Source organism: Bradyrhizobium sp. 149, assembly GCF_023073915.1.
Taxonomy (GTDB): domain Bacteria; phylum Pseudomonadota; class Alphaproteobacteria; order Rhizobiales; family Xanthobacteraceae; genus Bradyrhizobium.
Genome location: NZ_JADPKK010000005.1, coordinates 168671 through 224846, shown reverse-complemented (window position 1 = coordinate 224846; position 56176 = coordinate 168671). Strand labels below are relative to the sequence as shown.

The window sequence follows — 56176 nt, the reverse complement described above, 5'->3', positions numbered from 1 at the left end:
ACGACCGTCCCCATTTCGAACATCCGCAATTTCTCCATCGTCGCCCATATCGACCATGGCAAATCGACGCTGGCCGACCGCCTGATCCAGATGACCGGCGGCCTCACGGACCGCGAGATGGCGGGCAAGGAGCAGGTGCTCGATTCGATGGACATCGAGCGCGAGCGCGGCATCACCATCAAGGCGCAGACGGTGCGGCTCGCCTATCGCGCCAAGGACGGCCAGGATTACATCTTCAACCTGATGGACACGCCCGGCCATGTCGACTTCGCTTACGAAGTCTCGCGGTCGCTGGCGGCCTGCGAGGGTTCCCTGCTGGTTGTCGACGCCAGCCAGGGCGTCGAAGCGCAGACGCTCGCCAACGTCTACCACGCGCTCGATGCGGGTCATGAGATCGTACCTGTCCTGAACAAGGTGGACCTGCCCGCGGCCGAGCCCGAGAAGATAAGGCAGCAGATCGAGGACGTCATCGGCATCGACGCGTCAGACGCCGTGATGATCTCGGCCAAGACCGGCCTCGGCGTGCCCGATGTGCTGGAAGCCATCGTCACCCGCCTGCCGCCGCCGAAGGGTGATCGCCAGGCCACATTGAAAGCGCTGCTGGTCGACAGCTGGTACGATGTCTATCTCGGCGTCGTCGTGCTGATCCGCGTCGTCGACGGCGTGATGAAGAAGAATAGCCGCATCCGCATGATGGGCACGGGCGCGGCCTATGACGTCGAGCGCGTCGGCTTCTTCACGCCGAAGATGACGCAGGTCGACGAGCTCGGCCCCGGCGAGATCGGCTTCATCACCGCGGCGATCAAGGAAGTCGCCGACACCCGCGTCGGCGACACCATCACCGACGACAGGAAGCCGGTGACCGAGATGCTGCCGGGCTTCAAGCCGGCCATTCCCGTGGTGTTCTGCGGCCTGTTCCCCGCCGACGCCGATGATTTCGAGACCTTGCGCGCGGCGATGGGCAAGCTGCGCCTGAACGATGCCAGCTTCTCCTACGAGATGGAGACGTCGGCCGCACTCGGCTTCGGCTTCCGCTGCGGCTTCCTCGGGCTGTTGCATCTGGAGATCATCCAGGAACGTCTGTCGCGCGAATTCGATCTCAATCTGATCGCGACCGCGCCGAGCGTGATCTACAAGATGAGCCTCACCGACGGGCAGGAAATCTCCATTCACAATCCCGTCGACATGCCGGACGTGGTCAAGATCGCGGAGATCCAGGAGCCCTGGATCGAGGCCACGATCCTCACGCCGGACGAATATCTCGGCAGCGTGCTGAAGCTGTGCCAGGACCGCCGCGGCGTGCAGAAAGAGCTGACCTATGTCGGCTCCCGCGCGATGGTGAAATACGATCTGCCGCTCAACGAGGTCGTGTTCGACTTCTACGACCGCCTGAAGTCGGTCTCGAAGGGCTACGCCTCGTTCGACTACCACCTCACCGACTACAAGCCGGCGGATCTGGTCAAGATGCAGATCCTGGTCAACAACGAGCCGGTCGACGCGCTCTCGATGCTGGTCCACCGCACCCGCGCCGAAGGCCGCGGCCGCGCCATGGTCGAGAAGATGAAGGAGCTGATCCCCCCGCACATGTTCCAGATCCCGATCCAGGCGGCGATCGGCGGCAAGGTGATCGCGCGCGAGACCGTGCGCGCCCTGCGCAAGGATGTCACCGCAAAATGCTACGGCGGCGACATCACGCGTAAGCGCAAACTTCTGGAGAAGCAGAAGGAAGGCAAGAAGAAGATGCGGCAGTTCGGCAAGGTCGACATCCCGCAGGAAGCCTTCATTGCCGCGCTGAAGGTGGATAGCTGAACGCAAGCCTGCCTGAAGCGTGACGGGACAGGTCCGGCTCGGGACCTTCAGGGGCGGATAATAAAAAAGCTCGAAAACAACCCCATGCACAGTAGCCGACCCATTGTTGGCATTAGGCTTTTTTCGAACTTCCGATTTTGCGAAACTCTGTTTGACTCGTCGGGCAAAACAGGGGCTGATGCCATCATCGCAAGCCGTGGGATTGGCGAGCTGTCTTGCGCAGGCCTGCGATGTGGCGCTTTCAATTCTGCGGCCCGTGCACCTGATCGTTCCAGCTTCTTGAACCGTGCGCGCAAAGGTCGTCGCGCTGGGCCGCGACGACCTAATGGACCAATCCAACACTTCGCGAGCGCCCGATTACCTTCATCCAGCTGGTGGATTCAACATCACCCACAAGCGCGAGATTCTGCCGTCTTCCACCTCGGCAACGTCGGCGCCGGTGACCGCGATCGGGCCGTCCTTCGGACCGGCTGTCCAGGTGAGATGGCCTATTCCGTGATGCCCGACCGCTACGCCTTGGGGAACGAAGGTGAAGGTGGGACCGAATTGCTCCAACAGCGCTCCTGCAACGCGTGATATCTCTGCGCGGCCCCTTATAATGTTCGCAGGTTCGTACATCACCGGATTCTCAACGAATAGCTCAGCGATCGCATCGTTTCGCTTGCTTCCGTCGCGCTCATTGAACACCCGCTCCAGGTTCGAGCGGAGCAAGTGGTCGAACTCGAATTCGTTGGCATTCATCTCTTGTTTCCTCTTTGCGGCGAGTCCGAGCCGACTCCGTCAGCATGTTCTCATGAAGGCATCGCCTCGCCCTCGCGCCTGTGACGTCGATTTTGACGCCACACGCCATACTCCATGCTCCAAATAATCAGACGAGACGGGCACCGCCATCGATGTGAAGCGTCTCGCCGTTCATGAAGCGATTGCTCATCAGGAAGACCACTGCGTTGCCCGCTTCCTGCGCCGTGCCGAGACGGTGCAGCGGCAGCTTGTCTTCGAGAGCCGCCACATAAGCGTCGCGGCCGTCGCCGAGCGTGCGCGCGAGCAGAGGCGTATCGATCGTTCCAGGCGACAACGTGTTCACGCGGAGCGGGGCCAACTCCAGGACAAGGCCACGGGCGAAGGCTTCCATAGCCGCCGAGGCGGCGGCGAGCACGGCGGTGCCGTATGCGTTTGGTCGATCCGCCAAAGCTCCGGAAATGAAAGTGACCGATCCATCGGCGGCCATTCGGCTTCCGAGGCTGCGCAGGGCATGAACGGCCGCCCAGATGCGCTCATCGAAAGCGCGTCGCAAATAATCGACGTCTGTCGCAAGTACCTTGCCCGCGACGAAGCTGCCGGCAAGCAGAACGAGATGATCGACATGGGGGATATCGGCCAGTGCGGCGGCGATCGTTTCGGGTTTGGTCACATCGGCGGAGCGCCAACCAGCGAACCCGTTCTCGGCGGCAATCCGCTCAGCTCCCGCGGCACCGAGCCCGATAATTATGACCTTGGCACCGGCAGCGTGGGCCTGTTGGGCGGCGGCAAGGCCAATTCCCGAGGTGCCACCGAAGATGACGACGCTGCGATCCCTAAGCGAGCTGGAGGCAAAATCGGTCATGGGAGGCAGTCCTTTCACGGGGCAGCGCCCAACGCGCGGCCGATGAAACGCAACTTAGATGCATCGGTTCTGCTTGATAATCCGGCTCATTATCCGCTCTATTATGCCGCCATGGAACAAATCAGCCTTGACCGACTGACCGGCCTGATCGCCTTCGCCCGCTCTGGCTCCCTTGGCAGCTATACCGCCGCCGCTCGCGCTCTCGGCGTCTCGCCTTCCGCTGTCAGCAAGAGCGTTCAAAGGCTGGAGCAGCGTCTTGGCCTCCGCCTGTTCAGCCGAACCACCCGCTCGCTCACCTTGACCTCGGAAGGCCGCGATCTCCACGAGCGGACACTGCGGCTTCTGCGGGAAGCGGATGCGATCGAACAGGCGGCAGCTGCGGCGCGGTCCGAACCCGCCGGTGTCTTGAGGATTGCAGCGCCTTTGCCGATCGGCACCCACATTCTCGCCGCGGCCTTGCCGCGCTTTCGCAGTCGCTATCCAAAACTTGCGATCGACTTGCGGCTCGGCGACCACTTCGTCGATCTTATCGAAGAGGGGATCGATGTGGCGATCCGCGTCGGCGAGCTTGCCGATTCCCGGCTCATCTCACGGCAACTCGCGCCTCACCGCATCTGCGCTTTCGCGTCTCCGGACTATCTGGCCCGGCGCGGAACGCCCCTTACCCCGGACGAACTGGTCAACCATGACTGCGTAAACTTTCGCTTCCAGAGCTCGGGGCAGATTTTCCGGTGGCCCTTTATCGTCGGCGACCGCTCGATCGAGCTCATTCCCGATGCCACGATCATCACCGATGTCAGCGATGCCGTCGCCATGATCATTGCGTCCGGTGGCGGCATCGGCATCACGCCCACCTATGTCGCGGCCCCCTACGTGCGGCGAAAGGAGCTCGTGCCGGTGCTGCAGAATTTCGCCGTTCCGAGGACTCACATCACCGCATTGTGGCCGGAAAGCAGACGCGGCAATCCCAACGTGACGAGCTTCACCAAGTTCTTGTCCGAGGTCTTCACATCGCGACCTTCATGGGACGACGTGGTCGCCGAAGCCGGTCAGGATGTCGAGAGATGAAGCTTGCAATCGCGCCAACCCGCTTGGGACGAGCTACCCCGCCCGAAGCTGTGGAGCGAAGCTAGGATGCAAAAGCCGGTATCGCCTAGCGGCGCGCGGCGAGCACGTTCGAGGGAGCCGTTTGCAAACCTGAGCGCCTCTCGACGAGGGCATGATCGAATAATTCGAGCACCAGGCCGAAGGCTGCCAGTTCCTCCTCCTCGATGGCGCCGTCATCGTAGCATTTGAGCGTTTCCTCGATGATGGAGTCGACCTCCTGCTGCATGGCCAGCAGCTCGTGGTCGAACTCCGCGGTGCGCACCTTAGAAACCAGGGCCAGAATTCTGTTGCGATGGCTGGTGTTCTCGTCCCTCTCATCCCGGTTTAGATATTGACGCAGCCAGGCGCCGGCCGAACCAATGCCGGAGAGAAGCAGAAGCGCACACCAGAAATAGTCGCCGTATCGGTCGAGGAAGGTTCGTTCAGTCCCGTCGATCACGGCGGCCGCTCCCCGGTGGACCGGCAGCTCGGCTTCTTTCTCGGTGTCCGGCTTGGTGATTTGCGCAGCGCCAGGCACTTGCCTGGCGATGGCCTGCCGGAGCGCGAATTGCTGGCGGTAAAACGCCGCCACCGTCGTTTCGGACAAGGCTTTCCGTGCGACGATCAAATGACTGACACTGACGGTCTCGACCTTGTCATCCGGCCAGGCTGGACTCGCATTGAAAATGCTTGGGGGAATTTCCTCCGATTCATAACGCGGGTGCTTCAGGGCGATGGCTTCCGACGCGTCGATCGCGAGGAATTTCGGCTCGCCACGCGTCCGGGCGGTCGCGGCGACCGCGTCGGCGGTTATCTTGCTGTCGAGCGGACCGACCGCCATGTAGGCGTCGAGGGTCGCATCGCGCGCCAGTTCGTCGATTTGCCCCGTGCCGAACTGGGCAACCGTGACCTTGTCCGGCGCCACGCCGGCGGCGCTCAGGATCACCTTCAGCAACACGGCGTTCGCCGCAGTCGCACCGATCACCCCCACCTTGCGGCCTTCGAGATCGGCGATCTCCTTGATCTTCGGCGCAGGCTTGCGTTTGGAGCCCTTGCCCGCGAGTCCCGAAGAAGACCACAGCACGACGAAGTTCTTGCGCAAGATGACGACTGTTTGCGCGTCCGCCGGCATCTCCAGATCGCCGCGACCGACCGCGAGATCGGCCTTGCCGGCACCGAGCAGAGCGAGAGCTTCGGCCGCCCCGGCAGTCGCGATGGGAGACAGCCTCACGGTCCTGCTCTCGTTGGCAAAGGCCTCGGTCATCGCCTCGATCACCTTGTGATCGTTGCTTCCCGGCGGTCCGACGGCAATCCGGAGAGTTATCGGCCGCAGCGCATAATACAGCGTGCCCGCAGCGGCTGCGAAAACGAGAAATCCAATGGCCAAGATCAGCAGTAGGGTCTTGCCCCTTCTCCGACCCCGGCGGGCTGCGTCAGCACGTTTCGTTTGGTCATCAGGCGAGGACATTTGCCGCTGCCGGTCGGAGGCCTAAATCGCTGCCTAGCTTGGAAGACTATCATGTTCTTCTGGAAGACGATAACTTCCGGAAGGCCGGACTTGTTTCTTGGGCCGGCGCGAGCTTCCGGGAGCTTGCGCCATCATCTCTGGATTCCGCGCTTCGCGTTTGGCGATCCCGAATGACGGTCGCACCAGCTTGATCCTCACCGCCAAATAGACCACCATCGCGTCTCTTACCGCTCACGACAGAAGGGGCGAGGAAACGCGCATGAACGCAACTCCCGGAGTTGGCCTCGTCGAACGTGCCCGCGCACTTGCGCCGCTCATTGCAAGCGAGGCTGACGAGATCGAGCGGACGCGGCGGCTGACGCCGGCGGTCGTCGCCGCGCTGATCGAGAACGGGCTCTACCGCGCGCTGCTGCCGCAAAGCCTCGGCGGCGCAGAGGCCGCGCCCGAAGCCTTCATGCAGATGCTGGAGGAGATCGCGAAAGCGGATGCCTCCACCGCCTGGTGTCTCGGCCAGTGTACGGTCTGCGCGATGATCGCTGCTTCGCTCGAGCGCGACACCGCGCAGGAGATCTTCAATACGGCGCCCGGCATCCTCGCCTGGGGCGCGATCGCGCATGAGGCGCGGGCGGTCGAGGGCGGCTATCGCGTCACCGCGCGCTGGGATTTCGCCTCGGGCTCGCGGCAGGCGAGCTGGCTGGGGGCGCATGTCCGCATCGTCGGGACCGACGGCTCGCCGCGCAAGAATGCCGACGGGTCGGTGGAGGTGCGCACCATTTTGTTTCCTGCGACGAGTGCCGTGCTGCACGACGTCTGGCAGGCGATCGGGCTCGCCGGCACCGGTACGGACTCATACGAGGTGAGCGACCTGTTCATCCCCGAGCGCTTCACGGCGTTTCGTGACGTGCCGTCCGCGCTGCGCGAGAAAGGCCCGCTCTACAGGATCGGCACCGGTTCGACCTTCAGCCTCGGCTTTGCGGCGATCTCGCTCGGCGTCGCGCGTGCCTCGCTGAATGCTGCGATCGCGCTTTCGCGCGCAAAACACCAATCGCTTGCGGCAAGCGCCATGCGCGACAACCAGGCGGTTCAGGGCCTGATCGGCCGCACCGAGGGCGATCTGCGCGCTGCGCGCGCCTATCTCTATGTCACGGCGAATGCGATGTGGCGCGACCTCACCACGACTGGTGAACTCGGCGCAGCGCATCGCACCGCGGTTCGCCTCGCCGCAACCTGGACCATCCAGCAATCGGCAAAAGTGGTCGACACCGCCTATCACATGGCGGGTGCGACCGCGGTGTTCCGCAGCAACCCCTTCGAGCGCCGGTTTCGCGACATGCACGCCATCACCCAGCAGATCCAGGCGCGCGACACGCATTACGAGGATGTTGGCAAGGCGATCCTTGCGAGTGGCCCATCCGTTTGAGACAACAATGTGTGGCGGCCTCACCGCCCCAGCCCCGAGGAGTGTTCGCCGTGTCCAAAACACCAACAAACCTGCGGTCGATCGTCGCCGCGATGGTATCGGTCAGCCTCCTGACGTTCAGCCCGGCACGCGCGGCCTCGGTGGCGCCGGTCGCCTCTGAAAACGGCATGGTGGTGTCCGCGCAGCATCTGGCTACCCAAGTGGGCGTGGATGTGCTCAAGCGTGGCGGAAATGCGGTCGATGCCGCAGTAGCGGTGGGCTATGCTTTGGCAGTCGTCTACCCGGCAGCCGGCAATCTCGGCGGTGGCGGCTTCATGACAGTGCAGCTCGCCGACGGCCGCAAGACCTTTCTCGATTTCCGCGAGACGGCGCCCAAAGGTGCGACCGCGAACATGTATCTCGACAAGGACGGCAACGTCATCAAGGGGCTCTCGACCAAGGGGCACCTCGCGGTGGGCGTGCCAGGATCCGTCTCGGGTATGGAATATGCGCGCGAAAAATACGGCACCATGAAGCGCGCCGACCTGCTTGCTCCCGCGGTCCAACTCGCCGAGCAGGGGTTTACGCTGGACCAGGGCGACATCGAGTTGTTGCGCACTGCCACTGCGGATTTTCAGGACGACCCCGCATCGGGCGCCATCTTCCTCAACAACGGTCAGCCGTTCCAGGCGGGTGACAAGCTGGTGCAGCCCGAACTCGCCAAGACATTGCGCGAGATCAGCAGCAAAGGCACCGACGGCTTCTACAAGGGCTGGGTCGGCTCCGCGATCGTGGCATCGAGCCAGGCAGGCAAGGGCCTGCTGACGCAGGACGACCTTGACGGCTACAAAACGCGTGAGCTCGCACCGGTCGAATGCGACTATCGCGGATACCACGTGATTTCCGCGCCTCCCCCGAGCTCGGGCGGCGTCGTTATCTGCGAGATCCTGAACGTCCTGGAAGGCTATCCGCTCAAAGAGCTGGGCTACCACTCCGCGCAGGCCGTGCACGTGCAGATCGAAGCCATGCGCCACGCTTACGTCGACCGCAACAGCTATCTCGGCGATCCCGATTTCGTGAAAAATCCGCTCGATCGCCTGCTCGACAAGAAATACGCGAGCAATATCCGAGCCGTGATCGATCCGAACAAGGCCGGCGTCTCCAAGGAGATCAAGCCCGGCGTCGCGCCGCACGAGGGCAGCAACACCACGCATTATTCCATCGCGGACAAGGACGGCAACGCGGTTTCGGTGACATACACGCTGAACGACTGGTTCGGCGCCAAGGTGACGGCGGCCAAGACTGGCGTGCTGCTCAACGACGAAATGGACGACTTCACCGCCAAGATCGGGGTGCCGAATCTTTATGGTTTAGTGCAGGGTGAGGCGAACGCCATCGCTCCCGGCAAGCGTCCACTCTCCTCGATGAGCCCGACCATCGTGACCAGGGACGGCAAGACTGTCATGGTGGTGGGCACGCCCGGCGGCAGCCGCATCATCACGGCCGTGCTGCAAACCATGATCAACGCGATCGACTACGACATGAACGCGCAGGAGGCGGTCGACATGCCGCGAATCCACCAGCAATGGCTTCCGGACCTGACCAATGTCGAAACCTATGCGCTGTCACCGGACACGCGCAAGATCCTGGAAGGTATGGGCCACAAGTTCGGTCCGCCGCAACCGGCGAACCATCTCGCGCTCATCATCGTCGGCGCGCCATCACTGAACGGCAAGCAGGTCGGCATCAACCGCTACTATGGTGCGAACGACCCACGCCGCAACTCGGGATTAGCGGCAGGATATTGATCGGAGATGGTCTCCATTCTCCGAACGGAAGCGGATATCCCGTCCTAGGCCACCAGCGCGGCATCCTCGTCGTCCACGCCATCGATGCCGCGCTGCGCCGCCAGCAGGCTGATGATCTCGATGTTCGGACGGGCCTTGCTGAACAGAAAGCCCTGGCCCTCGTCGCAGCCTTCGGCCCGAAGGCAGCTGAGTTCGGCTTCGGTCTCCACGCCCTCGGCGGTGATGATGACGCCGAGGCCTTTGCCGAGGCTGACGATGGAGCGGATAATCGCCTGGGCCTCGCGGTTGGCGCCGAGATCGCGCACGAAGGACTGGTCGATCTTGATCTTGTCGAAGGGAAAGCTGCGCAAATAGCTGAGGCTGGAATAGCCGGTGCCGAAATCGTCCATCGAGATGCGCACGCCGAGCGCGCGCAGCGCATGCAGCGTCGCCAGCACCTGGGCGCTCTTCTCGAGCAGCAGCGTCTCGGTGATCTCGAGCTCGAGCCGCCGCGGCGGCAGGCCGGAATGCTTCAGCGCATCGGTCACCACGGAGAGCAGATTGCCGCTGCGGAACTGGAGCGGCGACAGGTTGACGGCGACGCGGACGTCGTCCGGCCAGGTCGCGGCATCGAGACAGGCCCGGCGCAGCATCAGGCCACCGAGCGGATTGATCAGCCCGGTTTCTTCCGCGACCGGAATGAACTCGGCCGGCGAGACCATGCCGCGCTCGGCATGCGGCCATCGCACCAGCGCCTCGAAGCCGGTGATGCGGCCGCTCGAGAGGTCGATCAGCGGCTGGTAATAGGGGCGCAGCACGTCGTTCTGGATCGCGTCGCGCAGCTCGACCTCGATCTTGCGGCGGGTCTGTGCCCTGGCGTCGAGCGCCGCCTCGAAGAACGCAAACGTGCCGCGCGCATCCAGCTTGGCGCGCGACAAGGCCATGTCGGCGCTCTTGAGCAGCTTTTCGGAATCGTCGCCGTCGCCCGGCGCCATCGCGATGCCGATGGAGGCGCCGATCACCACCGAATGGCCGTCGAGCAGATAGGGATCAGCGATGGCTTCCAGCAGGCGTTTTGCCAGCAGCACCGCGTCCTCGGGGCGCGTCAGGCCGCTCTGCACGATCGCGAACTCGTCCGAGTTCAGCCGCGCCAGCGCGTCGTCCTCGCGCAAGGTCGAGCGCAGCCGCTTGGCGACGCCGCGCAAGAGCTTGTCGCCGACCGCGTGTCCCAGCGTGTCGTTGACCGCCTTGAAATTGTCGAGCCCCAGCATCAGCAGGGCGACCTTGTCGGTACTACGACGGCTATGCAGCAGCATCTCGTCGACCCGCTGGCGCAGCAAATTGCGATTGGGCAGGCCGGTCAGACCGTCATGCTGGGCCATGAAGGCGAGCCGCGCCTCGGCGCGCTTGCGCTCGGTGATGTCCATCAGCGCCAGCAGCACCGCGGGCCGCTCGGCATAGGTCAGTTCGCGCGAGTAGATCGCAAGGTCGATCAGAGCGCCGTCGGCCTTGACGTGCTTCCAGGTGCGCCCGGCCTGATCCTCGCCGGTCGTATCGACGCTCCAGGGCGGCTCGCTGTCGAAAGCCTGCAGGGAGCGGATTTTCAGCCGCTCGAACTCGGCGCGGCTGTAGCCGTAATGGGCGACCGCGGCATCGTTGACGCCGAGGATGCACTCGTCGTCCAGCGCGCAGACGATCATGGGGACGGGATTGCCGTCGAACAGCAGGCGGAACGAGGCCTCGCGCTGCTTCAACTCGGTGATGTCGACGCGCAGACCGACGACGCCGCCGTCGTCGGTCAGCCGCTCGTCGATCAGGATGACGCGGCCGTCCGCCAGCTTCTGCTCGTGGCGCGCGCCGGGCTGATAGAGCTTTTGCAGCCGCTCGGCGATCCATTCTTCCTCGTGGCCGGCAGCCTCGGGATAGTCGCCGCGGGCGACGCCGATGCGCAGCGTATCCTCGAGGCGCGCGCCTTCCTCGAACAGATCGGCGGTCCTGCTATAGATCTCCGCGTATTGCTTGTTCCAGAGCACGTAGCGGCCCTCGGCATCGAGAAACACGATGTCTTGCGGCAGGATCTCGATGGCCTGGCGCAGGCGCTCATGGGATTTGCGCGCTTCCGCGATCGCGGCCTCCGCCTCGGCGCGGCTGCGCAGAACTTCGTCGCGTTCGGACCGAGGATGAGGGGCGCGCGCAAAGCGCGGCTTGCGCGGGTGCAGGCCGGTGTGAGCAAGCACGCTTCCGTTTCGTCTTTTTGTTCTTCGAGGCCCCAAACTCAACTTCACTCTTCCCAGTCGCACCCAGCGACCGCAGTTTTGGAGCAAGTGTCTGAAAAAAAAGTAATCCTAGGTGGCATGGCGGCTGGACGCCCGGTCTGGCGGCCGCAAGAAGGCGGCTCCTATTGCCTGTTTGCAAGGCGCGGCAGCGCCGATGGGCGCGCCAGGCGCATCGCGTCGTCGTCACCGGAGAACGAGATGGCGCAGAATTGCGCGCTGTCTTGAATCATTTCCCGGATCGTATCCGATTGCATGCAGAAGGAAATGAGGACGCATCCCACGCACGAATTTTGGTCAATGCATGAGAGGGTTATCGCGTCGTTAAAAATCGGCCGGCCGGCGCCGCGGAACTGCGACTTTCGGACGATATTTCAGCGGAAGGACTGTTTCTTAACCCCGGCGCGGTGTTGGGCTATAAGGATGTCAGCATGAGTCCCCGCCGCCTTGCCCCTCTCCTGCTCGTCATGACACTCCTGGCCGCTGGCGACGCGCTGGCCCAGGACAAGGGCAGCGTCAACCCAAAGCCGCTGCCGCCGCTCGCCAATCCGAACGATCCCAATATTGCCGCCAAGGAGCTGTTCGCGCGAAAGCTGCTGCCGTCGAAGGGGCCGGCCCATGTCATCGGCTCCTACGTCAAGGGCTGCATCGGCGGCGCCGAGCAGATGCCGATCAACGGCGACCATTGGCAGGTGATGCGGCTGTCGCGTAACCGCAGCTACGGCCATCCCGAGATGATCGCGCTGATCAAGCGCCTCGCCGCCAGGACGCACAAGGACGCGGGATGGCCGGGCATCCTGGTCGGCGACATCGCTCAGCCGCGCGGCGGGCCGGCGCTGTCGGGCCATGCCAGCCACCAGATCGGGCTCGATGCCGACATCTGGCTGACGCCGATGCCGGACCGTCGCTTGTCGCGTGACGAGCGCGAGGAGATGTCGGCGGTGATGATGGTGCGGCAGGACCGGCTCGACATCGATCCGAAAGTGTTCACGCCAAGCCATGTGCTGGTGTTGCGCGACGCGGCACAGGAGCCAGCGGTGCAGCGCATCTTCGTCAATGCCGCGATCAAGAAGGCGCTGTGCCGCGAGGCCAAGGGCGACCGTTCCTGGCTGTCGAAGATCAGACCGTGGTGGGGCCACGACTATCATTTCCACATCCGCATGCGCTGCCCGGCGGGCGCCGGCGACTGCGAGGGCCAGTCGTCGCAATCCGAGGACGAAGGCTGCAAGCCCTCCGATCTCGCCTACTGGTTCAGCGACGCCGTGCTGCACCCCAAGCCCCCGCCGGAGCCGCCGAAGCCGAAACCGCCGATGACGCTGGCGCAGATGCCGGCGGCGTGCAAGGCCGTGCTGCACGCGGGCAATGCGAAGCCATAGCCGGTTGTCCTCCTCGCCTTGCAGGATTGCGAGCTGGATCGGACCAAACGTCGGCTTTGACCTGTTTCGCCAGCCTGTTATGGTCGCACCCGGCGATCGCTTGCCGGACCGTAAGTCCGTCGGGCTTGCCGGAACAGCGCTTCCGCCGGTCGCAGCCTAACTCAACCAACGCCGTCTTGCGCGCGCCGTCTTGCGTGCCCTGAGCGCGCGCATGGAGCGCTTCCGATGTCCCGCCTTTCCGTGCTTTTTTCGGCTTTCTTCGTTCTGGCCGCGAGCCTTTCGCCCGCTAGAGCCGAGGACAAGACCATCACTGTGTTCGCCGCCGCCTCGATGAAGAACGCGCTCGACGAGGTCGACGCGGCCTACACCGCCAGGACCGGCGTCAAGTTCAGCGTCAGCTATGCCGCAAGCTCGGTGCTCGCCAGGCAGATCGAGCAGGGCGCGCCGGCCGACGTGTTCGTCTCGGCCGATACCGATTGGATGGACTACGCGATCGCCAAGAAGACCATCAGCGAGCCGACCCGGGTCAATCTGCTCGGCAACAGCATCGTGCTGATCGCGCCGAGGGATTCCAGGCTCGACAACGTCAGCATCGCGCAGGGTTTCGACCTCGCAAAACTCGCCGGCGACGGCAGGATCGCGACCGGCGACGTCAGGTCGGTGCCCGCGGGGAAATATGCCAAAGCGGCGCTTACGAGCCTCGGAGCGTGGCAGGCGGCCGAGCCGAAATTCGCCATGGCGGAGAGCGTGCGTGCCGCGCTGACGCTGGTCGCGCGCGGCGAGGCCAATCTCGGCATCGTCTATTCGACCGATGCCAAGATCGAGCCCGGCGTGAAGATCGTCGGTACCTTCCCGGCGGATTCGCATCCCGCGATCATCTATCCCGTCGCCGCGACCACGACAGCAAAGAGCGAGACCAGCGACTATCTCGCCTTCCTGCGCTCGGCCGCCGCCAAGACCATTTTTGAAAAATACGGTTTCAAGTTCCTGATCAGCCCGACAACTTAACCCTTGCGACTTAACTTCTGCGATTTGATGCTCGACCTCTCTCCCGCCGAATGGACCGCGATCCTGCTCTCGCTCAGGGTCGCAATCATCGCAACGCTGGTGGCAACGCCGTTCGGCATTGCGCTGGCATGGCTGCTCGCGCGGCGTGATTTCTGGGGCAAGTCGGTGCTCGATGCGCTGGTGCATCTGCCGCTGGTGCTGCCACCCGTCGTCACCGGTTATCTGCTCTTGCTGACATTCGGCCGCCGCGGCCTCGTCGGCGGCTTCCTCGCGGACACGCTCGGCATCGTCTTCGCCTTTCGCTGGACTGGTGCTGCGCTCGCCTGCGGCCTGATGTCGTTCCCATTGCTGGTGCGTCCGATGCGGTTGTCAATCGAGGCGATCGACCGCCGGCTCGAGCAGGCCGCCGAGACGCTCGGCGCCACGCCCTGGAAAGTGTTCTTCACGGTGACGCTGCCCCTGGCGCTGCCCGGCGTCCTCGCCGGCATGGTGCTGGGCTTTGCCAAGGCGATCGGCGAGTTCGGCGCCACCATCACCTTCGTGTCCAACATTCCCGGCGAGACCCAGACCATTTCGTCGGCGATTTACTCGCTGATCCAGACGCCGGACGGCGACGCCGCCGCGGGGCGGCTCGTGATCGTCTCGATCGTGCTCGCGCTCGGCGCGCTGATTGCAGCCGAATGGTTCGCCCGCCGCGCCACCGCGCGATTGCACGGGAATTGACCATGCTGCGCGTCGACATCGAAAAGCAGCTCGGCGAATTCTCGCTCACGGCCTCCTTCGCGAGCGAAGGCCGCGTCATCGGCCTGTTCGGCGCGTCGGGCGCCGGCAAGACCTCGCTGGTCAACATGATCGCGGGGCTGCTGCGGCCTGACCGCGGCACCATCGTGATCGACGGCGAGACCGTTGACGACAGCGTGGCCGGCATTCATGTCCCGACCTGGCGCCGCCGCATCGGCTATGTGTTCCAGGATGCCCGGCTGTTTCCGCACCTCAACGTCGCGCAGAACCTCGACTATGGAAGGCGAATGAACCGCCTCGCGCCCGACCCGGCGCAGCACAAGCGCGTGATTGAGCTCCTCGACATCGGCGCGCTGCAGGGTCGCCGCCCCGGAAAGCTCTCAGGCGGCGAGCGCCAGCGCGTGGCGCTCGGCCGCGCGCTGCTGTCGAGGCCGCGCCTGCTGCTGCTGGACGAGCCGCTCGGCGCGCTCGACGAGGGCCGCAAGATGGAGATCCTGCCCTATCTGGTGCGGCTGCGCGATGAGGCCAACGTCCCCATGGTCTATGTCAGCCACGACGCCGCCGAGCTGCGCCAGCTCGCCACGCAGATCGTGATGCTGAAGCAGGGCCGGGTGACGTCGTTCGGCGGGGTGAAGGTGTTGACGTGAAGGCGCGCTGCCCGTCCATCCCCGTCATTGCGAGCGCAGCGAAGCAATCCAGAATCTTTCCGCGGCGGCAGTCTGGATTGCTTCGCTGCGCTCGCAATGACGGGAGTGTGTAGTTGGTTCCGACCTACCAAACTCGACGCGGATTGCGTGGCAGCTAAACCCCCGCCACGGACGTCCACAGCTCCGCCAGCCTGCGCCGCAGGACCTGCCTGCGGGTCAGCGGCGCGGGCGTTTCCTCGTCTTCCGGCAGGCGTAGGCCGACGACGTTGACGCGGCCGCCGGAGATCGAGCGCGCCACAAGCACGATCGGATCCAGCACGAGCTCGGCGCCCTCTTTCGGCGCGCGGTCGAGATGGACGTCGAAATAATCGGCCAAAGTCAGCTTGCTCTCGTCCTCACCGACGTTCACGCCGTAGATCTCCGCGAGCTCGGCGAGCGTGTGCTCGCCGGAGACCATGAAGTCGCCGAGCAGGTGCGGATCGGGCGCCGAGCTCGGCTGCATGTCGACGAAGAAGCGGTCGAGCGATTCGGCCTTTTCCGGCGGCGCCAGCAGATAGATGTAGTCGCCGGGCGCGACCGGATCGGCCTCTGCCGGAGTCAAAATACTCTCGTTGCGGATCACCAGCGTCGGCTTCGACCAGGACGGAATCAGGCCGCGGCGGAAATACAGGCTCTTGGATCGCACCGGATAGCCGACGAGCTGCTGCTCGAGCTGGCCGGGCAGATCCAGTTCGACACGGCGCGGGCCGCGCTCGGCGCGCGGCAGGGCCACATGCAGCCTGCGCGCGGCCGGCGCCAGGGTCCAACCTTGCAGCAGCAGCGAGATGATGACGACAACGAAGGCGACGTCGAAATAAAGATAGGCCTTCGACAGCCCGACCAGCATCGGGATCGAGGCCAGGAAGATCGCGACCGCGCCGCGCAGGCCGGTCCAGGCGATGAAGATCTTTTCACGCCAGTTGAAGCGGAACGGCGCCAGGCACACGAACACCGCGATCGGCCGCGCCACCAGCATCAGGACGAATGCGATCCCGACCGCCGGCAGCACGCTGCCGCCAAGCCGGCTCGGCGAGACCAAGAGGCCGAGCAGCACGAACATCACGATCTGCGCCAGCCAGGTCGCCGCATCCAGGAAGGCCACCACCGAATTATGCGCGCGCGTCGGGCGATTGCCAATGATGATGCCGGCGAGATAGACCGCGAGGAAGCCGGAAGCGTGCATAATCTGCGAGCCGCCGAAGATGACGAGCGCCGCGGTGGTGACAAACGGCGCATGAAGGCCCTGCGGCAGCGCGACCTTATTGAGCGCGATGACGACCAGACGCCCGCCGATCACCCCGACGACGGCGCCCAGCACGGCCTCCTGGGCGAACTCCATCAGCACATGCGCGGCCGTACCCACTCCCAGCGAGATGTATTCGACCAGCATCAGGGTCAGAAAGATCGCGAAGGGATCGTTGGTGCCGGATTCCACCTCCAGCGTCGCGCCGACACGCGGGCGCAGGCGCAGGCCCTGGGTATGCACCAGCAAGAACACTGCGGCCGCGTCCGTCGAGGCCACCACGGCGCCGACCAGCAGCGACTCCGTCCAGTTGAGGTCGAGCGCATATTTCGCGAACGGCGCGGTGATCAGCGCGGTCAGCAGCACGCCGACGGTCGCGAGCACCACGGAGGGCGCGAGCACGGTGCGGATGCTGGCAAAGCGAGTCCGCAGGCCACCATCGAACAGGATCAGCGCGAGCGCGACCGAGCCGACCAGATAGGTGGTGCGGACGTCGTCGAACTGGAGCTGCCCGGGCCCGGAATCGCCGGCGAGCATGCCGATCGCGAGGAAGACGAGCAGAAGGGGCGCGCCGAAGCGCAGCGCAAGCAGGCTTGACAGGATCCCGGCCAACACCAGGACGGCGCCGAGCAATATGGCGAGGCTGACAGTATCGAGGGAAGCCATCCACCTTCCGGGTACAAATCGCTGGAAGTGCATCCTTATCGTCGGCGGACTCCCACGCCAACCCATTTTCTCCCGCTCGCGGCAATCTGCCCGCAATTTGCGGCCTTAACGCACTTCACTTAGCGGTGTATCGGTGGTCCGGCCGCGCCCTTTGTGGGAGTCTGCGGCGCCCCCGAATCAACGCCTCCCGCCCGCTTCCCGACGAGACCGATGGACATGGACCTCAAAGACTTCACGGAGTTCGTGCAGACCACGGCGCGCAGCGTCGGGGCGGAGATCTCGTCGCCCTGGTTCTACCTGCAATTCGGGCTCATTCTGGCTGCGGCCGGCGTCGCCTATGCCGCGGAAGCCGCCGTTCGCAGCCGCGTCGACATGACCTCGCTGGCGATGCGTTGGCCGCTGCCGCTCCGGCACTTCGTCCGGGTGATGGTCTCCAGCGCCTCGACGGCGGCGTTCACCCTGCTCGTGATCGTCTCGCGCGTGGTGATGTACCACGCGACCTGGCCGAGCCGCAGCTATCTCCTGATGGTCGCCGCCAAGCTGGGGCTGGCCTGGCTCGCGATCCGGCTGCTGACGTCGGTGCTGCGCAACGCCTTCATCGTCAAGCTGGTGTCGATCACGGCATGGTTCGTCGCGGCGCTCTCCATCCTCGGCCAGCTCGATGCGACGGTCGACCTGCTCGATTCTTTCGCCATCGTGCTCGGCGGCCTGCGGCTGACGCCGCTGCTCGTGATCAAGGCCGGCGCGCTGCTGCTCATCGCGCTCTGGCTCACCAACATCGCCAGCAATTTCGCCGAGAGCCGGATCAACTCGACCACCGATTTGACTCCGTCGGTGCAGGTGCTGCTGGTCAAGATCATCCGCATCGGCCTGCTTGCGGTCGCCATCGTGATCGCGCTCGGCGCGGTCGGCATCGATCTGTCGGCGCTCGCGGTGTTCTCCGGCGCGGTCGGCGTCGGCATCGGTATCGGCCTGCAGAAGATTGTCGCCAATTTCATCTCTGGGATCATCCTGCTCGCCGACAAATCGGTGAAGCCCGGCGATCTCGTCACCATCGGCGACAACACCGGACGGATCAGCGCGATGAAGACGCGCTATATTTCCGTCGCCGCCGGCGATGGCCGCGAGTTCCTGGTGCCGAACGAGGACCTGGTGACGCAGAAAGTCGTCAACTGGACCTACACGGACAAGAACACGCTGGTGAAGATCGCCTTCGGCACCAATTACGACGCCGACCCGCGGCTGGTGTGCAAGCTCGCCGCCGAAACCGCGGCCGCTCATCCGCGCGCGCAGAAGGGCAAGCCGCCGAACAGCATTTTGACCGAGTTCGCCGAAGCCGGGATGAAGTTCTCACTGACCTTCTGGATCGCGGACCCCGACGGCATGGACAACGTCAAGAGCGACGTGATGCTGGCGCTGTGGGACGCCTTCAAGCGCGAGGGCATCCGGGTTCCGTACCCCGTCCGCGAAATCCGCATCCGCGGCGGCGCCCTGCCGGTGGAAACCACCGTGGAAGTCCCGAATTAGGCCAGCTTGCAGGCGCAAGGCAGGCACGCCTGACTTGCATGAAGGCGCGCAATCATTAAATTGGAGCGTGAAATCAAGCCTTTCCACCGATATCGAGCCCCACCTCAGAAGATAGCGCCCGCATGAGCTACGTCGAAGCCTCCGATACCTCCCTGCGCAAGACCGGACAGATCAAGCTGCATGGGCCAAGCGCCTTTGCCGGCATGCGCAAGGCGGGAGCGCTGGTGGCGAAGTGCCTCGACGAGCTCACCGACATCGTCGGGCCCGGCGTGCCGACCGAGCGCATCGACCAGTTCGTCCGCGACTTTGCCTTCAGCCACAATGCCTATCCGGCGACGCTGATGTATCGCGGCTATCGTTATTCGACCTGCACCTCGCTCAACCACGTGGTCTGCCACGGCATGCCCGGCGACCGTCCGCTAAAAGAGGGCGACATCGTCAATATCGACGTCACCTTCATCGTCGACGGCTGGTACGGCGATTCCAGCCGGATGTATGCGGTCGGCCCGATCGCGCGCAAGGCCGAGCGGCTGATCGAGGTGACCTATGAGGCGATGATGCGCGGCATCGCCGCGGTGAAGCCCGGCGCCACCACCGGCGACATCGGCCACGCCATCCAGAGCTTCGTCGAGCCGCAGGCCATGAGCGTGGTGCGCGATTTCTGCGGCCATGGCCTCGGGCGCATGTTCCACGACGAGCCGAACATCATCCATATCGGCCGGCCCGGCGAGGGCGTGCAGCTCAAGCCCGGCATGTTCTTCACGATCGAGCCGATGATCAATCTCGGCAAGCCGCATGTGAAGATCCTCTCCGACGGCTGGACCGCGGTGACCCGCGACCGTTCGCTGTCGGCGCAGTTCGAACACTCCGTCGGCGTCACCGCCACCGGCGTCGAGATCTTCACGCTGTCGGAGCGACACGGCGAGAAGCAGATCGGGTGATCCCGGGCTAAAGCGCCGACACCAGCCTATCGCGGTCGGCGGAACGACGATGGTCGCCGCTTGTAAGTCGCGGCAAATGCATCGTTGAATCTGCGAACGCTGCCAAAACCTGCGGCGAAAGCGATCTCAGCCAAGCTCATGCTGGTTTGATCGATCAGACGCTTTGCTTCCTGCACACGCCGGGTCGCTGCGATCTCGCTCGGGCTCGCCCCGGCATGACGCATGAACAGGCGAAGCAGGTGACGCGGCCCGACGCCGAGGGCTTCTGCAAGCTCCGTCATTGAAGCCCGATCCAGAAAACCGTCATGGATCAGGCGCATTCCGCGCGCCACGGTGCTCGCCGTTCCCATCCAGGCCGGCGAACCCGGCGCCGCTTCCGGCCGGCATCGGAGGCACGGGCGAAAGCCGGCCCGCTCGGCGGCGGCAGCGGTCGCATAGAAGGTGACGTTCTCGGAGCGGGCCGGACGAACGGGGCAGACCGGCCGGCAATAGATGCGCGTCGAGCGGACACCGGAGAAGAACAGTCCGTCGAAGGCACGCGCACGCGCCAGCCGAGCCCGATCGCAGGTTTCCCAGTCGAGATGCGGTGGCAGCGTTTGCCGATGCGCCGAGCTTGTCGCCATTGCGGGAGAATAACGCCCGCGCAGCGCGCCGAGTAGCTGAAATCGGACTCGATCGGGCGATGAGGTCCGAATTCAGCCAGCCTCGCGCGGCGCTCCGGATCATGGTGTCGATCGCTTCAGGAGCAAATCGCATGAGCACGCAGCCGCAACAAACGGCGTCAAGGAAAACCACTCTCTCGCTCGAAATCGGGCTCCTGCTGCTTCTCTCGCTGATCTGGGGCAGCTCGTTCACGCTGATCAAGGTCGCGATCCCGACGATTCCGCCCTTCACGATGGTCGCCGCGCGGGTGACGATGGCGGCAATAATCCTGATCCTGATCGCTCTCGCGCAGGGATACGCCCTTCCTCGCCGAGGATCGGACTGGACGGCTCTCTTCGTGCAAGGACTGCTGCAAAGCGCGCTGCCCTTCACCCTGATCAGCTGGGGCGAGGCCCATATCGCAAGCGGTCTCGCCGGCGTCCTCAATGCAACGCCGCCGATGTTCGTGCTCGCGATCGCGATGATGACCGGCGGCGGGCGACCGACCATCAACGGCCAGAAAATATTCGGCGTCGGTCTCGGTCTCGCGGGTGTCGCCTTGACGATAGGTGTCGATGCGTTTGCGGAGATCGGCACGACCGCTCCGCTGGCCCAAGCGGCGGTGCTGTGCGCGAGCCTCTGCTACGCGCTGGCGCCGATATGGGGGCAGCGCTTCTCGGGCTTTCCCGCGATCGTCACGGCGGCCGGAGCCATGGGCTGCGCCGCGCTTCTCATGCTCCCGATCGCCGCCACTCTCGAACGGCCATGGGCACTGGCGCAGCCGCCGGCACAGGCGATCGCGGCGGTGATCGCGCTCGCGGTGGTCTGCACGGCCTTCGCGATGGTGATCTATTTCCGGCTGATCCACACGCTCGGTCCGCTCGGTACGACAAGCGGAAGCTATCTGCGCGCCGGTTTCGCGGTGGCGCTCGGCGCCGCATGGCTTGGCGAGCAATTTACCTGGTCCAGTCTTGCCGGAATGCTGCTCATTCTCGCCGGTGTGGTGGCGGTCACGGTGCCCGCGCCAGCGCACGGCGCCAGGAGACCGGCGGGCTGAGTCATCATCTTCAAAGCCCGATGCCGGGACCTGCGCGCCGTCCCGCAATTGACGGTTGCAAAAGCGCCGGTCCGCGGCAATGCTGGCGGCCGATGCCCGCCAAGACCGACCACGACAAGAGCAAGCCTGAGGAAGCGCCGCACTATCTCGGCCATCGCGAACGGCTGCGCGAGCGCTTCTACAGCGCCGGGGCGAACGCGCTCAGCGACTACGAGCTGCTGGAGATGGCGCTGTTTCCGGCGCTGCCGCGGCGTGACACAAAACCGCTGGCAAAGACGTTGATCAAGACCTTTGGCTCGTTCGCCGAGGTCGTCCATGCCCCAATAGCGCGCCTACGCGAGGTGGACGGCATCGGCGAATCCGCGATCCACCAGCTCAAGCTGATCGCGGCGGCGGCCCACCGCGTCGCCAAGGGCGAGGTCAACAGCCGCAACGCGCTGTCGTCCTGGAACGAGGTGATCGACTATTGCCGCACCAGCATGGCGTTTGCCGACAAGGAGCAGTTTCGCCTGCTGTTCCTCGACAAGCGCAACCAGCTTATCGCCGACGAGGTGCAGCAGACCGGCACCGTCGATCACACCCCGGTCTATCCGCGCGAGGTGATCAAGCGCGCGCTGGAATTGTCCGCGACCGCGCTGATCCTCGTGCACAACCACCCCTCAGGCGATCCCTCGCCGTCGCAGGCCGACATCCAGATGACCAAGGCGATCATCGACATCGCAAAACCCCTCGGCATCGCCGTGCACGACCACATCATCGTCGGCAAGAGCGGACATGCCAGCCTGCGCGGGCTGCGGTTGATCTAGAAAAGCACGGCGTTTCGACGCACGACAGCGATGCCGACGTCAAACGTGATAGGGCCGATCGCTCAGTAGCAGTATCGCGGATCGACCGGGACGTACGAGCCGTCCCGGCGCTGCATGTAGCAGCCGCGCTGATAGGCGTAGTAGCCGGAGCGGCGACGTTCGCCTTCGGAGGCGATCGCAGCGCCCGTGCCGGCACCGACGACGGCGCCGATGGCGGCGCCGCGACCACCGCCGATGGCGCCACCCACGATCGCTCCACCGACGCCGCCGAGGATGGCACCGCCAATTGCGTCCTGCGCCGCCGCTTCATGCGCGGGGGCCGCGATCGCGACCGCCAGAAACGCTGCCATTCCAAGACTTCCGATGCCAAGACTTCCAATACGAAGACCTCGAAGCATGCTCTCGCCCTCCCTGTGGTAAGGCCAGTCATAGCGCCGGAGCCGGATACGGACCAGGCAAATTGCCGGCGCCGCGCCTAGCGACGCTCCGCGATGGCGCCGGAAGCGTAGCGCGAAGACGGCCCAAACCCCGCCGCGTGCGACGCAAACGCGGGCAAGCGCCATTCAATCATCCACCCAGCGCTGCACGGCCTCGACGGTGTCGGCAGGCGTGGTGTTGAAGCAGATCGCGGCGTCAGGCGCCAGGCGGTGGACGAGGTTGAGCACCTTCTCGAACAGCAGCAGGCGCTCCTTCGGCTCGCGCAGGCCCGCGCCGATCACGATGCAGTCGAACTTCTCGTCGCGCAGCGCCGCCGTGACGGCGGCTTCCGCCGCGGCATCGAGATCGATCAGGCAACTCGTGACCTCGTAACCGAGATCGCGCAGGCGCAGCAGCTGCGCATCGATGTAGTCGCGCACGAGCTCCGGCGTGATCTGGGGGAATGCGCTGTAGTCCGCGTTCCCAGGTTCGATGCCGATCGCGAGCACGCGCTTGGTCATGCAGGGCTCCTTGCCGGACTGCCTCGCGCGCTAACGAAGCAGCGTCCCTGCCGGTTCCCTCGCGGGCGGTCACCTCGATACCGATCCTGCCGCTCATTTGCCGGCGAGGCTGTAACCCACTTCACACGCGGTGCGCCGGCGGCCTGCCAGACTTGCGGAGATCACGCTGACGTCACGCCCCGGCCCGCCCGAGGCAAGGGGCCGCCACCCAGCCGACGACGTAGCGCGGATGTCCGCGTCAAGTGGCGGCGCCTACTGACGCAGCATGATCAGGGGATCGGCGGTATCGGGAACGCGCCGCCATTGCGCGTTGTCGTCGGCCTCGAACTGCCAGGCCTCGCCGGCCTTCGACAGCAGGATGATCTGGCCGCGCTCAAGCCGCCATTGCGTCGGGTTGAACTGCGCGATGGACGCATCGCATTTCGGCTTGAGGAAGACCTGGAAATTGTCCGGCCCCGCTTCCGTGTTGGTCAGCGTCAGCCCGCAGACAGGCTGGCCGTTGCCTCGCACGATCGACCAGTCGCCGATCATCTGGTCCATCGACTTCGCCATCGAGCGTGCGGCGGCGAGGTCCTGCAGGATGTAGACGCCCTCGCCTTGCCGCAGGCCCTCGAAGATGCCGGCCTCGACCTCGGTGAAGTCGATCACGGCCTCACCGCTCGCATCCTGCAAACGGACAATGTCGAGACCCTTGACACTCCAGGCGACGATATCCCTGGTGAAAGGCAGCGCAGCCTTGCAGGCCGGCTCCAGCTCGAGCTTGAAGCCTTGAGCAGCAGTGTCGGCCTTGAGCGTGACGACGCAGGTCTTGCTGCGCTCGGTGGTCGAGAGCTCCCACTGCCCGGGCATCGCCTTCTTCAGGGTCGTCGTATCCTGCGCCAATGCGATGCCGATCGCGGCCAAGTAGGCCGCGACGGCGAATGCGACGACCCGAAGAGCTCTCATCAGCGCCCCTTGAACGGCGTTTCCGCAACCGGCGTCAGCGGCGCCTTGCCGGCGAACCAGGACTTGAGATTGTCGACCACGAGCTGATCCATCGCGTTGCGCGTCACCACCGAGGCCGAGCCGATATGCGGCAGCAGCACCACGTTCTGCATGGCCTTGAGCTCGTCCGGCACGTTCGGCTCGGCCGCGAACACGTCGAGACCGGCGGCAAGGATGGTGCCGGACTTGAGCGCCTGGACCAGCGCCGGTTCGTCGATCACCGAGCCGCGCGCGACGTTGACCAGCACACCGCGCGGGCCGAGCGCCTTCAGCACCTCCGCGTTGATCATCTTTTCGGTAGCAGCGCCCCCGGGCACGATCACCATCAGCGTATCCACCGCCTTCGCCATCTCGATCAGGTCGGGGTAGTGCTTGTAGGAGACGTCCTTGGACGGATTGCGGGTGTGATAGACCACCGGCACCAGCGAGGCATCGAGCCGGCGCGCGATCGCCTGGCCGATCCGGCCCATGCCGACGATGCCGACCTTGCGGTCGCGCAGCGAGCCGACGCTGAGCGGATAGTTCTGGGTCTGCCAGAGGCCGGAGCGCACATAACGGTCGGCTTTGATGAACTCACGTACGGTGGAGATCAGAAGGCCCATCGCGACGTCGGCGACCTCCTCGGTCAGCACGTCGGGCGTATTGGTGACGATGATGTTGTGCTCGGCGGCGTATTTGGCGTCGACATGGTCGTAGCCGACGCCGAAGCTCGCCACCATCTCGATCCTGGGCAATTGCGACAGCGACTGCTTGTCGGCACGCACGGTGTGATAGGTCACCGCGACGCCGCGGATCTTGTCGCGAACCGCCGGCGTCAGCCGCTCGAGATCGCCTCGCGTCTCCGCCTTGTGCACGACGAAATGATCGGAAAACCCGTTCTCGAGGATCGGCCGGACCGGCCCATAAATCAGAAGGTCGATCTTTTCGGACGAAATCGAACCGGTGGTCATCAGTTGTCCTTTCCAAGCGCGCTCTCGTGCCAGCGCCGTAAAGCGAGGTGGGAAACTAGCGCCAGCACCCCATAGATGACAATCCCGGCCAGCGACAACAGCAGCAGCGCTGCGAACATGCGGGGTATGTTCAACCGGTAGCCGGATTCTGCGATCCTGTAGGCGAGCCCGGAGCCGGCGCCGGCGGTTCCCGCCGCGATCTCGGCCACGACCGCGCCGATCAGCGACAGGCCGCCGGCAATGCGCAAGCCGCCGAGAATATAAGGCAGCGCCGACGGCAGCTTGAGAAAGCGAAGGGTCTGCTGCGGCGAGGCGCCATAGAGCTGGAACAGGCCGGCGAGGTTGCGATCGACCGAATTGAGCCCAAGCGTGGTGTTCGACAGCACCGGGAAAAAGGCGACGATGAAGGCGCAGACCACGACCGCGGTCTGCTGCTCCAGGTAGATCAGCAGCAGCGGCGCGATCGCGATCACAGGCGTGACCTGAAGTACCACGGCATAGGGGAACAGTGAAGCTTCCACCCATTTGGACTGGTTGAACAGCAGCGCCAGCGCGATGCCGCCGATGCTGGCCGCGACAAAACCTTCAAGCGTGGTCAGCAGCGTCGCGGCGAGCGACTGTGACAGCACAGCCCAGTCCTTGATCAGCGTCAGGAAAATGACGGAGGGCGCCGGCAGCACGTAAGGCGGGATGTCCTTGATGCGGACCACGAGCTCCCAGGCGAGGAGCCCCGCCGCGAATACGATGACGGGCAGCACGAAACGCAACGCGCGTTTTGCGCCGGACGGCTTCGCAGTCACGGGAGCTTGCGCGTTCATAGCGTCGACTGCCCTGCATAGGACGGCGCCAGCGCGGCCGACACTTTCCGGCAATAATCGGAATAGGCGACCGACGTGCGAAACTCCTCGCCGCGCGGCTCGACCGTCTCGATGCGGATGTCGGCCTGGATCCGGCCCGGCCGCGCCGTCATGACCACCACGCGCTGCGACAGATAGACGGATTCGAACACCGAATGGGTGACGAAGATAACGGTCTTGCCAAGCCTGCGCCACAGCGTAAGCAAGTCGTCGTTGAGACGGAAGCGCGTGATCTCGTCGAGCGCCGCGAACGGCTCATCCATCAGCAGGATATCAGGGTCGGTGACGAGCGCGCGTGCCAGCGACACCCGCATCTTCATGCCGCCGGAGAGCTCGCGGGGGAAAGCCTCGGCGAAATCGGCAAGCCCGACGCTTGCCAGCGCCTCGTCGGCACGCGCGCGCGCTTCCGCCTTCGGAACGCCTGCGAGCTTCAGCGGCAACCGCACGTTCTCGCGCACGCTGGTCCAGGGCATCAGGGTCGGTTCCTGAAACACGAAGCCGATGCCATGACCTCGCTGAAAATGACCTGGCTGAATATGACCTGGCTGCGCCTTGCTCTCGTGACGCACCAGCCGCACGATACCGGAGGACGGCGCGCTGAGCTCGGCGATCAGCCGTAGCGCGGTGGACTTGCCGCATCCTGACGGTCCCAGCAGCGAAATGAACTCGCCCTTGCGCACCGCGAGATCGAGCGGGCCGAGCGCCATCACGCCGTTGTCATAGGCCTTGGTCACGCCGCGCACGCTGACGGCCAGTGCCGTCAGTCCGGTCTCGACCCCCGCCGGAGTTTTGACTGATGACATCGACCTTGTGCTACGGCTTGCTTGGGCGCAGCTCGACGCCGACGCCCTTGTTGACGAAGCGCAGCGTATAGGATTTGCGGAAGTCGAGGTCCGGCTTCACGACGCCCGCCTTCACCATCTTGTTGAAGAAGGATGTGTAGCGCTCGTCGCTCATGGCCCCGATGCCGTTCTTCAAGCTGTCGCCGGAATCGACGATACCGTATTGCTTCATCTTGGCGACGGAATAGGCGAGCAGCTCGTCGGTCATCTCCGGATTGAGCTTCTTGATCATGGCGTTGCCCGCGGAATTGTCGCGGTAGATGTAATTGTACCAGCCGTACATGGAGGCGTCGACGAAGCGCTGCACCAGGTCGGCCTTCTTCTCGACCACGTCGCGACGGGTCTCGATCAGGGTCGAATAGGTGTTGAAGCCGTAATCGGCGAGCAGCAACACGTTAGGCTTGAAGCCGGCGGCCTTCTCGACCGCGAACGGCTCCGAGGTGACGTAACCCTGCATCGCGCTCTTGGGATTGGCGATGAAGGGCTGCGGGTTGAAATTATAGGGACGAACGTTCTTCTCGCTGAAGCCGTATTCGGATTTCAGCCACTGGAAATAGCTGGTCATGCCCTCCTTGGAGACGAACAGCGTCAGCGGCTTGAGGTCCTCGATCTTGGCGACCTTGGCATCGGGCTGCGTCAGCATCACCTGCGGATCCTTCTGGAACACCGCGGCGATCGTGACGACCGGGACGTTGTTGGCGACCGCGTCGAACGACATCAGCGTGTTCGCTGCCATGAAGAAATCGATCTTGCCGGCGATCAGCAGCATCCGGTTGTTCTCGTTGGGCCCGCCGGGGACGATGGTGACGTCCAGCCCATATTTCTTGTAGGTGCCGTCGGCGACCGCCTGGAAGAAGCCACCATGCTCGGCCTCGGCGACCCAATTGGTGCCGAACATGACCTTGTCCAGGGTTTCGGCGCGCGCCGGAACGACCGAGACGAAAGCGGCCATCAAGCCCGCCGTTAAGGCTCGCCGCAGATGAGAGGGGCTCATGATGGGACTCCGTCGATCGCTTCTAGCCGATGTCCAAGCAACGCGATAAAACCGCAAGACATTCAGGGACGCGAGCCGGCCTGGCCCGCGTCCCCTGATAACCCAAATTACGCGACAAATTCGGGCAAAGAAACCTTGATGACGCCTTCCCGCGACTGGACCGAGATCCGCTGGGCCGATGCCAGCCCCGCCGAGGTGTCGCGCTGGATCGCAGTGCTGCCGCTGGCGGCGACCGAGCAGCACGGCCCGCATCTGCCGCTCGAGACCGACGTGCTGATCGCCGACGCCTATGTGGCGCGGGTGCGCGAGCTCCTGCCCCAGAGCACTCCGGCCACTTTCCTGCCCGTTGAACCGATCGGGATTTCCACCGAGCATATCGACTATGCGGGCACGCAGACGCTAGCGACTGAAGTCGCGTTGAAAAAATGGACCGCGATCGGCGAAGACATCGCGCGCCGCGGATTGAAAAAGCTCGTCATCATCACCAGCCATGGCGGCAACAGCGCGGCAATGATGCTGATCGCGCAGGATCTTCGCGCGCATCAGAAACTGTTCGTGGTGACCACGTCGTGGTCGCGGCTGTCGGGCGCGGACCAGCTGTTCCCGGCCGACGAAGTACGCCACGGCATCCACGGCGGTGCAGTCGAGACCTCAATCATGCTGGCGCGCTATCCCGATCGGGTGCGCGGTGATGCGATCGCGGATTTTCCCGCGAGCAGCATCGCGATGGAGCAGCAATATCGCTGGCTGTCGACGCAGCGACCCGCACCGTTCGCCTGGCAGGCGCAGGATCTCAACCCCAGCGGCGCCGTCGGCAATGCGACGCTAGCCGTCGCCGCGAAAGGCGAGCGGCTGATCGACCAGGGCGCCCGCGCGTTTTGCGAGCTGCTTGCCGAGGTTGATAACTTCGACGTGAACAGGCTCGCCAAAGGCCCACTCGGCTAGCGCCTATCCTCCTGGAATCATTCGGGAAAGAACCAGGCTTGAGCTCCGCTTTTGCCGGTTCCGAACCGGACGCGCGGAGCCTCCGTCCAACTCGGTGCGCGGGCCACAACGGACCGCCTCAACCCGGATGGAGTTTCACATGTCGATCAAGACCAAGCTTTCGCAGTTGCTCTCACCGCGCTCACCCTGACCGGCAGCGTCGTCGCCACCACCTCGCAGGCGCAAGCCAAGCCGCTCGGCTGGGGCGTCGGCGTCGGCCTGGGCATCGCCACCGCCGCCGTCGTCGGCTCCGCGATCGCCGCCAGCAACGACCCCTATTACAACGGCTATCACCGCTGCGGCTGGGCCGCCCAGTACAACGCTTTTGGCCAGTACGTTGGCCGCGTTCGTACCTGCTTCTGATTTGAGTCCCTGAGGCCGATCTCACGTGGATCCTGCGTCCGACACGGGCGCCTCATCCACCCCGTGTCGTGCCCCGACCCCGCCCGGATGTCCCCCCGGGCGGGGTCAACTGTTTTGGGCCTCGGGATTTTGTTGCAGTCCCGTCACATCCCGGTGCGAACCGTTCCCTGCGGCAATTGGCACTAGTTGCTATTGCGAATTAATCGCAATAAGGTTTGCAACAGGCTCAGGGGCTTGGGAAGAAGTCGCGCCGGACTGAGATCATCAGGTCCGATCGCGGAGCACCTAAGCCTGATGACAGGGTCGCCGCGAATCGGCAGGGATAGTGCGGCGAGTGGACACACTCGCTTTTGGGGGCGTGCGTTTTGACGTTGAGGGGTCACCGTTACAGGTATTTGCGGACGGCCGCGGCGATTGCCTCGGGCGTCTTGGCTTTGCCCGCCAGCAGCCGCGCGGCTGATCTGCCGCTGAAGGCACCGGCGCTGAAGGCCGTCTATGACTGGACCGGCCTCTACATCGGTGCGCATGCCGGCTACAGCCTCGGCTCGTCGCGCTTTGCGCTGAACGATGGCACCGGGATCAACGACAGCGGCGTCTTCAGCGGTATGATCGGCGGCGTGCAGGCCGGCTACAATTACCGCCTCAACTCCGGCTGGCTGGTCGGCGTCGAAGGCGATTTTTCGTTTCCGAACTACATCACCTCGAACTCGATCGTGTCCTTCCTGGCGACATCCGACAACACCGTCACGCAGCAATGGGACTACACCGCGAGCCTGCGCGGCCGCGTCGGCTACACCAGCGGTCCCTGGCTGGTCTACGCCACCGGCGGCTTTGCTTGGATGGGTGAACGTTATTTCGACACGCCGGCCACAGGCGAAGCAGTCCCGAAAATCCTGAACACGCGGCCCGGCTGGATCGCCGGTGGAGGCATCGAATACGGCTTCGCGCCGCATTGGAGCGCGCGGGTCGAATATCTCTACAGCCGCTTCGACGGCGCCAATGTCGCCTTCTCCACGGGCGCCCAATACAATTCGTCGTCGCTCGACTTCCAGTCGGTCAGGCTCGGCCTCAACCGCAAGGTCGATTGGCCCGGCATGCCGAGCTACGATCCCAAGAGTTCGGGGATCGGCTCGCTGATCGACACGGAATCGGATCGCTGGGAGATCCACGGCCAGAGCACGTATCTGCCGCAAGGCTACCCGTCGTTTCCTGCTCTCTACACCGGACCGAATTCACTCTCGCCATCACGGCAGGCCAAGGCGACCTGGAGCAACAGCCTGTTCCTGAACGCAAAGCTGTGGGACGGCGGCGAGGTCTATTACAATCCCGAACTGCTCCAGGGATTTGGATTGAACGACACCGTTGGTGCCGCCGGCTTCCCGAATGGCGAAGCGCAGAAGTCGAACTTTCCCTATCCGCATTACAACACCTCGCGCCTGTTCGTGCGCCAGACGTTTGGCTTTGGCGGCGAGCAGGAAGAGCTCGCGAGCGGCCAGTTGCAGCTTGGGCAGAAGGTCGACGTTTCCAGGCTCACGGTGCAGGCCGGCAAGTTCGCGGTGGTCGACGTGTTCGACGGCAATGCCTACGCCAAGGACACCCGCAAGGATTTCATGAACTGGTCGCTGTGGGCGCCGGGTGCATTCGATTATTCCGCCGACAAGGTCGGCCTCACCTACGGCGTCACCGCCGAATTCAATCAGAAGCAATGGGCGCTGCGCGGCGGCTATTTCCTGATGGTCGCGGAGCCCAATTCAAATCATTTCGACACCAGGGTCGGGGAGCGCGGCCAGTACGTGGTCGAACTCGAGACGCGCTTCTCGCTGTTCGGCCAGCCCGGCAAGCTCAGGACCATGGGCTGGCTCGACAGCGCCAACATGGGCAGCTTCCGCGAGACGCTGGACAATCCCGCGCTGAATCTCGACATCGCGCAGACCCGGCGCGGCCGCGTCAAGATCGGCTATGTCGTCAATCTCGAGCAGGCGATCACGGATGATGTCGGGCTGTTCGGCCGCTGGAGCTGGAACGACGGCAAGAGCGAGACGCTCGCCTTCACGGACATCAATCGCAGCCTGTCCGGCGGTCTTTCGATCAAGGGCACAAAATGGGGCCGGCCCGATGACGTCATCGGTGTCGGCGGCGCGATCAATGCCATCTCGCAGGATTATCGCGACTTCCTGGCTGCCGGCGGCCTCGGTGTTCTCATCGGCGACGGTGCGCTCAACTACCGCCGCGAGCGCATCCTCGAAACCTATTACGCCTACGCGCTGAACAAGAATCTCACTCTCACCGCCGACTACCAGCTGATCGTCAACCCGGCCTACAACGCCGATCGCGGACCGGTGTCGGTATTCTCCGGCCGGCTGCACGGCGAGTTCTGATCGCGGCTCAGAACAGCAGCACGACCCCGGAGACGAACAGCAGCGCAAGCACGATCTTGCGGAACATCGCCTCATCGATGCGGCCGAACAGTCTCAGCCCGAGCCACGTTCCCGCAAAGAGAAACGGCAGGCCGAGCGCGAACAGCTTTGCGGTCTCGAACGTCAGCGCTCCCTTGGCGCCCAGAAAGAGCGCCGCCGTGGCGAACACCACGACTGCGACGGGCTGGAACGTGGCGCGCTGGACGTCCTTGGGCAGACCGCGCAGATTGCACCAGATGGTGATGATGATGCCGGCAAGGCCGGTCAATCCGCCCAGCAGGCCGTTGACGAAACCGATGGTCATGTCGGCGGACGGCGGCACGATGGTCGCGACCTTGAGTTTTGGCCTGAAGAACGCATAGAGGCTGTAGACGATCAGGATCGCTCCAACAGCGATGCGGACGCTGTTCGGATTGGCGGAGGTCAGGAGTGACACGCCGACCGGCACGCCCACGACGGCACCGATCATGAAGGGCCATAGCCGGCGCCAGTCGAGCGCGCTGCGCAGCTTCCAGACCGAGTAACCCTGCACCAGAAGGCCGAAGCCGACGATCAGGCTGGCGCTCTGAAGCGGCGTCAGCACGTAAAGCCACAGCGATGCCGCGACGAGGCCGAAGGCAAAACCGGAGAGGCCGGCGACGAACGCGCCGGCGAAGGTGGCTAACAGGAAAAGCGGTAGTTCGATTGTGATCCCGTCCATTGCTCGCTCCAGACATCAGCGAGCAGCGCTTGCGTGGGATCACCCACTTCACGGGGAGGCTGCGACACCCCCAAGGCTGCAAGCCTAGGTGAAGCCGCTTCCTTCCACAATGACGATGTTACGCGGCCCGGATCGCGTCCAGGAACTTCCCGACCTCGACCTTGAGGCGGCTGCTCTCGCCGGACAATGACCTCGCGGACGCAAGCACGGTGGAGGAGGCCGATCCGGTCTGGCTCGCGCCGCGCTGCACGTCGACGATGCTGGCGGAGACCTGCTGGGTGCCGCGTGCCGCCTGCTGCACGTTGCGGGAAATCTCCCGCGTCGCCGCGCCCTGCTCCTCGACCGCCGAGGCGATCGCCGACGCGATCTCGGACATGCGGGTGATGGTGTCGCCGATCGCCTTGATGGCGCCGACGGAATCCTTCGTTGCGCTCTGGATTCCCATGATCTGCTGGCTGATCTCGTCTGTGGCCTTGGCGGTCTGCTCGGCCAGCGCCTTGACCTCGGAGGCGACCACCGCGAAGCCGCGCCCGGCCTCGCCGGCGCGCGCCGCCTCGATGGTCGCATTGAGCGCCAGAAGATTGGTCTGGCCCGCGATCTGGCTGATGAGCTCGACCACGTCGCCGATCCGGCCGGCAGCCTTGGCGAGCTCGCCGACATAGTCGTTGGTCCGCCCCGCCTGCTGCACCGCTTCGCCGGCGACGCGCGCGGAATCCTGGACCTGGCGGCCGATCTCGTCGACCGAGGACGCCATTTCCTCCGCGGCCGCGGCAACGGTCTGCACATTGGTGGAGGCCTGCTCGGAGGCCGCCGCGACGGTCGCGGTGACCTTTTCCGATTGATCGGCGGTGCTCGTCAGCGTTCCCGCCGACACTTCCAACTCCGACGATGCCGACGAGACGGTGTTGATGACGTCGCCGATCAAGGCTTCGAAATCGCGTGCGATCTGGTCCATGCGCTGGCTGCGCCGGAGTTTTGCCTCGGCTTCGACCGCGGCTGCCTCGTCGGCGGCCTTCTTGGCGACCAGAGAATCCTTGAAATGCTGCAGCGAGCCCGCCACCTGGCTGATCTCGTCATTGCGGCCCGTCACGGGAATCTCGACCTCGTGCTGTCCGGCGGCGAGCGTTGCGATCACGTCCGCGAGCCGGCTCAGCGGCGTCACCACGCGCCTGCGCAGCATCGTGGTCACGCCACCGAGTGTCCCCAGCAGCGCCAGCACCGCCACGCCCGCGAGCGCTAGCATCGCCAGCGCGCCGTCGCGCGAGGCCGAGGCGCGTTCAGCCGCTTCCGACAACGCGGCATCGCGCACCCCGTAGAACATCTGGATGGCGGGTACGATGACGTTGGCCAGCTCCTCGGCGTTGATGCCGTACTTGCCGTCACCACGTGCCGCGGGCATCTCCTTGTCCACGGCGGCCGCTGCTCTTCCGAAATATGAATCCGTCGCCGCCTTCAGCGCAGCGGCGATGCGGGGCGGGCTTCCGAGCTGATCGATGCCGGCCTCGATGCGCTCGCGGTCGGCCTCGACACGCCCCTGCATACGATCCATCAGCGAGAATTCGGCCGCCGTGAGCGGTCGGCGTGCGCTCAGCGCCGGCGACAATGTGGCGGCACGGCTGCCGGCCGAGACGCGCAGATCCTGCGCCGTTCGCGCCAGGCTCAACAGCGCCGCAAGCGAGGAATCGGCATTGATGACCTTCGCTTCGAGCCGGTTCATGATCGGCTCGATATTGCCGATGACCTCGGCGACGCCCGGAAGGAAGCCCTTGACCACAGCGCTGTCGCGCGCCGCCAGGGGAACGCTCATCGCACGATCTGCCGCCGTGGTGATGTCCTTGAGCCGCCGCGCGGTACGATCCAGGTTGTCGATCATCGGTCCGGAATCATCCAGCACCATGATGGCGCGCCTTGCCCCTTCGAATGCGGCCTCGGCCGCTTTCGAGGCCTTCGCGGCGGCTTCGGTCTGGACCTGTGTCGCAGGGTTCTCCTGGAAAATCGGGGAAATGTAGGGGGCGCGAAGGCCGGCAACGTGCTGACTGACCATCAGGGTCGCACCAAAGGCGTCGACCGTCTTGATCGCGTCGGAGCGGTTCGTGAAGATGCGCGTCTGGGGTATGAGCACCTCGGCGCCAAGGATGACTGCAAAAACCGTCACCGTCAGCATCGACAGCGCAAAGAGCTTCCCGATCCGCATCCTGATCCCCGAATACATTGCTACAAATGTCTAAAATCTAGCGGGTTGCCACTAAGAGCCCGTTAAGTAACGGCATGCCCGTAGTTCCGCGGGGTGCCAGCGTCCCGTGCCTGCCGGAACGGTGTCGCCCGAGGTTCCCTCCCGATGCCGGATGCGTCAGAATCGTCAGCATTTCTTCTCCCGATACCTATATCTAGGCCTGTGCCGCCTTCTGGCCCACACTCCATTACCTTGGAACGTCAATGCTCTCCGCCGAACTCGCCATCGTCGTCGTCCTGATCGTCATCAACGGCTTGCTGTCCATGTCAGAGCTGGCCGTGGTCTCGTCACGCCCGGCCCGGCTCTCAATGCTCGCCGCCAAGGGCGTGCGTGGGGCCGAGCGGGCGCTGATCCTCGCGGCCGATCCCGGCAAATTCCTTTCGACGGTGCAGATCGGCATTACGCTGGTCGGCGTGCTCTCCGGCGCATTCTCGGGCGCGACGCTCGGACAGCGGCTGACGCAATGGTTGCTCGAGCTCGGCATGTCCGCAGGGATTGCCGACATCGTCGGCGTCGGCTTGGTTGTCACGCTGATCACCTACGCCACCCTGATCGTCGGCGAGCTGGTGCCGAAGCAGGTGGCGCTACGCGATCCCGAGAGCATCGCGGTCAGGGTTGCGCCCGCGATGCACTTGCTTGCGAAGGTCTCGCTGCCGCTGGTCTTCCTGCTCGATCTCTCCGGCAAGCTGATCCTCACCCTGCTCGGCCATGGTGGCAAGTCCGAAGAGAAGGTGTCGGAAGACGAGATCCATCATCTCGTCAGCGAGGCCGAAAGCGCGGGCGTGCTCGAGTCAGGTGAAAAGGAGATGATCGCGGGCGTGATGCGGCTCGGCGACCGGCCGGTCGGTGCGATCATGACGCCGCGCACGGAGGTCAACGAGATCGACCTGCGCGATCCACCGGAGAGCATTCAAGCGATCATCGCCAAGAGCCCGCATTCGCGCTTTCCCGTGTCCGACGGCGACCGCGACAAGCCGATCGGCGTGCTCCAGGCCAAGGACCTGCTGGTCGCCTACATGAACGAGCGCACGCCGGATTTGCGCGTGCTGGTTCGCGAGGCGCCTGGCATTCCCGCGTCGGCGGATGCCCGCGACGTGCTGGCGATCCTGAAGGCTGCGCCGGTGCATGTTGGCCTCGTCTACGACGAATACGGCGCCTTCGAAGGCATCGTGACGACGGCTGACATTCTGGAATCGATCGTCGGCGCCTTCCATTCCGAGGAAGGCCCGCCGGAACCTGCCTACGTCAAGCGCGCGGACGATTCGCTGCTGATCTCAGGCTGGATGCCGGTCGACGAATTCGGCGAGCTGCTCGGCGTAGAACTGCCGCCGCATCGCTACAACACGGTCGCCGGCCTCGTGCTGCAACAGTTCAACGTGCTGCCTGATGTCGGCGACGCCTTCGACTTCGGCGGCTGGCACATCGAGGTGGTCGATCTCGACGGACGGAGGATCGACAAGATTCTCGCGAGCCGGCGGAGCGAGCAGGCAGCGGCGTGATTAACTCCACGCGCCGGCCCGGCCTTCGCCGGGAGGACCGCGGGGATCGTAGCCCAGGCTCGCGCCAAAGGCAGGGCCTCACCCGAACCTCACCCCGATTCGCTTTTCCTTGCGCCAGACTACAGTGCAGGCGAGATGTGTTCCCTCGGCCTGGACGAACAGGGTGAAATGGTCGGGGATACCGACCGGACTGGTGACGTCGAGCGCGGCACCGGTGTCGGAAAAATTGCGGATGGTGCAGTCGATCGCGCCGCCGCCGAACTCGATCGTCCCGGCCTTCAGCACGCGGTGTCTGGCTTTGTCACGTCGCTCGTCCATGGGACGAATCTACACCCAAAGTTGAAGCAAGTGTTAAGCGCCAACGCAGGATTTGACGCCAGCGGGCCGGCAGTTCCCTTAGGCATCAGGACGCTCACGCCGGCTGGAACGTCTCGGTCCGCGCCATCCGCCAGGCGTCGCGGAAGCGCGGGTCTTCGGTGCCTTCGAGCAGCTCGCCCGGACGCAACGACGGATAAAGCTGCGCGAAGGATTTCACCTGGGTGGTCGACGTCCGCTGGCTGAAGTGGATCGGGCGCAGCTGCTGCGGATGTTCGAGACCGGCCGCGGCGATCAGCTCGGTCAGCGAATGCAGCGTCGCATGGTGATAATTGTGCACGCGGTCGATCTTGAGCGGCACATAGAGCGCACGCGCACGCGTCGGGTCCTGGGTTGCGACGCCGGTCGGACAGCGGTCGGTGTGGCAGCTCAGCGACTGGATGCAGCCGAGCGAGAACATGAAGCCGCGCGCCGAATTGCACCAGTCGGCACCGATCGCCATCGCGCGCGCCATGTCGAAGGCGGTGGCGATCTTGCCGGAGGCGCCGATCTTGATGCGGTCGCGCGCGTTGATGCCGATCAGCGCGTTGTGGACGAAATTGACGCCCTCGCGCATCGGCATGCCGAGATGGTCCATGAACTCCAGCGGCGCGGCGCCGGTGCCGCCCTCGTTGCCGTCCACAACGATGAAATCAGGATAGATGCCGGTCTCGATCATCGCCTTGCAGATCGCCAGAAATTCCCAGGGATGGCCGATGCACAGCTTGAAACCGGTCGGCTTGCCGCCGCAGAGGCGGCGCATCTCGCCGATGAACTGCATCATCCCGATCGGCGTCGAGAAGGCGCGATGCGAGGCTGGCGAGATGCAATCCTCGCCCATCGCGACGCCGCGGATCTTGGAAATTTCCTCCGAGACCTTCGCCGCCGGCAGCACGCCGCCATGGCCGGGCTTGGCGCCCTGGCTGACCTTGAGCTCGACCATCTTGATCTGGTCCTGGCTCGCGACGCGCGCGAAGGCTTCGGGATCGAAGGTGCCGTCGAGATGACGGCAACCGAAATAGCCCGAGCCGATCTCCCAGATGATGTCGCCGCCCATCTCGCGGTGATAGGGACTGAAGCCACCCTCGCCGGTATCATGCGCGAAGCCGCCCTTCTTCGCGCCGGCATTCAGCGCGCGCACGGCGTTCGAGCTGAGCGCGCCGAAACTCATCGCGGAGATGTTGAACACCGAAGCCGAATACGGCTTGGCGCAATCCGGTCCGCCGATGGTGACGCGGAATTTCTCCTCGGCATGCGCTTTGGGCGAGACCGAGTGATGCATCCACTCATAGCCCTCGCGGTAGACGTCCTCCTGGGTGCCGAACGGACGCTTGTCGAGCTGCATCTTGGCACGCTGATAGACCACCGCACGGATGTCGCGCGAGAACGGCATGCCGTCCTTCTCGCTCTCGAAGAAATACTGCCGCATCTCCGGGCGTATCTCTTCGAGCAGGAAGCGGATATGCGCCGAGATCGGGTAGTTGCGCAGAACCGCATGGCCCTTCTGCATGAGGTCGCGGACGCCAAGCAGCGTCAACGCGCCAAAGATCAGGATCGGGATCAGGAGGATGTCGAAGATCTTGCGGTCGGCGATGCCGATGGCGATCAGCAGCGCGGTGACGACCGCGCAGATCGTCAGGACGATGAAGCGCGGGGAGAATGGCAGCAGCAGGGTTTCCATGAGCCCCTCTTCCGCCAGCGGCAAACGTTTGGGCGAAAAGTGTTTGGGCGATTCCTGCGTCTTGTTCTCGTCGGCCACGATTCCCATCCTCTCGCCAGCATGAGGCGGTACGATACGCCCGCGCCTGTCATACGGATATGACGCGGCCCTTGTTTCACGCTAGCGAATTCGGCGGAGAGAAATCAATCCGCCCGATGGGCGGGCTTTTGCAGTGCAGCAGAGGCGGGCCGACGACCACACTCACCGCGGTCGTCCCGGCGAAGGCCGGGAGCCATAGCCACAGGACTCGGTTTGGCGAAGACTGGTCGTTGGGGGACTGGCAATTGTCCGCGAGTCGAGAGACCTCGCGGTGTGGGTCCCGGCCCCCGTGCGCAATTGCGCACTAGGCCGGGACGACCAGAGAGCGCGGCGATTACCGCTCGACGAACGCCTTTTCGATGACGAAATGGCCGGGCTTGTTGCCGGAGCCCTCGACGAAGTCGCGGCCCTTGAACATCAGTTTCAGCTCTTCGAGCATCGCCGGGCTGCCGCACATCATGATGCGGTCGGTCGCGATGTCGAGCGGGCCCTGGCCGATGTCGTTGAAGATCTGCTCGGAGCTGATGAGGTCCGTGATGCGGCCGCGGTTCTTGAACGGCTCGCGGGTCACAGTGGGGTAGTAGATGAGCTTGTCCGCGAGCAACTCCCCGAACAGCTCGTCCTCGCGAAGGCTGGCGACGAGCTTCTCGCCATAGGCGAGCTCGGAGACCTGACGGCAGCCATGCACCAGCACGATGCTGTCGAACTGGTCGTAAACCTCGGGGTCCTTGATCAGGCTGGCGAAGGGCGCCAGGCCCGTGCCGGTCGACAGCAGCATCAGCCGCTTGCCGGGGATGAGGTTGTCGGTGATCAGCGTCCCGGTCGCCTTGCGGCCGACCAGGATGGTGTCGCCTTCCTTGATCTTCTGGAGACGCGACGTCAGCGGGCCGTCCTGAACCTTGATCGAGAAGAACTCGAGCTCTTCCTCGTGATTGGCGCTCGCCATGCTGTAGGCACGAAGCAGCGGGCGGCCCTCAACTTCGAGGCCGATCATCGCGAACTGGCCGTTCTGGAAGCGGAAGCCGGAATCGCGGGTGGCGCGAAAGCTGAACAGGGTGTCGGTCCAATGCTGGACAGAAAGAACTTTCTCTCGGTAAAACGCGCTCATGATTTTCGATATTCCGAATAATTGCGGTTTTAGGGCACAAGCGTTGCCCGGCCCCTGAAAGCGGAGCGGACACCATTGCCATGGCGGAGGATTTCTCGAGTGTGATCTACGCCATTGAGACCAATAATCAACCTCGTTCCGGATGCAATTGCTGCCGGTCAAACTGGCACTCGCAGCGGAATTGGTCACATCATTAATGAATCTGCTGTCGGGAGCGCGCGACGGGTAATTTCTTTTCCCCCGGGCGCCTGATTGCAGCAGTTAATTTCCCTCGCGCTCGCGAGAATTTCATTAAGAATAGCTCTGACTTTCACCCGGTTTGGCGCCGTTTCCCGCATTTTTGCGGCTTTTGGCGACAGGAACGAACAGAACACACGACTGAAACACATGGCAGCGAGCGGCGAGCGGATCTTCGTCCAGGCAATCAGGCGCTATTGCGCCGACCATGGCGTCGCGCTCGATGTCCGCGCCGGTGGCTGGCTGCTCGCGCTGCGCCGGGGCGAGCAGCGCCACTTCGCCTTCGGCTACGACATCGGCCTCAACAGCGCCATCGCGCACCGCCTGGCCAACGACAAATCGGCCACCGCCGAGGCGCTGGCGCTCGAGGGCGTCCCCTGCATTTCCCATCACCTCTTCCTGAACCCGAAGCTGGGCAGGAATGTTGTTGGCGCCGCCTGGCAAGAGGCAATGCTTTTGCTGCTTCACGACAATCCGCAAGGCGTAGTCGTCAAGCCGAACGAGGGGACGTCAGGACGATCTGTCTTCAGGGTGATGACGGCGGCGGAGCTCGACCACGCGGTTGGCGAGGTCTTTTCAATGAGCGCAGGGCTCGTGATCTCGCCCTATGTCGCGATCGAGAACGAGGTCCGAGTGGTGCTGCTCGATGATGTGCCGCTCGTCGTCTACAGCAAGCAGCGTGGCTCGGATTGGCGGCACAATCTCGATGCCGGGGCAAAACCGGTGCTGGTGCAGGATGGCGAGGTCCGCGCGGCCTGCGCAAAACTTGCCCTCGACGCGGCCAACGCGATCGGTATCCGCTTCGCGTCGATCGATTTGGTCCGTGTCGATGGCGCTTGGAAAGTGCTCGAGATCAATTCCGGCGTGATGATGGAGACGCTGGCGAAGCTGCATCCGGAGCTGGTGCAGGCGACGTATGATGCGGCGCTGGATCGAGTGTTTGGCGACGAACGCTGAGCGCCACGCACTCACTGCGATCCCTTCTCCTCTTGTGGGAGAAGGGAAAACAGCGAGCTTGCGGCACGAGAGCAACTAATTATTCGCGCTCGCGGAATCGTCCATCGCTTTGAAGGCTTCCTCCAGTTGCAGCGAGATCGGTACGTTCAGCCGTTCGCCGGTCGGAAGTCTTGCGGTGAACCATTTATTGTAGAGCGGAACGAGGTCGTGGTTGGAGCCGAGCTTGCGGAAGGTGCGCTCGACCACCGCCGTCAGTTGCGGCTCGCCCTTGCGGAACATGATGCCGTAGGGGTCGTAGGACAGGTAATCGCCGGTGACGCGGAACTTGTCCTGCGCCTTGTGGCGCGCGATCAGGCTCGACAAAAGAATATCGTCGGTCGCGAACGCATCCGCTTTGCCGTCGGCCAGCATCTGAAATGACTGCTCGTGGTCGGCAGCAGTGACCACGTTCAGCCCCAACGAGGACTTCTTGTCGGCCGCCTGGATCGCCTGCTCATTGGTGGTGCCTTTGGTCACCACGATGGTCTTGCCCTTCAGATCAGTCAGCGACTGGACGCTTGATGCCTTCGGCACCATCAGCTTGGTACCGGCAACGAACATCAGCGGCGAGAAAGCGACGCGCTTGCCGCGCTCGGCATTGGCCGTGGTCGAGCCGCATTCCAGGTCGATCTTGTTCTGGAGCACAGCGTCGATGCGATCATCCGAGGTGACCTTGACGTAGGCGATCTTCAGATTGGGATCGTCGACCTCGACACCGATCTCCTCGACGACGGCCTCGCACAATTCGAGGCTGTAGCCGATCGGCCGCCCCGATTGGTCGAGGAAGGAGAACGGCGGCGAGCTCTCGCGGTAGCCGAGCCGCACGGTGTGCGCCTTCTTGATGGCCGACAGCGTCGGGCTGAGCCCTTCGCCGCCGGTCTGGGCGGATGCCGTGGTCGCGAGCAACGATGCCGCGAGCCACAGACAGCCGCCGATCACTGACCTCGTCAGTGTCTGGCCCATGGTGCGCTCCTAACCATGGCCGGCCATCGCGGGCACTTCGCCGGGGATCATGTCCCCCGGCACGGCGTCGCCGGGTCCCATCGCGTGCTCGGGCCCGAGCTCGCCTTCCCACTTGGCCACGACCGAAGTCGCCAGCGTGTTGCCGATGACGTTGGTGGCGCTGCGGCCCATGTCGAGGAAGGTGTCGATGCCCATGATCATGAGCAGACCCGCCTCCGGAATGCCGAACTGCGACAGCGTCGAGGCGATCACCACGAGGGAGGCGCGCGGCACGCCGGCGACACCCTTCGAGGTAATCATCAGCGTTGCCAGCATCGCGAGCTGGGTCCCGAGCGGCATGTCGATGTGATAGCTCTGCGCAATGAAGACGCTCGCGAAGGTGCAGTACATCATCGTGCCGTCGAGATTGAAGGAATAGCCGAGCGGCAGCACGAAGCTCGATATCCGCGATGAGGCGCCGAACTTGTTCAGCCCCTCCAGCGTCTTTGGATAGGCCGCTTCAGAGCTCGCGGTGGAGAACGCGATCATCAGCGGCTCGCGGATCAGCTTCAGCAGATGGGCGTAGCGCGGCCCGATCACGATGAAGCCCACGACCACCAGGATGCCCCACAGAATTGCGAGCGAGAGATAGAACCCGCCCATGAAGACGATGAGCTTCCAGAGCACCAGCAGGCCATTCTTGGCAACCGTCGCGGTGATGGCGGCCCAGACAGCGAACGGCGCGAACAGCATCACATAGCCCGTAACCTTGAGCATGATGTGGCCGATATCGTCGATCAGCGCCAGGATCGGCTTGGAGCGCTCGGGCATCGAGCCCATCGCCACCGAGAAGAACACGGCGAAGATCACGATCTGCAAGATCTCGTTCTGCGCCATCGCATCCGCGATCGAGGTCGGGATCAGATGGGTCAGGAATTTTTCGATCGAGAAGGCGGAAACCGGAAGGCCGGTCGACTGCGCCTTGTCAGGCAGCGTGCCAGGGAAATTCGCGCCGGGCTGGAGCAGATTGACCATCACGAGACCGAGCATCAGCGAGACGAAAGAGGCGCTGACGAACCACCCCATGGTCTTGGCGAAGATACGACCGAGCTTGGAGCCCGAGCCCATATGAGCAATGCCGCCGACCAGAGTCGCAAACACCAGCGGCGCGATGATCATCTTGATCAGGCGCAGGAAGATCACGGCGATCAAATTGATTGACGAGGCCCAGTCGCCCCGCGTGTCAGGCAGGAAATTGTAAATCGCCGCGCCCATGATGATGCCGAGCACCATCGCCACCAAAATGAATTGCGTAAACCTGTTCGACATTGAAGACCCCCCGCTACACCGACCGCTTCATGATGTCGCAGATATGTCGATGACGCAACACGCTTGGCGTGTGGACGCGTTGGCCGGATGTTCCCGTTGTGAATCGGAACGCGGCGATCTAGCCTTCATGCAGCGCACAACGAATGCGGCCTGCACGTTTTTCTTGCGGCAACTGCATCAATAATCGTCAAACGACCAAGGGGAAACATCATGAGCGGCAGCATCAATCGCCAAATTCTTCTGGTGGAAAAGCCCAGCGGCAAGCTCGGCCCCGAGCACTTCAAAATGGTCGATGGTGCGGTGCCGGAGCCGAAGGACGGCGAGGCCTTGCTGCGCGTGCGATACATCTCGCTGGACGCCGCCAACCGCGCCTGGATGCACGGCGCGACCTATCGTTCAGCGGTCGAAGCCAACAGCGTGATGGCCGGCGGCGCCATCGCCGAGGTCGTCAGCTCGAAGGCGCCGGGGCTTGCGCCGGGCGACATCGTGTTCGGCGACACCGGCTGGCAGGAGTATGCCGCAGTGCCCGCCAAGCATCTCACGAAAATGCCAAAGCTCGAGCCGAGGACGCATCTGCTCAGCGTGTTCGGCATCGCCGGCCTCACCGCCTATTTCGGCCTGCTGGAGATCGGCAAGCCCAAAGAGGGCGAGACGGTCGTGGTCTCCGCGGCCGCGGGCTCGGTCGGCTCGATCGTCGGGCAGATCGCCAAGACCAAGGGATGTCGCGTGGTCGGCATCGCCGGCGGCGCGGACAAGTGCAACCGGCTGACCTCCGAACTCGGCTTCGATGCCGCGGTGGACTACAAGGACGGCGCGGTGTTCAAGGCCTTGCGCGCGGCAGCGCCTAAAGGCGTCGACGTCTATTTCGACAATGTCGGCGGCGACATTCTCGAAGCCTGCCTGCCGCAGATGAACAATTACGGCCGCATCGCCTGCTGCGGTGCGATCTCGCAATATGACGGCGCGCCCTCGGCACACGGCCCGCGCGGCGTGCCCGGCCTGATTGTGGTGAAGCGGCTGGTCATGCAGGGCTTCATCGTGATGGACTACATGAAGGAGAGCCAGCGCGCGCTCGCCGACCTTCAGGCCTGGGTCACATCCGGCAAGCTGAAGGTGCAGGAGGACATCATCGACGGCCTCGAGAACACGCCGAAGGCGCTGATCGGATTGCTCGCGGGCGAGAACCGCGGCAAGCGGATGGTCAAGCTCTGAGCTATTGTTTGAGCGTGATCTTTTCGGAAACTCCTGCACACTTTTCCGGATCATGCTTCAGTTACGTCGCAATTGCGAAGGCAATATCTACTTGCGGTAGAGGTCGAGGCGGCCAATGATGCCGTATGCGGCATCGCCCGCGACGATTATTTGCATCACATTTGAAAAATTGTCGGCGTTACCGACAGGGCAGGAATTCACTCAGATGTTCAACACGTTGAAACATGCTTCAACGCGCGGGGCGTTGCTGGCAGCGACCCTCTTCGCAACTGCAGCAGGCGCATTCGCGCAGGCACCGACCGAGGCCCAGAAGAGCGCCATCCGCTCCGCATGCCGCTCCGACTTCATGGCGCATTGCGCAAGCGTCACGCCCGGCGGCGTGGAGGCGTATCAATGCCTGCAGAAGAACATGTCCGGCTTGTCAGCGGGATGCCAAACCGCGGTTCGCGCAGTCGAGCCTGCTGCGACGCCGAAGACCGAAGCCGCGCCGAAAGCCGAGGCTGCACCCAAGGCGGAGTCTGCGCCTGCCGCGCCAAAGGCTGAATCCGCTCCCGCCGCAAAGCCGGCTGCCGCAGCAGCGCCGAAGACTTCCGCAGCCAAACAGCCGAGCAGCGCGCAGGTTTCCGCAGTCAAGAGCGCGTGCCGCGCCGATTATCCCAAAGTGTGCGCCAGCGTGCCGCCGGGCGGCGCGCCTGCGCTCGAATGCCTGGAGAAGAACAAGGCAAAGGTTTCGCCGGCCTGCGAAAAGGCCGTAAGCGCTGCGGCCGGTGGCGGCGCAGCAGCGGCAACGGCGGCACCTGCGGGCGCAGCTCCTGCGGCGACAGCAGCATCGGCAGCCGCGCCAGCCGTGATCGTGCTCCGCCCGCTGCGGCCGCGCGAAGAGCTGTTCATCGTTCGCTCAGCTTGCGGCGCCGACATCCGCACACTATGCGCCGGCGTCGCGCCTGGCGGCGGCCGCATCGTGCAGTGCATCGCCAGCAACGCCGCGTCGCTGTCGCCCGCCTGCAAGGATGTGCTGGCGCCCTTCGCGGCACGCTAGTGAAGCGTGCCATTAACATCTGACGGCGTGCACCGCTTTCGCACGCCTGCGACCACAATTGCCGACCTTTGCCGATATCTGATTTCAATGACGACAAGACCGGGAGGAAGACATGCGTGCATTCCTGCTCACCGCCTCGGCGCTGCTCGCCTTCGCCGCGACCATGACTTTTGAAGCCACCGATGCCAATGCGGTGGTGTGCGCCCGCGGCGTATATCGCGCCGGCTGCGCCGGGCCGAACGCGGCTGTCGTGGTCCGTAAGCCCGTTCCGGCGGTCCGCTGTACCAAGGTGCTGGTGAACGGTGTCTGGGTGAAGCGCTGCGTCTGACGGTGTGGATGGCCAAGCCGGCGCGGTTTGGCTATGCTTCGCAACGTATTGCTTCGGACACGCGCAAAACGCGTATCCGGGCATGTGCTGTGACGCGCCATGTCTTGCTACTATGCCTTGCTGATAATTTGGCTGGCGCCGGACGTCGGAGCACATTAGTGTAGCCCTAGATAGTAAGTATACTGTCAATCAGGGAGGCAGACGTTGCGGATCGCCGTGATTGGCGGGGGGCCCGGTGGGCTCTATTTCGCCTATCTCTGGAAGAAGCGTCACCCCGAGGATCAGGTCGACCTGTTCGAACAGAACCCGGCCGACGCGACCTGGGGCTTTGGCGTCGTGTTCTCCGACCAGGCGCTGGAATTCCTGCGCGCCGACGACCCCGAGACGGTCGATGCCATCGCGCCGCACATGGAGAGCTGGGAGAACATCACGTTGAACCTGCATGGCGACAGCGTCGCCATCGACGGGGTCGGCTTCTCCTCGATCGGCCGGCTCGAGCTGTTGCAGTTCCTGCAGCAGCGCGCGCTCGATGCCGGCGTCACGCCGCGTTTCGACACGCCAATTCACGCGATCGACCAGCTCAATGGCTACGATCTGATCGTCGCCGCCGACGGGCTGAACTCGCTGGTGCGCCGTGCCTTCGAGGGCGATTTCGGCACCTCGCTGTCCTATTCCTCCAACAAGTTCGTCTGGTACGGCACCTCGAAGCGCTTCGACACGCTGTCGCAGACATTTGTGAAGACCGACCGCGGCGCCTTCAACGCTCACCACTACCGCTACTCGCCGACCATGAGCACCTTCCTGGTCGAATGCGACCACGCGACCTGGCAGGCCTACGGTTTCGCCTACAAGGACGTCGAGCAGTCCAAGGGCGTCTGCGAGGAGGTGTTCGCGGACACGCTCGGCGGCCACTGCCTGGTTTCCAACAAGTCGGTCTGGCGCAATTTCCCGTGGGTCTGGAACGAGCACTGGTCGTTCAAGAACATGGTGCTGCTCGGGGACGCCCTGCACTCGGCGCATTTCTCGATCGGGTCGGGGACGCGGCTCGCGATCGAGGACGCCATCGCGCTGGTCAAGGCGCTGGAGTCGGATGCGCATCTGTCGACCGCCCTGCATCGCTACCAGGCCGCGCGAAAACCGGTGGTGCAGAAGCTCGTCAACGCCGCGCGGACCAGCGCGTTCTGGTACGAGCACTTCGCCCAGCACATGCAGCAAGGCGTGATGGACTTTGCCTATAGCTACATCACCCGTTCGGGCCGTATCGACGATTCCCGCTTGCGCGCGATGTCGCCGGCCTTCATGGCCCGCTACGAAGCCGCCAAGAACGGTGGGGATGAGGCATGAGCGACCAGATTCGCGACCAGGTGCCTGCCGACAGCGCCGGTGCGCGCGAGATCGGCTTTTCCGTTCCGCAGGTCTACAATGCCAGCCGCGTGCTGTTCGACAATCTCGCGCGAGGATGCGGCGGCAAGCTCGCACTCATTGGCCCCGCCGGCACGCGCACCTACGCGGAACTCTGTGCGGAAGCCGGGCGCTGGGGCAACGGCTTTGCCTCGCTGGGCCTCAAGCGCGGCGATCGCGTGCTGCTGTTTCTCGATGACACCCCGGCCTATCCGGCCGCGTTCTTCGGCGCGGTGCGCGCCGGCTTCGTACCACTGCTGATCAACACGCTGACGCCGCCGGATCTGCTGCAATTCTATCTCGCCGATTCCGGCGCGGCTGTTGCGGTGGCGGATGCCGAGTTCTGTGCACGGTTCAACGCCGAGGCCTGCAAGGACACGAGCCTGCATACGCTGATCGTCGTCAATGGCGCGGTGGGCGATCACGCCGCGCCGAACGCCGTTTCCGCCGCCGGCTGGCTCCCGCAATTTCCGGCCGAGCTCGCGGAAGCCGACACCCATCGCAACGAGATGGCGTTCTGGATGTACTCGTCCGGATCCACCGGCCGGCCCAAGGGCATCGTTCATCTCCAGCACGACATGGCCTATAGCGAGCTCGCCTTTGCGCAGAACGTCTTGAAGCTGATGCCCGATGACATCTGCTTCTCGGTGCCAAAAATCTTCTTCGCCTATGGCTTTGGCAACGCGATCACCTTCCCGTTCACGGCGGGCGCGACGACGCTGCTGCTGCCGGGCCAGCCGAAGCCTGCGGCGATCTTCGCAGCAATCGAGCAGTACAGACCGACGGTCTTCTTCGGCCTTCCGACGCTTTATACATCGCTGACCAAGGCCGACGGCGCCGACAAGACCGACTTCTCGTCGCTGCGCATGGCGCTCTCGGCCGCCGAGGTGCTCTCGGCCGACGTCTTCAACGGCTGGAAGACGCTCACCGGTCTCGAGATCGTGGAAGGCCTCGGCTCGACCGAGGTGCTGCACATCTATCTCTCCAACCGCCCCGAGCAGAAGAAGCTCGGAGCCGCCGGCCTGCGCGTGCCCGGCTACGAGGTCGCGCTGCGCGACAAGGACGACCGCGATGTCGCCGACGACGAGGAAGGCATCTTGTGGGTGCGCGGCGATTCCAACACGCCGCTATACTGGAACCGGCCGGACAAATCCGCCGAAACGATACGAGAGGGCGGCTGGATCTACACCGGCGACCGCTTCGTCCGCGATGCCGACGGCTTTCACTTCTTCCGCGGCCGCGCCGACGATCTCATCAAGATCTCCGGGCAGTGGGTCTACCCGCTCGAGGTCGAGCTGTGCCTCGCCGATCATCCCGAGATCCGCGAATGCGCGGTGTTCGCCGCCGAGCTGCCGGACCGGCGCATGACGCTGAAGGCCGTCGTGGTGATGAACAGCCGCGCGGCCGATCAGCGCGAAGCGACGCGCAGGCTGCAGGACTACGTGAAGGGCAAGCTGCTGCCCTACAAATATCCGCGCGAGGTGATCTTCATCGACGAGCTGCCGAAGACCGGGACGGGGAAGATCGACCGGCAGGCGTTGTTGCGGATGTGAGGGACGGCGCGGCTACTCCCTCATTGTCGTCCCGGCGAAGGCAGTGAGTGATGCCCTAGTATCGCCCAACCACTCCCCTCACCCCGCCTTGCCCAGATGCTCCAGCGCGTCCTCCGCTCGTAGCGGCACCCGCGACGCCTCGTTGTTGAGCTCGACGAGCTGCGCCAGGAGTCCCAACAGCGCCTTGCGGTCCGCCGGCTTGAGCGGCTCGAGCATCCGTGCTTGGGCGCGTTCGACGGCGGGGATGATGTCGCGCAGGATCGCCGCACCCGACTTGGTCAAATAGAGCAGCTTGATCCGCTTGTCTTCCAGCGCCGGCCTGCGCTCGACAAAATCCTTGGCCTGAAGCCGCTCGATCACGCTGCCGAGCGTGGAGCGGTCGAAGGCGATCACCGCGGACAGCCGCGTCGCGTCAATGCCGGGATGGGTGTGGATCGCGATCAGCGCCGCGTATTGCACCGGCGTGAGGTCGAACGTCTTGCACTCCTCCATGAAGATCGAGACTGCGATCTGCTGCATGCGCCGGAACAAATAGCCCGGCGCGGCATAGACCGCGTCTATCGTGATCGGAGGCGGCTTACTCGGCATCGGGCTGCTTCTCCGGCGCGGCGTCGACGAACGCCGGCAACGCCTTGGCCGCAGCTTCCGCCTTAAGCAGGCGCGGATAGGCGGAGACGTCGACGCCGAAGCGGCGCGCATTGGCGAGCTGCGGCACGAGGCAAAGATCTGCGAGCGTCGGCACTTCACCGAAGCAGAACGGGCCCGGCTCGTTTCTGATCAGCGTCTCGCAGGCCGCGAGCCCCTCGCGGTTGACCCAGGCTGCCCAGTCCTGAACCTTCTCCTCGGCAAGGCCGAGCTCGCGCAGCCGCGCCAGCACCTTCAAATTCTGCACGGGGTGAGTGTCGCAAGCGATCGCCAGCGCAAACGCCCTCACCTTGGCGCGCTGCAAAATATCCTCGGGCAGCAGCGGCGGGCTCGGATGAGTTTCGTCGAGCCATTCGATGATGGCGACCGATTGGGTCAGCACCGCGCCCGCATCGTTCTCCAGCGCGGGCACCAGGCCCTGCGGATTGATGGCGAGATAAGCGGGCGCGCATTGCTCGCCCTTGCGAAGGTGATGCGGCAGGTGCTCGGCACCGAGGCCCTTGAGGTTCAGCGCAATCCGCACCCGGTAGGCGGCGCTGGAGCGGAAATAGCCGTGCAGCTTCATCGGACCCCCCCTGTTTCCCGTCATTCCGGAGCTCGCGAAGCGAGAGCCCGGAATCTCGAGATTCCGGGTTCGGCTCCTCGAGCCGCCCCGGAATGACTGCCTTGTAACGCGTTCGATCACGTTGACGCTACCTAGATCGTCAGTATACTGTCAATCAACAAAGCGAGCGGGAGCCGCACCATGGAAGCCGTGACCAAGACGCCGGAGCGCGAGGCGTTCTATAAAAAGATCGACGGCGAGAATCTCACCGCGCTCTGGACCGTCATGAACGACTTGATCACGCCGGAGCCGAAGAGCGCCTGCCGGCCGCATCTGTGGAAGTTCGACGTCATCCGCGACTACATGACCGAAGCCGGCAAGCTGATCACGGCGAAGGAAGCCGAGCGGCGCGTGCTGGTGCTGGAAAATCCCGGTCTGCGCGGCCAATCGAAAATCACCACGTCGCTTTATGCCGGCGTGCAGATGGTGGTGCCCGGCGACGTTGCGCCCGCCCACCGGCACAGCCAGTCGGCATTGCGCTTCGTGCTCGAAGGCAAGGGCGCCCACACCGCGGTCGACGGCGAGCGCACCGCGATGGAGCAAGGCGACTTCATCATCACGCCGTCGATGACCTGGCACGATCATTCCAACGAGACCGATCAGCCGATGTTCTGGCTCGACGGTCTCGACATTCCGCTGGTGCAGTTCTTCGACTGCTCCTTTGCGGAAGGCTCGAATGAGGACCAGCAGAAGATCACAAGGCCGGCCGGCGACAGCTTTGCCCGCTACGGGCACAATTTGCTGCCAATCGACGTGAAGCGGAGCTCGAAGACCTCGCCGATCTTCAGCTATCCCTATGCCTACACACGCGAAGCACTGGAGAAGGCTCGCGCCAGCCAGGAGTGGGACGCCTGTCACGGATTGAAGCTGAAGTTCAGCAACCCCGAGACCGGCGACTTCGCGATGCCGACCATCGGCACCTTCATCCAGCTGCTGCCGAAGGGTTTCAAGACCGCGCGCTATCGCGCGACGGACGCAACGGTGTTCTGTCCGATCGAAGGCCATGGCCGCACCCGTATCGGCGATGCGACCTTCGAATGGGGACCCCGCGATCTGTTCGTGGTGCCGAGCTGGCAATGGGTCACGCACGAAGCTGACATGGATGCGGTGCTGTTCAGCTTCTCGGATCGACCCGTGCAGCAGAAGCTCGACCTGTTTCGCGAGGATCGCGGGAACGCGTGAGTTAAGCTGTTAGCCGCATTGTCATTGCGAGCGCAGCGAAGCAATCCAGAATCTTTCCGCGGCGACGGTCTGGATTGCTTCGCTGCGCTCGCAATGACGGAGTAAGCGTCATCGCCAGTGCAGCAGCCGTATCTCCAGCCAGTTGATCACCCTGCCCACCATCAACCCGAACACCGACAAGATCACCACGCCCGCGAGCAGCTGATCTGTCTGCATCAAATTGCCGGCCTGCAACACGAACGCGCCGATGCCGTACTGTGCGCCGATCATCTCGGCGCTGACGACGAGCAGCAGCGCCACCGACGACGTAATCCGGAAGCCGGCGAGGATCGCGGGGCAGCCACATGCGATCATGCATTCACGCCTTCGGCTCATCGCCAACGCATTTCTGCTGAAAGCGCAGCTTCTTGGATTGCGCGACAGAACGTACACGTATAGGATGTCTTTATTTTCGTGCGCACCTCTTATGAGAGGGGAGCAACCATGCTCGATTTTCTTAAGAATATCTTTTCCAAGGAAGTACTCGGTTCAAAGAGCGTGGCACTAGCGTTCGTTGCCTTGGTTATTGCCGGGCTTATCGCAGCCGCGGAGTTCGTCCTTTTCTCTTTCAGCACCGGGCAAACGGGGAGTGCTGGAAGTACATTTGAATTTGCGCACTTCTCCCGAACCTTTCAGCTCATCGTGGCTGCGACGCTAATATTTGGCTTCGTCCTGATATGGTTCTTGTTGTACGTTCAATATAATCGCGAAGCTGAAGACATTTACTCGCAGTTACGGGAGAAGCTCGTTGGAACTTGGCAAGTTACTTACGAACTCGCGCCCGGCCAGAATGCGCAAGGCCCTTGGGACCCCGCGCCGGTAATAATCTGCAAAATCGCGATCAATCCATCGACGAAGAAACTCGAGATACTATTCGATTTAGATAAGCATCCAGTCTTCACCGGCAGGACTCAGGTCATCCAGACGATTTCACTCGGTCACGTCTCCGAGAACAAATATTCTATGTCCTATTACTACAAGGAAAAGCAGGATCTTACTGCTGCCATTTCGCTTCATATACTGCCCGAAAATGAGCAGTCCTCACACACCGATTTGGACGTCGAAATTTTTGCAGCACTTTCGTTTGAGGACCTCTCCACAACACCGGAGGTAAAGCTAATAAGCGGCCAGTGGTTTGACTTGAACGGCAACCTCATTCGCCTGTTCTCGCTCATCTCTGAGCTAAGGCAGCATGAGGACGATGATCGAATATTCCGCAAGAAACTTTCGGACGCTACGATTAGTCGCGACAATTTCGCCTCGCTGATGGGCGACATCACGTTTTCCCGCTAGGAGGGGGCAGGCGCGTTCCCGCCAGCCTCACCGCCAGTGCAGCAGCCGTATCTCCAGCCAGTTGATCACGCGACCTACCATCAACCCGAACACCGACAAGATCACCACGCCCGCGAGCAGCTGATCCGTCTGCATCAAATTGCCCGCCTGCAACACGAACGCGCCGATGCCGTACTGTGCGCCGATCATCTCGGCGCTGACGACGAGCAGCAGCGCCACCGACGACGTAATGCGGAAGCCGGCGAGGATTGCAGGCAGCGCGCCCGGCCAGACCACCTTGCGCACGATGGTCGCGAACGGCACGTTGAAGCTCTGCGCCATGCGGATGAGGTTGCGCGGCACTGCGTCGACGCCGCTATAGACCGAGATTGCAGTCGAGAAGAACACCCCGAGCGCAATGGTCGCGATCTTCGGCTCTTCACCGATGCCGAGCCAGAGGATCAACAGCGGCAGTAGCGCGATCTTCGGGATCGGGAACAGCGCCGAGATGAAGGTGATGCCGACGCTGCGCGCCAGACGCGACAGGCCGATGGCAAAGCCAACCGCGACACCGGCGGCCGTGCCGAGCAGCCAGCCGACACCGATGCGCAAGAGTGAAGCGGAAAGGTGCTGCCACAGCGCGCCCGAGATCGCGAGCTGATAGATGGCACGCGCGATCGCCGACGGCGGCGGCAGGAACAGCGGATTGACGAGGCCGGTGCTGCCGGCGGCCTGCCAGATCGCGATGACCAGCGCGAGCGCGATCCAGCCGCCGAAGCGGCTGCTCGCCGGCACGAAGCCGGCGCCGCGAAAGCGGACGCGCCGGGTCGCGGTATCCTTGGCCGTCTCAGTCGCCGCGCGATCAAGCATGCTGGACCTCGCGCTCGGCATCGATCGCCTCGTTGCGGATCAGCGACCAGATCTGGCTCTGAAGCGCGAGCAGCTTTTCACGCGCAGCGATCTCGCCGCGCTCGGTGCGCGTCATCGGCACCGTCACGACCTCGCGAATGCGGCCGGGACGCCGCGACAACACCACGATGCGGTCGGCAAGCCGCGCCGCCTCTTCGAGATTGTGGGTGACATAGACCGCGCCCATGCCGCCGTCGGCGAGCAGCCGGACGAAATCTTCCATCAGCAGTTCACGGGTCTGCGAGTCCAGCGCCGACAATGGCTCGTCCATGAGCAGGATGGCGGGACGGGCCGCGAGCGCGCGCGAAATGCCGACGCGCTGGCGCATGCCGCCGGAAAGCTGCTTTGGATAGGTTTTGCGAAAATCGGTCAGGCCGGTACGGCGCAAGGCGTCGTCGACCAGCGCGCGGCGCTGCACGGCCGAGAGTTGGGTGTGCAGCAGCGGGAATTCGACGTTCTCCTCGACATTGGCCCAGGGCAGCAGCGCGAAATCCTGGAACACGAAAGTCAGCGGGTTGAGGCTGTCCGGCGGCGGCGACCCGCGCAGCTCGGGCGCGCCGGAGGTCGGCAGCAACAGCCCGCCCAGGATCGACAGCAGCGTGCTCTTGCCGCAGCCCGAGGGCCCCACGATCGCCACCACCTCGCCCGCGCTGACGGTGAAGGAGACGTCGTCGAGCACGGCCAGATCGCCGAAGCGATGGGTGATGTGGTTGGCGATCAGGTCCATGAGCGTTCTACTCTCAATCCGCCTTCACATAATCCTTTGCGATGATCGCATGCGCGTCAAAACCCTTGTCGGCAAAGCCCTGCTCCTGCAGCCATTTGATCTGGTTGTCGACGTTCTTGACATCGAGCCTGCCGTCGGGATCGATATAGGCGCAGTTGCCGACCACCTGCTCGACCGGGAGATTCGTATATTTGGCGATGATTTCCAGCAGCGGCCTTGTCTGGTCGTTGATCGGCGCGACGCCGTCCTTCATCGCGGCAAGGATGACGTCGTGATATTCGCGATCGGCCCTTGCCAAAGCGCCGAGCAGCTTCGTCACCAGCAGCTTGTTCGTCAGCGTCTTCGGTGAAGCGAACACTGCGCCCAATTGCCAGGGCGTCTCGTCGCCGACCCAGCCGAGAAACTTCGCGCCGCCGTCGTCCATCAGCTTCCGCGCGGTGGAGATCGGCAGCAGCGCTGCATCCACGGTTTCGCCCTTCAACGCGGCCGCCGCATTCGACAGCGATTGCAGCGGCACGATCTTCACGTCGGCGAGCTTGAAGCCGTATTTGTCGGCAAGCAGGCCGAGCGAATAGTGAAAGGAGGAGCCAACCTGCGTCATCGCCACGCGCTTGCCCGCGAGGTCCTTCGGCGTCTTCAGCCCGGCGGCATAGGCGTTGTTGCTGGCGAAATAGCCGATCAGGGGATAGCCGGCCTTCTCGCGGCTCATGCCGCCGATCACCTTCAGCACGCCCTTGCCGGCAAGATTGTAGAGACCGGCGGTGAAGGCGGTGACGCCGAAATCGATGTCGCCCGAGGTGGTGGCCACCGCGATCGGTTGGGCCGCGTCGAAGAATTTCAGCTCGACGTCGAGGCCCGCCTCGCGGAAATAGCCCTTGTCCTGCGCGATGAAGACCGGCGCGGAGGACGACAGCCTGAGCACGCCGACCTTGGCCTTCAGCGCGTCCTCGGCTTGCGCCGTGCCCAAGGCCGTGATCGCCATCAGGCCAGCTAGCGCGAACCGCGCAATCCCGATCATGCCGTTTCCTCCAGTGGTTCTCTTCGTCGTTGTCTTGGACGTACTCTCGGTCGTACTCTTGCAGCCCGTCAGAGCCCTTCGGGCACGGGCTGGTCCCGTCCGATGAAGGCGCCCTGTTGTTTCAACGTTTCCTGCAGGTTTTCAACCGGGATGTCACGCGGGATCCGGTTGCCCGCGAGCGCCAGCGCGGCGGCGGAACCGGCGGCCTCCCCCATCACGAAACAGGCACCGGAGACCCGAGCCGCCGACTGGCCCTCATGGGTCATCGAGGCGCAGCGGCCGGCGACCAGCAGATTGTCGACGCCTTCGGGCACCAGCATGCGGTAAGGCAGCTCGTTATAGCCGCGCGATTCCGGGATCGGCGGGAAGGTGAAGACGACGTCGCCGGGAACATGGGCCTCGATCGGCCAGCCATTAACCCCGATGGAATCCTCGAACGAGGCGCAGCCGAGCACGTCCTCGCCGCTGAGCTGATAGCCGCCCGTGATGCGGCGGGTTTCGCGGATGCCGAGCTGCGGCGGCAAATCGACGATGTAGGATTTTTCAAAGCCCGGCACGGTGCGCAGGAATTCGAACGCGGCGAGCGCCTGCTTGCGGCCCTCGATCTCGCCGCGGGTGAGATCATCAGGCTCGATGCCGTTGATGGCATGGCCGTCCTCGCGCGCCACTTGCGTGAAGTTCACCCGCCATTCGATGCCGGATTTCTGTGGCCGCACGATCGCGCTCTTGCGCGGGAATGTGTGGGTGCCGGCGGCAGTGGCCTTCTCCATCAATTGCGGGATGGTCCGCCAGGCCTCGCCCGCCTGCTCGGGATCGATGCCGTTGAGACGGAGCATCATCGAGGGATACATCGGATGGCCGTGCTCGTCGCCGAATTCGAAGGGCGCGCCGGCCCAGACCGCGAGATCGCCGTCGCCGGAGCAATCGATGAAAATCTCCGATCGCACCGCCTGCCGGCCGGCCTTGGTCTCGACCATCAGCGCGTCGATGCGGCGGTCGTCGCCCATCACCACACCGGCACCAAGCGCGTGGAAGAGGATGTGCACCTTGTGGCTGGCGAGGAGTTGGTCGGCCGCGATCTTGTAGGCGGCGGTGTCGTAAGCCTGGGCGAAGACCTTGCCGAGGATCAGATGCGGCGCGTTGAGGCCGTTCAAATGGTCAATCCGCGCCAGCAGCTCGGACGCCATGCCCTGCGCCAGCCGATGGGCCTGGCCGTAGACATTGCCATGCAGGCCGCAGAAATTGGTGACACCCGCGGCGGTGCCCATGCCGCCAAGGAAGCCGTAGCGCTCGATCAGCAGCGTCTTTCGGCCCGCGCGCGCCGCGGACGCAGCCGCCACGATGCCGGCCGGACCGCCGCCGAGCACGACCACTTCATACTCGCCATAGAGCGGCACATGGCGCGCCGGTTCTTCGATCGTCATGGCCTGCATGGCGCGTCCTGTCCCTGAAATCCTTTGCTTGGGCCCGACTATGAATTAACGCGGACTGAGCTACAATCCTCCAAAACAGGCGATCAGCTTTCTCGAAACGCGAAAGGTCGAGATGGACATCCTGGTGAACTTGCAGGCGTTCCTTGCGACCGCCGACGCCGCCGGCTTCTCCGCGGCTGCGCGAAAACTCGGCGTCTCGACTTCGGTGGT

At 64.0% G+C, this 56176-nt stretch carries 50 protein-coding genes and 2 pseudogenes (2 of these 52 cut by a window edge); 25 read left to right on the top strand and 27 right to left on the bottom strand.

Features of this window, described 5'->3' with window-relative positions; genetic code table 11:
* Positions 1 to 1809, top strand: the 3' portion of a protein-coding gene (gene lepA, locus IVA88_RS02295; protein ID WP_247495685.1) for a translation elongation factor 4. Its footprint begins 3 nt before the window's first position; only the last 1809 of its 1812 coding nucleotides appear in the window; the start codon falls outside the window, past its left edge; its stop codon occupies positions 1807 to 1809.
* A 363-nt stretch (positions 1810 to 2172) separates the two neighbouring features.
* Here lepA and IVA88_RS02290 read toward each other — a convergent pair whose 3' ends face one another.
* Positions 2173 to 2550, bottom strand: coding sequence for a nuclear transport factor 2 family protein (locus IVA88_RS02290; protein WP_247495684.1), 378 nt, complete (start codon positions 2548 to 2550; stop codon positions 2173 to 2175).
* Positions 2551 to 2677: 127 nt separating this feature from the next.
* Positions 2678 to 3412 carry an SDR family oxidoreductase gene (locus tag IVA88_RS02285; protein ID WP_247495683.1) on the bottom strand — a complete coding sequence of 245 codons (735 nt, stop codon included), beginning with the start codon at positions 3410 to 3412 and terminating at the stop codon, positions 2678 to 2680.
* 111 nt (positions 3413 to 3523) lie between these two features.
* On the opposite strand from IVA88_RS02285, the gene IVA88_RS02280 reads away from it, so the two are divergent.
* The gene (locus IVA88_RS02280; RefSeq protein ID WP_247495708.1) at positions 3524 to 4480 is read left to right on the top strand and encodes a LysR family transcriptional regulator; all 957 of its coding nucleotides are present in this window, start codon (positions 3524 to 3526) and stop codon (positions 4478 to 4480) included.
* Between the two features lie 85 nt (positions 4481 to 4565).
* Here IVA88_RS02280 and IVA88_RS02275 read toward each other — a convergent pair whose 3' ends face one another.
* Positions 4566 to 5966, bottom strand: coding sequence for a TAXI family TRAP transporter solute-binding subunit (locus IVA88_RS02275; protein WP_247495682.1), 1401 nt, complete (start codon positions 5964 to 5966; stop codon positions 4566 to 4568).
* A gap of 259 nt (positions 5967 to 6225) precedes the next feature.
* Here IVA88_RS02275 and IVA88_RS02270 point away from each other — a divergent pair, with 259 nt between their 5' ends.
* Positions 6226 to 7386, top strand: a complete 1161-nt coding sequence (locus IVA88_RS02270; protein ID WP_247495681.1) for an acyl-CoA dehydrogenase family protein — start codon at positions 6226 to 6228, stop codon at positions 7384 to 7386.
* A gap of 92 nt (positions 7387 to 7478) precedes the next feature.
* Positions 7479 to 9173: a gamma-glutamyltransferase gene (gene ggt, locus IVA88_RS02265; protein ID WP_247495707.1), complete on the top strand. Its 1695-nt coding sequence runs from the start codon at positions 7479 to 7481 to the stop codon at positions 9171 to 9173.
* 44 nt (positions 9174 to 9217) lie between these two features.
* Here the strand turns inward: ggt and IVA88_RS02260 are convergent, their stop codons facing one another.
* Complete coding sequence (locus tag IVA88_RS02260; protein WP_247495680.1) at positions 9218 to 11389, bottom strand: EAL domain-containing protein; 2172 nt, start codon at positions 11387 to 11389, stop codon at positions 9218 to 9220.
* Between the two features lie 467 nt (positions 11390 to 11856).
* On the opposite strand from IVA88_RS02260, the gene mepA reads away from it, so the two are divergent.
* From mepA to modC, 4 genes are all read left to right on the top strand, one after another.
* Positions 11857 to 12801, top strand: a complete 945-nt coding sequence (mepA, locus tag IVA88_RS02255; RefSeq protein WP_247495679.1) for a penicillin-insensitive murein endopeptidase — start codon at positions 11857 to 11859, stop codon at positions 12799 to 12801.
* Positions 12802 to 13026: 225 nt separating this feature from the next.
* The gene (modA, locus tag IVA88_RS02250; RefSeq protein WP_247495678.1) at positions 13027 to 13809 is read left to right on the top strand and encodes a molybdate ABC transporter substrate-binding protein; all 783 of its coding nucleotides are present in this window, start codon (positions 13027 to 13029) and stop codon (positions 13807 to 13809) included.
* 27 nt (positions 13810 to 13836) lie between these two features.
* On the top strand, positions 13837 to 14532 hold the full coding sequence (gene modB / locus IVA88_RS02245; RefSeq protein ID WP_247495677.1) for a molybdate ABC transporter permease subunit: 696 nt from the start codon (positions 13837 to 13839) through the stop codon (positions 14530 to 14532).
* A 2-nt stretch (positions 14533 to 14534) separates the two neighbouring features.
* Entirely contained in the window at positions 14535 to 15197 is a 663-nt protein-coding gene (gene modC / locus IVA88_RS02240) for a molybdenum ABC transporter ATP-binding protein (RefSeq protein WP_247495676.1), read from the top strand.
* 154 nt (positions 15198 to 15351) lie between these two features.
* Here the strand turns inward: modC and IVA88_RS02235 are convergent, their stop codons facing one another.
* A complete protein-coding gene (locus IVA88_RS02235; protein ID WP_247495675.1) occupies positions 15352 to 17145 on the bottom strand; it encodes a potassium/proton antiporter in 1794 nt (597 codons plus the stop codon).
* Between the two features lie 210 nt (positions 17146 to 17355).
* On the opposite strand from IVA88_RS02235, the gene IVA88_RS02230 reads away from it, so the two are divergent.
* Positions 17356 to 18672: a mechanosensitive ion channel domain-containing protein gene (locus IVA88_RS02230; RefSeq protein ID WP_247495674.1), complete on the top strand. Its 1317-nt coding sequence runs from the start codon at positions 17356 to 17358 to the stop codon at positions 18670 to 18672.
* 122 nt (positions 18673 to 18794) lie between these two features.
* Positions 18795 to 19613 (top strand): type I methionyl aminopeptidase, encoded by an 819-nt coding sequence (gene map / locus IVA88_RS02225; protein WP_211400020.1) that lies wholly within the window; start codon positions 18795 to 18797, stop codon positions 19611 to 19613.
* Between the two features lie 26 nt (positions 19614 to 19639).
* Here map and IVA88_RS02220 read toward each other — a convergent pair whose 3' ends face one another.
* Positions 19640 to 20236 carry an Ada metal-binding domain-containing protein gene (locus IVA88_RS02220; RefSeq protein WP_247495673.1) on the bottom strand — a complete coding sequence of 199 codons (597 nt, stop codon included), beginning with the start codon at positions 20234 to 20236 and terminating at the stop codon, positions 19640 to 19642.
* 131 nt (positions 20237 to 20367) lie between these two features.
* On the opposite strand from IVA88_RS02220, the gene IVA88_RS02215 reads away from it, so the two are divergent.
* Both IVA88_RS02215 and radC read left to right on the top strand, forming a co-directional pair.
* Positions 20368 to 21312, top strand: coding sequence for an EamA family transporter (locus IVA88_RS02215; protein WP_247495672.1), 945 nt, complete (start codon positions 20368 to 20370; stop codon positions 21310 to 21312).
* A 92-nt stretch (positions 21313 to 21404) separates the two neighbouring features.
* Positions 21405 to 22118 (top strand): DNA repair protein RadC, encoded by a 714-nt coding sequence (radC, locus tag IVA88_RS02210; RefSeq protein WP_247495671.1) that lies wholly within the window; start codon positions 21405 to 21407, stop codon positions 22116 to 22118.
* A gap of 62 nt (positions 22119 to 22180) precedes the next feature.
* Here the strand turns inward: radC and IVA88_RS02205 are convergent, their stop codons facing one another.
* The 7 genes from IVA88_RS02205 to IVA88_RS02175 all read right to left on the bottom strand — a co-directional run bounded on the left by IVA88_RS02205 (position 22181) and on the right by IVA88_RS02175 (position 27683).
* On the bottom strand, positions 22181 to 22516 hold the full coding sequence (locus IVA88_RS02205) for a glycine zipper domain-containing protein (protein ID WP_247495670.1): 336 nt from the start codon (positions 22514 to 22516) through the stop codon (positions 22181 to 22183).
* A gap of 165 nt (positions 22517 to 22681) precedes the next feature.
* A complete protein-coding gene (locus tag IVA88_RS02200) occupies positions 22682 to 23056 on the bottom strand; it encodes a hypothetical protein (RefSeq protein WP_247495669.1) in 375 nt (124 codons plus the stop codon).
* 252 nt (positions 23057 to 23308) lie between these two features.
* Positions 23309 to 24001 (bottom strand): AprI/Inh family metalloprotease inhibitor, encoded by a 693-nt coding sequence (locus IVA88_RS02195; RefSeq protein ID WP_247495668.1) that lies wholly within the window; start codon positions 23999 to 24001, stop codon positions 23309 to 23311.
* On the bottom strand, positions 24001 to 24990 hold the full coding sequence (locus tag IVA88_RS02190) for a 2-hydroxyacid dehydrogenase (RefSeq protein WP_247495667.1): 990 nt from the start codon (positions 24988 to 24990) through the stop codon (positions 24001 to 24003). The genes IVA88_RS02195 and IVA88_RS02190 overlap by 1 nt, the downstream gene beginning before the upstream one ends.
* The gene (locus tag IVA88_RS02185; RefSeq protein ID WP_247495666.1) at positions 24990 to 25808 is read right to left on the bottom strand and encodes an ABC transporter permease; all 819 of its coding nucleotides are present in this window, start codon (positions 25806 to 25808) and stop codon (positions 24990 to 24992) included. Before IVA88_RS02185 ends, IVA88_RS02190 begins: the two co-directional genes overlap by 1 nt.
* Complete coding sequence (locus IVA88_RS02180) at positions 25805 to 26650, bottom strand: ABC transporter ATP-binding protein (protein WP_247495665.1); 846 nt, start codon at positions 26648 to 26650, stop codon at positions 25805 to 25807. The genes IVA88_RS02185 and IVA88_RS02180 overlap by 4 nt, the downstream gene beginning before the upstream one ends.
* Before the next feature lie 10 nt (positions 26651 to 26660).
* Complete coding sequence (locus tag IVA88_RS02175) at positions 26661 to 27683, bottom strand: ABC transporter substrate-binding protein (protein ID WP_247495664.1); 1023 nt, start codon at positions 27681 to 27683, stop codon at positions 26661 to 26663.
* Positions 27684 to 27821: 138 nt separating this feature from the next.
* Here IVA88_RS02175 and IVA88_RS02170 point away from each other — a divergent pair, with 138 nt between their 5' ends.
* The 3 genes and pseudogenes from IVA88_RS02170 to IVA88_RS02160 all read left to right on the top strand — a co-directional run bounded on the left by IVA88_RS02170 (position 27822) and on the right by IVA88_RS02160 (position 31408).
* A complete protein-coding gene (locus tag IVA88_RS02170; RefSeq protein ID WP_247495663.1) occupies positions 27822 to 28628 on the top strand; it encodes a creatininase family protein in 807 nt (268 codons plus the stop codon).
* Between the two features lie 139 nt (positions 28629 to 28767).
* A pseudogene (locus tag IVA88_RS02165) lies at positions 28768 to 29030 on the top strand (hypothetical protein).
* A gap of 395 nt (positions 29031 to 29425) precedes the next feature.
* A complete protein-coding gene (locus tag IVA88_RS02160; protein WP_247495662.1) occupies positions 29426 to 31408 on the top strand; it encodes a carbohydrate porin in 1983 nt (660 codons plus the stop codon).
* A gap of 7 nt (positions 31409 to 31415) precedes the next feature.
* Here IVA88_RS02160 and IVA88_RS02155 read toward each other — a convergent pair whose 3' ends face one another.
* Positions 31416 to 32147 (bottom strand): sulfite exporter TauE/SafE family protein, encoded by a 732-nt coding sequence (locus IVA88_RS02155; protein WP_247495661.1) that lies wholly within the window; start codon positions 32145 to 32147, stop codon positions 31416 to 31418.
* 118 nt (positions 32148 to 32265) lie between these two features.
* A complete protein-coding gene (locus IVA88_RS02150) occupies positions 32266 to 34341 on the bottom strand; it encodes a HAMP domain-containing methyl-accepting chemotaxis protein (protein WP_247495660.1) in 2076 nt (691 codons plus the stop codon).
* Between the two features lie 242 nt (positions 34342 to 34583).
* Here IVA88_RS02150 and IVA88_RS02145 point away from each other — a divergent pair, with 242 nt between their 5' ends.
* On the top strand, positions 34584 to 35879 hold the full coding sequence (locus tag IVA88_RS02145; RefSeq protein WP_247495659.1) for a hemolysin family protein: 1296 nt from the start codon (positions 34584 to 34586) through the stop codon (positions 35877 to 35879).
* A 78-nt stretch (positions 35880 to 35957) separates the two neighbouring features.
* On the opposite strand, the gene IVA88_RS02140 is transcribed toward IVA88_RS02145, so the two are convergent.
* The 3 genes from IVA88_RS02140 to IVA88_RS02130 form a co-directional block, all read right to left on the bottom strand.
* Positions 35958 to 36197 carry a PilZ domain-containing protein gene (locus IVA88_RS02140; RefSeq protein WP_247495658.1) on the bottom strand — a complete coding sequence of 80 codons (240 nt, stop codon included), beginning with the start codon at positions 36195 to 36197 and terminating at the stop codon, positions 35958 to 35960.
* Positions 36198 to 36291: 94 nt separating this feature from the next.
* Positions 36292 to 38001: an FMN-binding glutamate synthase family protein gene (locus IVA88_RS02135; protein ID WP_247495657.1), complete on the bottom strand. Its 1710-nt coding sequence runs from the start codon at positions 37999 to 38001 to the stop codon at positions 36292 to 36294.
* A 325-nt stretch (positions 38002 to 38326) separates the two neighbouring features.
* Positions 38327 to 39100 carry a ferredoxin--NADP reductase gene (locus tag IVA88_RS02130; protein WP_247495656.1) on the bottom strand — a complete coding sequence of 258 codons (774 nt, stop codon included), beginning with the start codon at positions 39098 to 39100 and terminating at the stop codon, positions 38327 to 38329.
* Between the two features lie 387 nt (positions 39101 to 39487).
* On the opposite strand from IVA88_RS02130, the gene IVA88_RS02125 reads away from it, so the two are divergent.
* On the top strand, positions 39488 to 40294 hold the full coding sequence (locus tag IVA88_RS02125; protein ID WP_247495655.1) for a RimK-like protein: 807 nt from the start codon (positions 39488 to 39490) through the stop codon (positions 40292 to 40294).
* Between the two features lie 75 nt (positions 40295 to 40369).
* On the opposite strand, the gene IVA88_RS02120 is transcribed toward IVA88_RS02125, so the two are convergent.
* Both IVA88_RS02120 and IVA88_RS02115 read right to left on the bottom strand, forming a co-directional pair.
* Positions 40370 to 41296 carry an amino acid ABC transporter substrate-binding protein gene (locus IVA88_RS02120; RefSeq protein WP_247495654.1) on the bottom strand — a complete coding sequence of 309 codons (927 nt, stop codon included), beginning with the start codon at positions 41294 to 41296 and terminating at the stop codon, positions 40370 to 40372.
* Between the two features lie 9 nt (positions 41297 to 41305).
* The gene (locus IVA88_RS02115) at positions 41306 to 42604 is read right to left on the bottom strand and encodes a dicarboxylate/amino acid:cation symporter (protein ID WP_247495653.1); all 1299 of its coding nucleotides are present in this window, start codon (positions 42602 to 42604) and stop codon (positions 41306 to 41308) included.
* 210 nt (positions 42605 to 42814) lie between these two features.
* Between IVA88_RS02115 and IVA88_RS02110 the strand changes: the two genes are divergently transcribed.
* The 5 genes from IVA88_RS02110 (at position 42815) to IVA88_RS02090 (ending at position 48137) form a co-directional block, all read left to right on the top strand.
* Positions 42815 to 43816: an NADP-dependent oxidoreductase gene (locus tag IVA88_RS02110; protein ID WP_247495652.1), complete on the top strand. Its 1002-nt coding sequence runs from the start codon at positions 42815 to 42817 to the stop codon at positions 43814 to 43816.
* A gap of 205 nt (positions 43817 to 44021) precedes the next feature.
* Positions 44022 to 44855, top strand: coding sequence for a cysteine rich repeat-containing protein (locus tag IVA88_RS02105; protein WP_247495651.1), 834 nt, complete (start codon positions 44022 to 44024; stop codon positions 44853 to 44855).
* Between the two features lie 112 nt (positions 44856 to 44967).
* A complete protein-coding gene (locus IVA88_RS02100) occupies positions 44968 to 45183 on the top strand; it encodes a hypothetical protein (RefSeq protein WP_247495650.1) in 216 nt (71 codons plus the stop codon).
* A gap of 204 nt (positions 45184 to 45387) precedes the next feature.
* Positions 45388 to 46527: an FAD-dependent monooxygenase gene (locus tag IVA88_RS02095; protein WP_247495649.1), complete on the top strand. Its 1140-nt coding sequence runs from the start codon at positions 45388 to 45390 to the stop codon at positions 46525 to 46527.
* Positions 46524 to 48137, top strand: coding sequence for a benzoate-CoA ligase family protein (locus tag IVA88_RS02090; protein WP_247495648.1), 1614 nt, complete (start codon positions 46524 to 46526; stop codon positions 48135 to 48137). Before IVA88_RS02095 ends, IVA88_RS02090 begins: the two co-directional genes overlap by 4 nt.
* 78 nt (positions 48138 to 48215) lie before the next feature.
* On the opposite strand, the gene IVA88_RS02085 is transcribed toward IVA88_RS02090, so the two are convergent.
* Positions 48216 to 48725: a MarR family transcriptional regulator gene (locus tag IVA88_RS02085; protein WP_247495647.1), complete on the bottom strand. Its 510-nt coding sequence runs from the start codon at positions 48723 to 48725 to the stop codon at positions 48216 to 48218.
* On the bottom strand, positions 48715 to 49347 hold the full coding sequence (gene maiA / locus IVA88_RS02080; protein ID WP_247495646.1) for a maleylacetoacetate isomerase: 633 nt from the start codon (positions 49345 to 49347) through the stop codon (positions 48715 to 48717). The genes IVA88_RS02085 and maiA overlap by 11 nt, the downstream gene beginning before the upstream one ends.
* A 180-nt stretch (positions 49348 to 49527) precedes the next feature.
* Between maiA and gtdA the strand changes: the two genes are divergently transcribed.
* Positions 49528 to 50568 carry a gentisate 1,2-dioxygenase gene (gene gtdA, locus IVA88_RS02075; protein ID WP_247495645.1) on the top strand — a complete coding sequence of 347 codons (1041 nt, stop codon included), beginning with the start codon at positions 49528 to 49530 and terminating at the stop codon, positions 50566 to 50568.
* Positions 50569 to 50676: 108 nt separating this feature from the next.
* Here the strand turns inward: gtdA and IVA88_RS02070 are convergent.
* A pseudogene (locus IVA88_RS02070) lies at positions 50677 to 50904 on the bottom strand (ABC transporter permease subunit); the annotation flags it as partial.
* A 147-nt stretch (positions 50905 to 51051) separates the two neighbouring features.
* Here IVA88_RS02070 and IVA88_RS02065 point away from each other — a divergent pair.
* Positions 51052 to 51900: a hypothetical protein gene (locus IVA88_RS02065; protein ID WP_247495644.1), complete on the top strand. Its 849-nt coding sequence runs from the start codon at positions 51052 to 51054 to the stop codon at positions 51898 to 51900.
* 27 nt (positions 51901 to 51927) lie between these two features.
* On the opposite strand, the gene IVA88_RS02060 is transcribed toward IVA88_RS02065, so the two are convergent.
* The 4 genes from IVA88_RS02060 to IVA88_RS02045 form a co-directional block, all read right to left on the bottom strand.
* Entirely contained in the window at positions 51928 to 52749 is an 822-nt protein-coding gene (locus tag IVA88_RS02060; protein ID WP_247495643.1) for an ABC transporter permease, read from the bottom strand.
* Positions 52742 to 53515 carry an ABC transporter ATP-binding protein gene (locus IVA88_RS02055; protein ID WP_247495642.1) on the bottom strand — a complete coding sequence of 258 codons (774 nt, stop codon included), beginning with the start codon at positions 53513 to 53515 and terminating at the stop codon, positions 52742 to 52744. Before IVA88_RS02055 ends, IVA88_RS02060 begins: the two co-directional genes overlap by 8 nt.
* A 13-nt stretch (positions 53516 to 53528) precedes the next feature.
* Positions 53529 to 54533, bottom strand: coding sequence for an ABC transporter substrate-binding protein (locus IVA88_RS02050; RefSeq protein WP_247495641.1), 1005 nt, complete (start codon positions 54531 to 54533; stop codon positions 53529 to 53531).
* Between the two features lie 68 nt (positions 54534 to 54601).
* A complete protein-coding gene (locus IVA88_RS02045; RefSeq protein ID WP_247495640.1) occupies positions 54602 to 55966 on the bottom strand; it encodes an FAD-dependent oxidoreductase in 1365 nt (454 codons plus the stop codon).
* A gap of 112 nt (positions 55967 to 56078) precedes the next feature.
* Between IVA88_RS02045 and IVA88_RS02040 the strand changes: the two genes are divergently transcribed.
* Positions 56079 to 56176, top strand: the start of a protein-coding gene (locus tag IVA88_RS02040) for a LysR family transcriptional regulator (protein WP_247495639.1). It continues 787 nt past the right edge of the window; only the first 98 of its 885 coding nucleotides appear in the window; it begins with the start codon at positions 56079 to 56081; the stop codon falls past the right edge of the window.

What these genes read in the sequence shown, in the direction of transcription:
- IVA88_RS02290 (WP_247495684.1), bottom strand. Translation starts at nt 2,550, where the DNA reads ATGAATGCCAACGAATTCGAGTTCGACCACTTGCTCCGCTCGAACCTG.
- IVA88_RS02285 (WP_247495683.1), bottom strand. Translation starts at nt 3,412, where the DNA reads ATGACCGATTTTGCCTCCAGCTCGCTTAGGGATCGCAGCGTCGTCATC.
- IVA88_RS02280 (WP_247495708.1), top strand. Translation starts at nt 3,524, where the DNA reads ATGGAACAAATCAGCCTTGACCGACTGACCGGCCTGATCGCCTTCGCC.
- IVA88_RS02275 (WP_247495682.1), bottom strand. Translation starts at nt 5,966, where the DNA reads ATGTCCTCGCCTGATGACCAAACGAAACGTGCTGACGCAGCCCGCCGG.
- IVA88_RS02270 (WP_247495681.1), top strand. Translation starts at nt 6,226, where the DNA reads ATGAACGCAACTCCCGGAGTTGGCCTCGTCGAACGTGCCCGCGCACTT.
- ggt (WP_247495707.1), top strand. Translation starts at nt 7,479, where the DNA reads ATGGTATCGGTCAGCCTCCTGACGTTCAGCCCGGCACGCGCGGCCTCG.
- mepA (WP_247495679.1), top strand. Translation starts at nt 11,857, where the DNA reads ATGAGTCCCCGCCGCCTTGCCCCTCTCCTGCTCGTCATGACACTCCTG.
- modA (WP_247495678.1), top strand. Translation starts at nt 13,027, where the DNA reads ATGTCCCGCCTTTCCGTGCTTTTTTCGGCTTTCTTCGTTCTGGCCGCG.
- modB (WP_247495677.1), top strand. Translation starts at nt 13,837, where the DNA reads ATGCTCGACCTCTCTCCCGCCGAATGGACCGCGATCCTGCTCTCGCTC.
- modC (WP_247495676.1), top strand. Translation starts at nt 14,535, where the DNA reads ATGCTGCGCGTCGACATCGAAAAGCAGCTCGGCGAATTCTCGCTCACG.
- IVA88_RS02235 (WP_247495675.1), bottom strand. Translation starts at nt 17,145, where the DNA reads ATGGCTTCCCTCGATACTGTCAGCCTCGCCATATTGCTCGGCGCCGTC.
- IVA88_RS02230 (WP_247495674.1), top strand. Translation starts at nt 17,356, where the DNA reads ATGGACATGGACCTCAAAGACTTCACGGAGTTCGTGCAGACCACGGCG.
- map (WP_211400020.1), top strand. Translation starts at nt 18,795, where the DNA reads ATGAGCTACGTCGAAGCCTCCGATACCTCCCTGCGCAAGACCGGACAG.
- IVA88_RS02220 (WP_247495673.1), bottom strand. Translation starts at nt 20,236, where the DNA reads ATGGCGACAAGCTCGGCGCATCGGCAAACGCTGCCACCGCATCTCGAC.
- IVA88_RS02215 (WP_247495672.1), top strand. Translation starts at nt 20,368, where the DNA reads ATGAGCACGCAGCCGCAACAAACGGCGTCAAGGAAAACCACTCTCTCG.
- radC (WP_247495671.1), top strand. Translation starts at nt 21,405, where the DNA reads ATGCCCGCCAAGACCGACCACGACAAGAGCAAGCCTGAGGAAGCGCCG.
- IVA88_RS02205 (WP_247495670.1), bottom strand. Translation starts at nt 22,516, where the DNA reads ATGCTTCGAGGTCTTCGTATTGGAAGTCTTGGCATCGGAAGTCTTGGA.
- IVA88_RS02200 (WP_247495669.1), bottom strand. Translation starts at nt 23,056, where the DNA reads ATGACCAAGCGCGTGCTCGCGATCGGCATCGAACCTGGGAACGCGGAC.
- IVA88_RS02195 (WP_247495668.1), bottom strand. Translation starts at nt 24,001, where the DNA reads ATGAGAGCTCTTCGGGTCGTCGCATTCGCCGTCGCGGCCTACTTGGCC.
- IVA88_RS02190 (WP_247495667.1), bottom strand. Translation starts at nt 24,990, where the DNA reads ATGACCACCGGTTCGATTTCGTCCGAAAAGATCGACCTTCTGATTTAT.
- IVA88_RS02185 (WP_247495666.1), bottom strand. Translation starts at nt 25,808, where the DNA reads ATGAACGCGCAAGCTCCCGTGACTGCGAAGCCGTCCGGCGCAAAACGC.
- IVA88_RS02180 (WP_247495665.1), bottom strand. Translation starts at nt 26,650, where the DNA reads ATGTCATCAGTCAAAACTCCGGCGGGGGTCGAGACCGGACTGACGGCA.
- IVA88_RS02175 (WP_247495664.1), bottom strand. Translation starts at nt 27,683, where the DNA reads ATGAGCCCCTCTCATCTGCGGCGAGCCTTAACGGCGGGCTTGATGGCC.
- IVA88_RS02170 (WP_247495663.1), top strand. Translation starts at nt 27,822, where the DNA reads ATGACGCCTTCCCGCGACTGGACCGAGATCCGCTGGGCCGATGCCAGC.
- IVA88_RS02155 (WP_247495661.1), bottom strand. Translation starts at nt 32,147, where the DNA reads ATGGACGGGATCACAATCGAACTACCGCTTTTCCTGTTAGCCACCTTC.
- IVA88_RS02150 (WP_247495660.1), bottom strand. Translation starts at nt 34,341, where the DNA reads ATGCGGATCGGGAAGCTCTTTGCGCTGTCGATGCTGACGGTGACGGTT.
- IVA88_RS02145 (WP_247495659.1), top strand. Translation starts at nt 34,584, where the DNA reads ATGCTCTCCGCCGAACTCGCCATCGTCGTCGTCCTGATCGTCATCAAC.
- IVA88_RS02140 (WP_247495658.1), bottom strand. Translation starts at nt 36,197, where the DNA reads ATGGACGAGCGACGTGACAAAGCCAGACACCGCGTGCTGAAGGCCGGG.
- IVA88_RS02135 (WP_247495657.1), bottom strand. Translation starts at nt 38,001, where the DNA reads ATGGGAATCGTGGCCGACGAGAACAAGACGCAGGAATCGCCCAAACAC.
- IVA88_RS02130 (WP_247495656.1), bottom strand. Translation starts at nt 39,100, where the DNA reads ATGAGCGCGTTTTACCGAGAGAAAGTTCTTTCTGTCCAGCATTGGACC.
- IVA88_RS02125 (WP_247495655.1), top strand. Translation starts at nt 39,488, where the DNA reads ATGGCAGCGAGCGGCGAGCGGATCTTCGTCCAGGCAATCAGGCGCTAT.
- IVA88_RS02120 (WP_247495654.1), bottom strand. Translation starts at nt 41,296, where the DNA reads ATGGGCCAGACACTGACGAGGTCAGTGATCGGCGGCTGTCTGTGGCTC.
- IVA88_RS02115 (WP_247495653.1), bottom strand. Translation starts at nt 42,604, where the DNA reads ATGTCGAACAGGTTTACGCAATTCATTTTGGTGGCGATGGTGCTCGGC.
- IVA88_RS02110 (WP_247495652.1), top strand. Translation starts at nt 42,815, where the DNA reads ATGAGCGGCAGCATCAATCGCCAAATTCTTCTGGTGGAAAAGCCCAGC.
- IVA88_RS02105 (WP_247495651.1), top strand. Translation starts at nt 44,022, where the DNA reads ATGTTCAACACGTTGAAACATGCTTCAACGCGCGGGGCGTTGCTGGCA.
- IVA88_RS02100 (WP_247495650.1), top strand. Translation starts at nt 44,968, where the DNA reads ATGCGTGCATTCCTGCTCACCGCCTCGGCGCTGCTCGCCTTCGCCGCG.
- IVA88_RS02090 (WP_247495648.1), top strand. Translation starts at nt 46,524, where the DNA reads ATGAGCGACCAGATTCGCGACCAGGTGCCTGCCGACAGCGCCGGTGCG.
- IVA88_RS02085 (WP_247495647.1), bottom strand. Translation starts at nt 48,725, where the DNA reads ATGCCGAGTAAGCCGCCTCCGATCACGATAGACGCGGTCTATGCCGCG.
- maiA (WP_247495646.1), bottom strand. Translation starts at nt 49,347, where the DNA reads ATGAAGCTGCACGGCTATTTCCGCTCCAGCGCCGCCTACCGGGTGCGG.
- gtdA (WP_247495645.1), top strand. Translation starts at nt 49,528, where the DNA reads ATGGAAGCCGTGACCAAGACGCCGGAGCGCGAGGCGTTCTATAAAAAG.
- IVA88_RS02065 (WP_247495644.1), top strand. Translation starts at nt 51,052, where the DNA reads ATGCTCGATTTTCTTAAGAATATCTTTTCCAAGGAAGTACTCGGTTCA.
- IVA88_RS02060 (WP_247495643.1), bottom strand. Translation starts at nt 52,749, where the DNA reads ATGCTTGATCGCGCGGCGACTGAGACGGCCAAGGATACCGCGACCCGG.
- IVA88_RS02055 (WP_247495642.1), bottom strand. Translation starts at nt 53,515, where the DNA reads ATGGACCTGATCGCCAACCACATCACCCATCGCTTCGGCGATCTGGCC.
- IVA88_RS02050 (WP_247495641.1), bottom strand. Translation starts at nt 54,533, where the DNA reads ATGATCGGGATTGCGCGGTTCGCGCTAGCTGGCCTGATGGCGATCACG.
- IVA88_RS02045 (WP_247495640.1), bottom strand. Translation starts at nt 55,966, where the DNA reads ATGCAGGCCATGACGATCGAAGAACCGGCGCGCCATGTGCCGCTCTAT.